Source organism: Marichromatium sp. AB32, assembly GCF_003718675.1.
In the GTDB taxonomy this organism is placed as follows: Bacteria; Pseudomonadota; Gammaproteobacteria; order Chromatiales; family Chromatiaceae; genus Marichromatium; species Marichromatium gracile.
Window position 1 is genome coordinate 1 of the sequence record NZ_RHFJ01000014.1, and the last position, 56,237, is coordinate 56,237.

Consider the following 56,237-nt stretch of genomic DNA (forward strand, 5'->3'; position numbering starts at 1 on the left):
GCACCTGGCCGCGCGGCTGCACCGCGCCGAGCCCGCGCGCGTGCACCACCAGCTGACCCTCGACGGTGCGCTGCAGGCACGGCTCGAGCCGTTGGCGCTGGCGCGTGCCCGGGGGCTCGGTCCCCGGGTCTCGGTGGCGCTGCTGGTCGCCGATCATCGCGCCGGTACCTTGCTCGCCCACGTCGGCGCCGCCGCGCCCTTCGACCAGGGGCGGCGTGGCTGGGTCGACATGACCCGGGCCGTGCGCTCGCCGGGCTCGACCCTCAAGCCGCTGATCTATGCCCTGGCCTTCGAGGCCGGGGTCGCCGACCCGGCCGGCTGGATCGAGGATCGCGCGCGTGATTTCCACGGCTATGCGCCGCGCAACCTCGATCGTGACTATCAGGGCCGGGTGGCGGTGGCGCAGGCGCTGCAGCGCTCGCTCAACGTGCCGGCCGTCACCCTGCTCGAGGCGCTCGGGCCGCAGCGCCTGCTCGGGCGGCTGCGTCGTGCCGGGGTCGCGCCGCGCCTGCCGTCCGGCGCGCGCCCGGGGCTGGCGCTCGCGCTCGGCGGGGTGGGGCTCTCGCTCGAGGAGCTGTTCGCGCTCTATGGTGCGCTCGCCAACGACGGTCGGCCGCTGGCGCTGTACCACCGGCGCGGGGCGGCGCCGGCCACGTCCCCGGGCACTCCGCTGGTTGCGGCGGGGGCGGCGCGCCGGGTCGGTGCCATCCTCGCCGCCGCGCCGCCGGTGGGCACCGCGCCGGGGCGGGGCATCGCCCACAAGACCGGGACCTCCTACGGCCATCGCGACGCCTGGGCGCTCGGCTACGACGGGCGTCATCTGGTCGGGGTCTGGGTCGGTCGCGCCGATGGCGCGCCGGTCCCCGGGTTGACCGGCGCCGGCGCGGCGGCGCCGCTGCTGCGCGATGTCTTCGCCCGCTTGGGGCCGGGCTCGCCGTTGCCCGAGCCGCCCCCGGCGCGCGCGCCGGCACCGGCGCTGACGCTCGCCGGGGTGCCGCGCGCGGGGCCGCGCATCGCCTATCCGCCGGCCGGGTCGCGGGTCGCGCTCGGGCTCGATGGAGACGGCGCGGCGGCGCTGTTGCGGCTGCGGGTGCACGAGGGGCGGGCGCCCTTCCAGTGGTTCGCCGACGGGGTGCCGATCGGGCGTGCGCCCGTCGCCCGAACCCTGGACTGGTGGCCGCGCGAGCCGGGTTATGTCGATCTTGCGGTGGTCGACGCCCGGGGCGAGAGCGACCGGGTGCGGGTGTGGCTGGAATGACCGGGCGCGGTGGCGCTGTCGTGGCTGTCTATACTCGCAACGGGCAGTGCGGTCTTTTCGGGGAGGTCGACGTGTGGCGATGGCTCGGTATCTTGGCGATGATCTGGTCACTGACCGGCGAGGCCGAGCCCTTGCGTATCGGTGGCACCGGCGGTGCGCTCGGGGTCGCCGAGGCGTTGGCCGAGCGCTATGGCGCGTGCTGTGGCGAGTCGCCCCGGGTGCTGCCGAGCCTGGGTACCGGCGGCGGGGTGCGGGCACTCGCCGACGGCCGTCTCGACATCGCCCTGGCCGGGCGTGCGCTGAGTGCCGTCGAGCGTCGGCGGGTCGGTGAGGTCCTGGTTTTCGCCCGCACACCGCTGATCCTCGCCGCCCATCCCGGGGTCGGCGCCGACTCGCTGGATGTCGCGCAGCTGGTCGCGATCTATCGCGGCGAGCGCGTCACCTGGCCGGACGGCACTCCTTGTCGTCCGGTGCTGCGCGCCGAGTACGATACCGAGACCATGCTGTTGCGCGGACTCGATCCGCGACTCGACGCGGCGCTCGACCGCGCCTTCGCCCGTCCCGATCTGGTGGTGACGCTGACGGCGCAGGATAACGCTGCGGTGCTGCGCCGGGTGCCCGGGAGCTTCGGCTATCTCACCCGCATGCAGTGGGTCGCCGAGTCGCTGTCGTTGCGGGTACTGCATCTCGGCGGGCGGGCGCCGACCCTGGAGGCACTCGCCGCCGGTCGTTATCCGCTGGTCGCCGAGTTCACCCTGGTGCTTGCCACGGCCCCGGACGAGCGGGTGCGCCGCTTTGTCGACTTCGTCTTCTCGGTCGCAGGTCGGGCGGTGGTCGAGGCCAATGGGGCGCTGGTACCACCGCGTCCAGGGGGCTGATCCGTGCCTCCCGGGGATGACCGCAGTCTCGCCGACCTGCTGCGTCTGGTGGTGTTGACGCTGGTGGTGGTGACGGCGCTGGCCGTGCCTGTCATCCATTTCGACGTCCAGCGCCGCTATCTCGACGGTAACCTGGCCACCCTCTCGGTGCTCACCGCCGAGCAGCTGATGCGTCAGGTGATCGCACGGGATCCCGAGTTCTGGGTCTACGAGGACGGGCGTATCGGTGGGCTGCTGCGCGACGAGGTGCGCGGGGTCGCGGTCCGTCAGGTGGTGTACGCCGAGGGTGGCGAGGCCGTGGTCGAGATCGGTGCGCCGTTGCCGGCGCCGCTGTTGATACAGCGCCAGTGGCTGCTCGATGCCGGTCGGCCGGTCGGGGCGCTGGAGACTTCGGCCTCGCTGCGCCCCCTGCTGCGCGACTCGCTGCTGCTGGCGCTGGTACTGGTGGTGATCGGCGGCACGGGGGCGGCGCTGTTGTGTCGCTATCCGCTGGCGCGGTTGCGTCGGGCCGAGTGCGACATCCGCTATCTGGCCGAGCACGATCCGCTCACCGGCCTGCTCAATCGTCACGTGGTCGAGTCGCTGTTCGAACGCGAGTCGGCACGGGCGCGCCGTCATCATCTGCGGCTGTCGATCGTCATCTTCGATATCGATCATTTCAAGCGGGTCAACGACCAGCACGGACACGACTGCGGCGACCGGGTGTTGCGCCAGCTCTCCGGGCTGGTGTCGCGGCACGTCCGCGCCAGCGATTACCTGGTGCGCTGGGGCGGGGAGGAGTTCCTGATCCTCTCCACCCACACCGATCTGGCGATGGCGCGCGCCCTGGTCGAGAAGCTGCGCCGACTGGTCGCCGAGCATGACTTCGGGCTGGCGCAGCCGATCACCATCAGTCTGGGGGTGTGTGCCTGCTCACCCGGGGAGGAGCTGCAGCACTGCGTGAGCTGCGCCGATGCGGCGATGTATCGCGCCAAGCGCGCCGGGCGCAACCGTTGGTTCGAGGGGGCGAGCACTCGATAACGGAGGGGTGAGCGATGTGGTCTCTGGCGAGACGTCTGCAAGGACTGCTGGATATGACCCGGTGGCTGGACTTCCTTGCGCCGCTGGCGCTGCGACTCTACCTGGCGCCGGTATTGTGGATGGCCGGGACCAGGAAGTTCGCGAATTTCGACGACACCGTGGCCTGGTTCGGCAACCCCGAGTGGGGGCTGGGTCTGCCGGCGCCGGAGTTGATGGTGGTGCTCGCCGCCGGGACCGAGACCCTGGGGGCGGTGTTGCTGGTGGTGGGGCTCGGGGTGCGCTGGGTGGCGCTACCGCTGATGGTCACCATGGCGGTCGCCGCGCTCACCGTGCACTGGCACAACGGCTGGCTGGCGATCGCCGAGGGTGGTGGCTCGCTGTTTGCCACCGAGCGCACCCTGATCGCGGTCGAGCGTCTGGCCGAGGCCAAGGAGATCCTGCGTGCGCACGGCGACTACAGCTGGCTGACCGAGTACGGCAGCCTGGTGATGCTCAACAACGGGATCGAGTTCGCCGCGACCTATTTCGTGATGCTGCTGGCGCTCTTCTTCTGTGGTGCCGGGCGCTGGGTGAGTCTCGATCACTGGATCGGGCGCTGGCTGCGTATGACGGGCTGACGCGGTTGGGCGGCGCGGCGCAGCCTCGCTGCGGTCGAGCAGGTGCGGGGTGGCCGCTCGATCACACCGGCGGCTACAAGGCGCGCAGCTGCCAGATCCTCGGCATCTCGCGCCCGGCGCTCGATCGCAAGATCCTCACGTACGGCCTGCGTCTGTCCGGGCGGGAGACGTCGCTCAGTAGCGCCCCGGGGCGCGGACCAGGTAGTTCTTGAGCTCGGCGCTCTCCTGGTTCATCCGCATCAGGTTGGCGTGGGTGATGCGGAAGATCGCGCGCATCACCTTGTAGACGATGCGCGGGTGGTCGTCGAGCAGCGACTCGAAGTCGATCGGCTCCAGGGTCAGCACCCGGGCGTCGCCGACGGCGCGCAGCGCAGCCTTGCGGTCCGAGCCATCGACGAAGGCGCGGGTGCCGGCGCACTCGCCGGCGCGCATACGGTGGAGGTGGACGTCGCTGCCGCCCTGATTACGGATGACGTCGATCTTGCCCGCGCCGAGCAGGAACAGGGTCTGGCGGGCCTCGCCCTCGGTCACCAGGGTCTCGCCGTCGGTGAGTGCGACCTCGCCCATGCGGTCGGCGAGGACGGCACACTCGGCGTCGTCGAGTTCGGCGCCCAGGATCGACTGGTTGAGCGCCTGGATCTTGTCGAATTGGCTCATTGCAATAGCTCCGCGTGCTGTGGATGCGTGGGGAGGCCACTCGACCGCCCCCTGTCTTTTGGTCCCCGGCGCCACGGTCGTCGCTGCGCTCCGGTCATCCGCAGGGCGCGTACAGGCGTCTCGGGAAACGGGTGCTATGCGCGGTGGGCGGCGCAGTCCGGGCCGTCGCAGGCCCTTGTCCAAGATGGGGAAATCTGTGCTGAATCCTACTGGTTTGAGGTGTGCGGCTGCAACTGTGGCCGCTGTGCACGGTTGCGGCAAGTCGCTGTCGGCGCTGGAGTTGAGGTGGCGGTGGCGCAGTGTGCGAGTGCAGGAAAGGTCTGGCGCATGCGGGAGCCGTGGGGGGCGGGGAGTCGGGCGCCGTGCTGCTTGAGCCGCCGCGCGACGATCGTCAGCCCCGGCCCCGGCCCGGTGCCCTGTGGCTTGCCGCCGACCAAGGGCTCGAGGATGGGGGCGCGCAGTCGGCCGCTGTCTCGGTGGGGATCGCTGCGATCTCCGGCGGGCCGCGAGGTCGCCGCCGGGCGCGGCGAAGAGCGCCGCGCGGTAGTCGTCCCAGACCGTGCCGAGACGGTCGATCGCGGGCTCGACCTCGACGCCGAGCCGATGGCTGATCCGGGACGGTAGCGCAGCGCTGGCCGAACGCCGTTCAGGTGATGACGTCTGGTGCCGCCCGGCCGGTGCGCGGCTCGATCCCGGCGAGTTCGCGGGCGGTTGCGATCAACTCGCCGAGCGCCTCCTGGGGGTCGAGCTGGTGGCGGGCCGGGTCGGGCTCGAAGCGCTCGATATAGACGCGCAGCGTCGCCCCTTCGGTGCCGGTGCCGGAGAGGCGGTAGACGATGCGTGCGCCGTCCTCGAAGCGGATACGGATGCCCTGGTGCTCGGCGCGCCCCCCGTCGATCGGGTCGGTGTAGGCGAAGTCGTCGGCCTGTGCCACACGGCGCGCGCCGAGCTGCTGGCCGGGCAGGGTGGGGAGCTGCTCGCGCAGCGCGGCCATCAGCCCCTCGGCGCCTTCCGACGCGACCCCTTCGTAGTCGTGACGGGTGTAGTAGTCGCGCCCGAAGCGCCGCCAGTGCTCGGTGACGATCTCGGCGACCGACTGGCGGCGCGCGGCGAGCAGGTTGAGCCAGAACAGCACCGCCCACAGCCCGTCCTTCTCGCGCAGGTGATCCGAACCGGTGCCGAAGCTCTCCTCGCCGCACAGGGTGATGCGCCCGGCATCGAGCAGGTTGCCGAAGAACTTCCAGCCGGTGGGGGTCTCGAAGTGCTCGACGCCGAGCGCCTCGGCGACCCGGTCGGCGGCCTGGCTGGTGGGCATCGAGCGGGCCACGCCGCGGATGCCCTGGCGGTAGCCGGGGGTGAGATGGGCGTTGGCGGCAAGGATCGCGAGGCTGTCGCTGGGGGTGACGAAGCAGTCGCGCCCGAGGATCATGTTGCGGTCGCCGTCGCCATCGGAGGCGGCGGCGAAGTCGAGTCCGTCGACGCCGCGAGTCATCGCCACCAGGGCCGCGGCATGGGTCAGGTTGGGGTCGGGGTGGCCGCCGCCGAAGTCGGGCAGGGCCTCGGCGTTGAGGACGGTGCCGGCCTCGGCGCCGAGCCGGTTCTCGAGGATCTCGAGGGCGTAGGGACCGGTGATCGCGTGCATCGCGTCGAAACGCATGCGGAACCCGCCCGAGGCGAACAGTCCGGCGATGGCGTCGAAGTCGAACAGCGAGGCCATCAGCTCGGCATAGTCGGCGACCGGGTCGATGACCTCGATGCGGGTCGCGCCGAGGGTCAGGGTGGCGATCCGATCGAGGTCGACGGCGGCGCTGTCGAGGGTGAGATAGCGCTCGATCTCCTGGGTGCGGGCGTGGATGGCACTGGTCATCGATTCCGGCGCCGGGCCGCCGTTGGCGGCATTGAACTTGATGCCGAAGTCGGCGTCCGGCCCGCCGGGGTTGTGGCTGGCCGAGAGCACGATCGCGCCCTCGGCGTGGTGCTTGCGCACGATGCATGAGGCCGCCGGGGTCGACAGCAGCCCGCCGCGCCCGACCAGCACCCGGGCGACGCCGTTGGCCGCGGCCATGCGCAGGATGGTCTGGACCGCCTCGCGGTTGTAGTAGCGCCCGTCGCCACCGACCACCAGGGTCCCGCCGGCGAGCTCGGGGCGGGTGTCGAAGATCGCCTGGACGAAGTTCTCGAGATAGTGCGGTTGCTGGAACACCCGGACCTTCTTGCGCAGCCCCGAGGTGCCGGGGCGTTGACCTTCGAAGGGGGTGGTGGCGATGATTTGCGGTTCCATCTTCAGACCCTTGACTGGTGGGGGAGAGGCGGTGCTCGATTGGCCGGGCCGCGTGCTGCGCGTGCCGATCCGTGCACGTCTCCCATGGCGAGGGGATGCGGTGGCGGGGCGACCCGCTGCGGTGCGAGGGCACGGTCCCTGTGGGGCGCGCCGGCCGGGTGACGCCTCCCGTTCGGGGCGGCCATCGCCGGGGCTCCGCCGTCGAGGCATTGTATCCCCCCGTCGCCGTGCGACAATACCGGTATGGTTCGGTCTGAGCCCTGCCGGGTGACTCGAACCCCTGGTTCGCAAACGATCTTCATTCCTCAAGGTACACGACAAGCATGACAGTAGAAGCGCACAAGGAAACCCTGGAGTTCAAGGCAGAGGTCAGTCAGGTGCTCGACCTGGTGATCCGCTCACTCTACTCGAACAAGGAGATCTTCCTGCGCGAGTTGGTCTCCAATGCCTCCGACGCCGCCGAGAAGCTGCGCTTCGAGGCGCTGAGTGACGACGGTCTGTACGAGGGCGACCCGCAGCTGCGCATCCGCATCGAGGTCGACCGCGAGGCCGGTACCCTGACCGTCTCCGACAACGGCATCGGTCTGAGCCGTCAGGAGGTCACCGAGACCATCGGCAGCATCGCCAGCTCGGGCACCCGCCGCTTTCTCGAGAACCTCTCCGGTGACCAGACCAGGGACAGCAACCTGATCGGTCAGTTCGGCGTCGGGTTCTACTCGGCCTATATCGTCGCCGATCGCGTCACCCTGATCTCGCGCCGCGCCGGGCTCGGCCCCGAGCACGGGGTGTGCTGGGAGTCCGACGGGCGCGGCAGCTATACCCTGGAGACGGTGGAGAAGGCCGGCCGCGGTACCGACGTCATCCTCCACCTCAAGGAGGACGAGAAGGAGTTCCTCGACAGCTGGCGGCTGCGCGCGATCATCGCCAAGTTCTCCGATCACGTCGCGCTGCCGGTGGAGATGCGCAAGGAGCACTACGGCGAGGAGGGCGAGGAGCAGCCCGAGACCCCCGAGTACGAGCAGGTCAATCGCGGCACCGCGCTGTGGATGCGCAACAAGTCGGAGATCTCCGAGGAGGAGTATCACGACTTCTACAAGCACGTCGCCCACGACTTCGAGGCGCCGCTGGCCTATTCGCACAACCGCGTCGAGGGGACCAACGAGTACACCTCGCTGCTGTTCGTGCCCAAGCGCGCGCCCTTCGACATGTGGGACCGCGAGCAGAAGCACGGCGTCAAGCTCTATGTGCGCCGTGTCTTCATCATGGACGAGGTCGACAAGCTCACCCCGCACTATCTGCGCTTCGTCAAGGGCGTGGTCGACGCCGATGACCTGCCGCTGAACGTCTCGCGCGAGATCCTCCAGCACAATCGCAAGATCGACACCATCCGTCAGGCCAACACCAAGCGCGTGCTCGGCGTGCTCGAGGCGATGGCGCGCGACGAGCCGGAGAACTATGGCGCCTTCTGGGACGAGTTCGGCCGGGTGCTCAAGGAGGGGCCGGCGGAGGACTTCGCCAACAAGGAGCGCATCGCCGGGCTGCTGCGCTTTGCCACCACCGCGAGCGAGGGCGATGCCCAGCGTGAGTCGCTCGATGGCTATATCGAGCGGATGCAGGAGGGGCAGGAGAAGATCTACTTCATCACCGCCGACAGCCCCGCCGCGGCGCGTCACAGCCCGCATCTCGAGGTCTTCCGCAAGAAGGGCGTGGAGGTGCTGCTGCTCTCCGATCGGGTCGACGAGTGGCTGGTGAGCCATCTCACCGAGTACAAGGGCAAGACGCTGCAGTCGGTGACCAAGGGCGATCTCGATCTCGGCGAGCTTGCCGACGCCGAGGATCAGGCCGCCAAGGAGAAGGCCGAGGAGGAGCACGGCTCGCTGCTCGAGCAGATGAAGCAGACGCTCGGCGAACAGGTCGAGACGGTGCGCGCGAGCACCCGCCTGGTCGACTCCCCGGCCTGTCTGGTGGTCGGCGAGCACGACATGAGCGCCAACCTCGCGCGGGTGCTGAAATCGGTCGGCCAGGAGGCCCCCGAGACCAAGCCCACGCTCGAGGTCAACCTCGAGCATCCGCTGCTCAAGCGTCTCGAGGCCGAGACCGACGACGAGCGCTTCGCCGAGCTGGCGATGGTGCTGTTCGATCAGGCCCAGCTCGCCGAGGGCGGTCAGCTCGAGGACCCGGCCGCCTTCGTCGGTCGGCTCAACAAGCTGATGCTCAACATGATGGTCAGCGGCGGCTGATCCCCCACGCGACCACCGTGCCGCCGGTGCGGTGGTCGTCCTGCTCAGTTTGCCGCGCGCACGCCGCGCGCATCCCCTGATCGATCCGTGCCGCGCCGCGCGCGCATTCGCGATGGCGGCGCCGAGCCGGCTGTGGTCCTGCCCGATCCGGCTGTGGCACACTCAAGATCAATGTTTTTCAATCGCAACCACAATGAGGAGCGTCATGCGCATCATCCTGCTCGGCGGCCCGGGTGCCGGAAAAGGGACCCAGGCCGGCTTCATCAAGGAACACTTCAAGATCCCCCAGATCTCCACCGGCGACATGCTCCGGGCCCACGTCAAGCAGGGCACCGAGCTCGGCAAGGCGGCGAAGAAGATCATGGACGAGGGCGGGCTGGTGTCCGATGACATCATCATCGGCATGGTCAAGGCGCGCATCGACGCCGAGGACTGTCAGGGCGGCTTCCTGTTCGACGGCTTCCCGCGCACCATCGCCCAGGCCGACGCGCTCAAGGAGAGCGGCATCTTCGTCGACGCGGTGGTCGAGATCGACGTCCCCGACGCCGAGATCGTCAAGCGGATGTCCGGGCGGCGGGTGCACCCGGCCTCGGGGCGCAGCTATCACGTGGTGTTCAATCCGCCGCGCGAGGAAGGCAAGGACGACGTCACCGGCGAGGCGCTGATCCAGCGCGACGACGATCGCGAGGAGACGGTCAAGGCGCGTCTGGCGGTCTATCATGAGCAGACCGAGCCGCTGATCGGCTACTACTCCACCTGGGCCGAGGCCGGTGGCGAGGGCGCGCCCAAGTACCTCAAGGTGCACGGTATCGGGTCGGTCGAGGAGATCCGCGACCGTATCCTCGAGGGCCTCGGGGCACTCTGACAGTCGTCGCCGGTCGTCTGTCCCCGGTGACAGGGACCGGCGCCCCGGGCGGGTTGCGGAATCTGCGAGTGGATGGCGATTCTGTTAATATGCCCGACAATCTTTAGCTATCTAGTAGGATATTCGCATGGCCGTCTTGGAGCTCGACAGCAACAACTTCGAACAGACCATCAAGGACAACGATTTCGTCGTCGTCGATTTCTGGGCGCCCTGGTGCGGTCCCTGCCGCTCCTTCGCCCCGACCTTCGAGAAGGTCTCCGAGGATCACGAGGACATCGTCTTCGCCAAGATCAACACCGAGGCGCAGCAGGAGCTGGCGGCACACTTCCAGATCCGCTCGATCCCCACGCTGATGATCTTCCGCGAGCAGGTCATCATCTTCTCCCAGCCCGGCGCGCTGCCCGAGCGCTCCTTCCGCGAGCTGCTCTCCAAGGCCGCCGAGCTCGATATGGAAGAGGTCAAGCGCCAGGTCGCCGAGCAGCAGACCGCGCAGAACGGCTGAACGCTCGCGGCGTAACCAGTCGACGTCTCGGCGCCGGGCCTCGAGCCCGGCGTCGGCGTTTTTATCGGACGCAATGATGCAAGTCTCCAGCGATCCCTGGGCCGACGCCCTGCCACTGGTCGCGCGCCCGAGCGTGGGTGCGCTGCTGGCGCTGTGCGAGGAGAACTTCGCCCGGTTGGCGCGGCTGGCGCCGGACCTGAGCCAGCTCGAGGGCCGGCGGCTGTCGCCTCACGCCTCCGGGGTCGACCTGGTGCTCGAGGTCGAGTCGCAGACCCGTTACATGACCCTGCTGCGCCTGACTCACCTGTTCCCGGCGGGGGAGGGCGGGGTGCGCAGCGATCCGGATGCGCGCCTGCGCGCCTATCACGACGCCCGCCAGCTCGAGGTGCTCGAGCTCGAGCAGTCGCTGTGGTCGATGCGCAACGGCTATGCACCGCCGACGCTCGCGCACAAGTGGCGCGCCAACCTCTTCCTCGCCAAGTGGCTGGACTACTGTCTGGGGCAGGGCCACTGCTTCCTCGCCGCCCAGCCGGCCATCTCCGGCTCCGGGGCGACAGCCTCCGGGCGTCGGCTGCCGACCTGTCTCTGAACGCCCCGCGCACCTCCCCGCTCTACCCGCCCGTCGTCATCGACCGTAGTGCACGTATTGAAATAGACCTTTGCTTGACTAATTTAGTAGGAGGGTCGGGTGATCGGGTCCTACTCGGTCTCCTTGTCAATCAATACCTTATACAGGCATTCGACGATGAGACTTTCTACCAAGGGCAGATATGCGGTGACCGCCATGCTCGATCTGGCGCTCCACGCGGGCAAGGGGCCGGTCACCCTGGCCGATATCTCGGCGAACCAGGGTATCTCGCTGTCCTATCTCGAGCAGCTGTTCGCGGCGTTGCGTGCCAAGCAGCTGGTGCGTGGCGTGCGCGGACCGGGTGGCGGCTATTATCTCGGCAAGCCGGCCGAGGAGATCTCGATCGCCAACATCATCTGCGCCGTCGACGAGTGGGTCGAGTTCACCCGCTGTGGTGGACGCGAGAACTGTCGCGACGGCCAGCGCTGTCTCACCCATCATCTGTGGGACCAGCTCAGTGACCAGATCTTCCAGTTCCTCAGCGACATCTCGCTGCAGGATCTGGTCGAGCGTGGTCAGGACGAGGTGCTGGCCGCCGAGGGCAAGCGCCGGGCGGCCTGATGTCCTCGGTCGTTCGGCCGCCCGTCCCCGGTCGGGTGCGGGGGCGCCCCGGTATCGGTGGACGACCGACTGAACAGCGGGAGCCAAGGATGGTATCCTTCGCGGCTTGTTTCCTGGCGTGGCGGACGAGTCCGGGCGCCAGTCCATGTACCGGACCATGCTTGAGCCGCGATGTCAGCACAACCCGACGGATTGATCACCATCCAGGACTTCGTGCGCTGGGGCGCGAGTCGCTTCAAGGCCGCCGGCCTGTTCTTCGGTCACGGGACCGATAACGCTCTCGACGAGGCCGCCGAACTGGTGCTCGGCGCGCTCGACCTGGATCACTCCCTGCCCGCCGCCTTCCATTCCTGCCGACTCACCCTCGCCGAGCGCGAGCGCGTTGCCGCACTGATCGAGCGCCGCGTCCGCGAGCGGGTGCCGGTGGCCTATCTCACCGGTCGCGCCTGGTTCTCCGGGTTCGAGTTCATCGTCGACAGCAACGTGTTGGTGCCGCGCTCGCCGATCGCCGAGCTGCTCGAGGTCGGTTTCGATCCCTGGGTCGACCCGGCGCGGGTCGAGCGGGTGCTCGATCTCTGTACCGGCAGTGGCTGTATCGGTATCGCCGCCGCGCTGCATCTGCCCGATGCCGAGGTCGATCTGGTCGATCTCTCGCCGGCGGCGCTGACCGTGGCGCGCGCGAACATCGAGCGCTACGGACTCGATCAACGGGTGCGGGCGATCGAATCCGATCTCTTCGCCGCGCTCGACGACATCCGCTACGACGTAATCGTCTCCAACCCCCCCTATGTGCCGCGCGACGAGTACGACACCCTGCCCGAGGAGTTCCTGCGTGAACCCGAGCTCGGGCTGGTCGCCGCCGACGAGGGGTTGGCGCTGGCGCTGCGCATCCTCGAGCGCGCCCCGCACCACCTCGAGCCCGAGGGTGTGCTGGTCCTCGAGGTCGGCAACTCGGCCTTCGCGCTCGAGCAGCGCCTCCCCGAGGTGCCCTTCACCTGGCTGGAGTTCGAGCGCGGTGGAGAGGGCGTGCTAGTGTTGACGCGCGAGCAACTGCTGGCGCATCGCGCCGAGATCGCGGCGGCGGCCGCCGCATGAGACCGACGCCGCTCGCGCGAACCCGGTGCCGGCGCGCTGCCGGGTGCTCGTGGTCGCGCAGTGAGGCGTCGGGCCGATTCCTGGAAGAGATTCCATTCCATACCCTGCTCGTGCAGATCGACGCGCCCCGGTGGGCCTCGGTGGGCGGGGATGATGCCTGAACGGGCGTTACGAAGAATGCCGTACCGGGCCGGATGCATGGCGCCGTGCGGCTGGAGGGTTGATTAGGTGGAACAAGGCGTTTCCTTCGATATTGAGCTGATCCGTCGCTACGACCAGAGCGGTCCGCGCTACACCTCGTATCCGACCGCGGTCGAGTTCGATACGTCCTTCGATGAGGCGGCCTACCGCGCCACTTGCGCGCGCAGCAACGAGAGTGGCCGCCCGCTGTCGATCTATTTCCACATCCCGTTCTGCGACACGGTCTGCTTCTACTGTGCCTGCAACAAGGTCGTGACCAAGGACCGCTCGCGGGTCGCGCCCTATCTCGACCGTGTCTATCGCGAACTGGAGATGCAGGGGGCGCTGTTCGACGACTCCCGCGTGGTCGAGCAGCTGCACTGGGGCGGTGGCACCCCGACCTTCCTCAACGACCAGCAGATGGTCGAGTTGATGGAGACCACCCGTCGTCACTTCAAGCTCGCCGACGACGAGGTCGGTGAGTACTCGATCGAGATCGATCCGCGCGAGGCCGACGCCAACACCATCGCGTTGCTGCGTCGCATCGGCTTCAACCGCATGAGTCTCGGCGTGCAGGACTTCGACGAGCGGGTGCAGAAGGCGGTCAACCGCGTGCAGAGCGAGGCCGAGACCATGGCGGTGCTCGAGGCGGCGCGCGCCGAGGGCTTCCGCTCGATCAGCCTGGACCTGATCTACGGCCTGCCGTTCCAGTCGGTCGAGACCTTCATGAACACCCTCGAGCGGGTGATCGCGGTCAACCCGCAGCGTCTGTCGATCTTCAACTACGCGCACCTGCCCACCCGCTTCAAGCCGCAGCGGCGCATCCGCGACGAGGACCTGCCGACCGCCGAGGTCAAGCTCGACATCCTCCAGGCGACCATCCAGCGTCTGACCGACGCCGGCTATGTCTACATCGGCATGGACCACTTCGCCCGTCCCGACGACGAGCTGGCCATCGCCCAGCAGGCCGGTACCCTGTATCGCAACTTCCAGGGCTACTCGACCCACGCCGACTGCGACCTGATCGGTATCGGCGTGACCTCGATCGGCAAGGTCGACAACACCTACGGCCAGAACCAGCGCGAGCTCGACGAGTACTATGCCGCCATCGATGCCGGCCGTCTGCCGGTGTTCCGTGGTATCGAGCTGACTCGTGACGACATCATCCGTCGCGACGTCATCACCCGCTTGATCTGCAACTTCGTGCTCGACATCCCCGCCGTCGAGGCCGCCTGGGGGATCGACTTCAAGACCTACTTCGCCGACGCGCTCGACAAGCTGCAGGTGATGGTCGAGGACGGTCTGGTCGAACTCGACGCCGAGCGGATCCGCATCCTGCCGCGCGGTCGCCTGCTGGTGCGCAACATCTGCATGACCTTCGACGCCTATCTCGCGGCCAAGAGCGGCCCGGTCGGCTTCTCCAAGGTCATCTGAGCCGGCGGTCATGGAGGGGGCGATCGAGCTGACGGACATTGCCGCCCGGTTCCGGGCGTGCGCGGCCACGCACCAAGGGGCACCCGCCCTGTTCGACGAGGCCGGTGCGCTCGACTATGCCGGGCTCGATCGCGCCTCCGATGCCATGGCCGGGGCGCTGGCGGCAGCCGGGCTGCAGCCCGATGCCCGTGCCGCGCTGCTGTGCGCCAACGGGCGTGAGTTCGTCATCGCCTATCTCGCGATCCTCAAGGCCGGCGCCACCGTGGTGCCGGTCAACCTGCTGCAGAGCGATCGTGAGATCGCCTATATCCTCGATGACGCAAGGCCGGCGCTGTTGCTCCATCAGCCGGCCTTTGCTGCGCTCGCCGAGGCGGCCAGCGCGCGCAGCGCGGCGTCACCGAGACGGATCGAGCTGGATGCCGCCCGAGCCGACTTTGCCACGCTGATCACGCATCCGCCGCTGTCGCCGCTGCCGGGCACCGAGGTTGCCGCAGTGCTCTATACCTCGGGGACCACCGGACGGCCCAAGGGGGCGATGCTCAGTCACGCCAACCTGATCGCCAACGCCGAGGGGTCCCGGCAGGGCTTCGAGCTGGTGCCCGGCGACCGCGTGCTGGCGGTGTTGCCGCTGTTTCACTCCTTCGCCGCCACCACCGCGATGCTCACGCCGCTGCTCCACGGGCTGGCGATGATCCCGGTGCCGCGCTTCGAGCCGCGGCTGGTCACCCAAGCGATCGCCCGGCATGGCGCTACCGTGTTCCTCGGGGTGCCGAGCATGTACGGCGTGTTGTTGCGTCATGCCGAGGTCCTGTCCGAGCAGTGGCGCGGGGTGCGACTGTGCATCAGTGGTGGTGCGGCGCTGCCGGCGGCGTTGATGCGCGCGTTCGAGACGCGCTTTGCGACCCTCCTGGTGGAGGGCGCGGGCGCGACCGAATGCAGCCCGGTGTTCAGCGTCAATCGTCCGAGTGGGCCGCGCAAGCCGGGCTCGATCGGTCCGGCGCTGCCGGGGGTTGAGCTGACGGTGCGCGATCGCGCCGGACGGGTGCTGCCCAGTGGCGAGACCGGTGAGTTGTGCGTGCGCGGTCCCAACGTGATGCTCGGCTATCTGGGGCTGCCCGAGGCGACCCGCGAGAGCTTTCACGGCGACTGGTTCCGTACCGGTGACCTGGCGCGGATCGATGGCGATGGTCATGTCTATCTGGTCGATCGCATCAAGGATCTGGTGATCACCAACGGCATGAATGTCTATCCGCGGGTGGTCGAGGAGGCGCTCTACGCCCACCCGGCGGTCGCCGAGGCGGCGGTGGTCGGCGATCCCGATCCCCGGCACGGCGAGGTGGTGGTGGCGCACGTGGCGCTCGCCGACACCGCCGAGGTCACGCCGGGCGAGCTGCGCGCCTGGTGCCGCGACCGCCTCGGCAGCCACGAGGTGCCACGCCGGGTGGTGCTGCACGCGGCGCTGCCGAAGAACGCCTCGGGCAAGATCCTCAAGCGCGCGTTGCGGCGCGAGAGTGATGAAAGCGTGACTGAAGGCCCGGTGACGGGGTGATTTCGCGTGCGATGGTGCTTGGTGGCGCGAAAAACCACGCGTTATACTGAACAACTTTTGATTGTGCGGGCGTCTTGCCCGCACGCGTTTTTTAGCAAGGTGCGGGCCTGGTCAGAATCCCGGCGCCGACAGGAGATGAGTCAATGCAAGTTTCGGTGGAATCGGGCGAGGGTCTCGAGCGTCGTGTGAAGGTCGAGCTGCCCTCCGAGCAGGTCACCAGTGCGGTCGATCAGCGTCTGCAGCAGCTCGCGCGCAGCGCCAAGCTGCCCGGTTTTCGCCCCGGCAAGGTGCCGATGAAGCTGGTGCGCAAGCGTTACGGCGCCCAGGTCCTCGAGGAGGTGTTCGGCGAGCAGGTGCAGGCGAGCTTCTACGAGGCGCTCACCCAGGAGTCGCTGCGTCCGGCCGGTCAGCCGGAGGTCGAGCCCGAGATCGACGTCGAGGCCGGTCGTTTCGCCTATGTCGCCACCTTCGAGGTGATGCCCGAGGTGGAGCTGGCTGCACTCGAGGGCCGCGCACTCAAGCGTCCGGTCTGCGAGCTCGCCGAGACTGATCTCGACGCGCTGATCGAGCGGCTGCGCGACCAGCACAAGACCTGGACCCCGGTCGAGCGCGCCGCCGAGCAGGGCGATCAGCTCACCATCTCCTTCGCCGGCACCATCGACGGCGAGGCCTTCGAGGGTGGCTCGGCCGCTGACGTCGAGCTCGAGCTCGGCTCCGGGCGGATGATCCCCGGCTTCGAGGACGGTCTGGTCGGCGCCGCCGCCGGCGAGACCCGGACCGTCGAGGTGACCTTCCCCGAGGAGTATCAGGTCGAGGCGCTGGCCGGCAAGCCGGCGAGCTTCGAGATCACCGTCAGCCAGGTCGCCGAGCCGACCCTGCCCGAGGTCGATGGCGAGTTCGTCAAGCGCTTCGGCATCGAGGACGGCGACGTCGAGCGCTTCAAGAACGATGTGCGCGAGAACATGGCGCGCGAGTTGAAACAGCGTCTCGAGGCCCGCACCAAGGAAGCAGTGATGGACCTGCTGATGGAGGCCAATCCGGTCGAGGTGCCGCAGGCGCTGGTGCGCGACGAGATCGCCTCGATGCAGGAGGAGATGCGTCGCTCGGTGGGCGCCCAGGGCGAGGTGCAGTTGCCCGACGCGCTGTTCGAGGAGCCGGCGCGTCGCCGTGTCGCCCTCGGTCTGATCATCGGCGAGCTGGTCAAGCAAAACGAGCTCAAGGCCGATCAGGACCGCGTCCAGGCGATGCTCGACGAGATGGCCGCCACCTACGAGAACCCGCAGGCGGTGATCGACTACTACAAGGCCGAGCGTGGCCGCATGGCCGCGCTCGAGGCCGCGGTGCTCGAGTCCCAGGTGGTCGACCTGGTGCTCGGCCAGGTCTCGGTCGAGGACGAGGAAACCAGCTTCGAGGCGCTGACCAACCCGGGCGCCGCGGGCTGATCGACACCCACGCGATGCGTCCGCCGGTGACGGCGGACGCCTTCCAGAAGCCAATCCGCAGAGAGTTGAAGGCGTATCCCATGAGCAACATCGAGAGCCGCACCGACTGGAGGCCCGAGGCACTGGGGCTGGTGCCGATGGTCATCGAGCAGACCGCCCGCGGCGAGCGCTCGTTCGACATCTATTCGCGCCTGCTGAAGGAGCGCGTGATCTTCCTGGTCGGCCCGGTCGAGGACCACATGGCCAACCTGGTGGTCGCGCAGCTGTTGTTCCTGGAGTCGGAGAATCCGGACAAGGATATCCATCTCTATATCAACTCGCCCGGTGGCGCGGTCACCGCGGGCCTGGCGATCTACGACACCATGCGTTTCATCCGCCCCGACGTCAGCACCATGTGCATCGGTCAGGCGGCGAGCATGGGCGCGCTGCTGCTCGCCGGCGGCGCCGCGGGCAAGCGCTACTGCCTGCCGCATTCGCGGATGATGATCCATCAGCCGCTCGGCGGCTTCCAGGGGCAGGCCTCCGATATCGATATCCACGCCCGCGAGATCCTCTACATCCGCGAGCGTCTCAACCAGATCCTCGCCGAGCACACCGGTCAGTCGGTCGAGAAGATCGCCGAGGACACCGAGCGCGACCGCTTCATGGGTGGCGAAGCGGCCCAGGCCTATGGGCTGATCGATCGCGTCATCAGCGAGCGAGGTGCCGCCTCCGGCAAGGAGTAAGTGGCGCGACGCGCGACGTCGCAAGCGGTCGGAGTCAGGGGGCTTGTCGGGCGTCACCGGAGTGTGACGACCGCCAAGCCTTCGTCTCTTCACTCTCTTGCCATATAAGCGCAAACCGTTATGATTGAATTCGCCTCGATGGGGATTGTCCGATCCCCATCCCCAACCGACCCCCCGGAGAGCTATTCCCGATGAGTGGAAACAAGAGCGACGAAGGCAAGCTGCTCTACTGTTCGTTCTGTGGCAAGAGTCAGCATGAAGTCCGCAAGCTCATCGCAGGGCCGTCCGTGTTCATCTGCGACGAGTGCGTCGAGCTGTGTAACGACATCATCCGCGAGGAGATGCAAGAGGGCGTCGGCGAGGCCGCCAGCAGTCTTCCCAAGCCGCGTGAGATCAAGGCGCGTCTCGATGAGTTCGTCGTCGGCCAGGAGTTCGCCAAGAAGGTGCTCTCGGTCGCCGTCTACAACCATTACAAGCGTCTCGAGGTCGCCGAGGCCAAGGAAGACATCGAGATCGCCAAGAGCAACATCCTGCTGATCGGCCCCACCGGCTCCGGCAAGACGCTGCTCGCCGAGACCCTGGCGCGACTGCTCAACGTCCCCTTCACCATCGCCGATGCCACCACCCTCACCGAGGCGGGTTATGTCGGCGAGGACGTCGAGAACATCATCCAGAAGCTGCTGCAGAAGTGTGATTACGACGTCGACAAGGCGCAGAACGGCATCGTCTACATCGACGAGATCGACAAGATCTCGCGCAAGTCGGACAACCCCTCGATCACCCGTGACGTCTCGGGCGAGGGCGTGCAGCAGGCACTGCTCAAGCTCATCGAGGGGACCGTCGCCTCGGTGCCGCCGCAGGGTGGGCGCAAGCATCCGCAGCAGGAATTCCTCCAGGTCGACACCTCCAACATCCTGTTCATCGTCGGTGGTGCCTTCGCCGGGCTCGACAAGATCATCCAGAATCGTTCGCGCAAGACCGGTATCGGCTTCTCCGCCGAGGTCCACAGCAAGGATGACGGGCGGATGATCGGCGAGCTGCTCAGCGGCGTCGAGCCCGAGGACCTGATCCGCTACGGCCTGATCCCCGAGTTCGTCGGTCGACTGCCGGTGATGGCGACCCTCGAGGAACTCGACGAGGCGGCGCTGATGCGCATCCTCACCGAGCCCAAACACTCGCTGGTGCGTCAGTACGCGCGCCTGTTCGAGATGGAGGACGTCGAGATCGAGCTGCGTGAGGACGCGCTGCGCGCGATCGCCACCAAGGCGATGGAGCGCAAGACCGGGGCCCGCGGCCTGCGGACGATCATGGAGCAGGTGCTGCTCGACACCATGTACGAGCTGCCCTCGATGGAGCATGTCAGCAAGGTCGTCATCGACGCTTCGGTGATCGCCGGTGAGAACAAGCCGTTCCTGATCTACGACGGGATGGAGAAGCAGGCGGCATCGGGAGACTGATCGATCGCGCTGTCCCACCCCCAGGAGGCGGACGGACACCCGCCGCTGGACTGTCCGCCCGCCCCCCAATCCAGGCGCGCCGGCGCGTTGAACTGCGCGTCGGCCGCCCCGATCCTTTCCCCATCATCCAATCGTACCGACGTCGGCGTCCGTGGAACGGTCCCTGGGCTCGGCCCGATCGTACCGACCACGGCCCCGCGGGCCGTCGCTTTCAATGAGAACGGGTTTCCATGGCGCAACACGATTCCAACCTGACATCCTCGACTCCGCAGGAGCTGCCGGTGCTGCCGCTGCGCGACGTCGTCGTCTATCCGCACATGGTGATTCCATTGTTCGTCGGGCGCGACAAGTCGATTCGCGCGCTCGATACCGCCATGGCGAGCGACAAGCAGATCCTGCTGATCGCACAGAAGAGTGCCGAGGTCGACGACCCCGAGGTCAAGGATCTGCACGAGATCGGCACCCTGGCCAATATCCTGCAACTGCTCAAGCTGCCCGACGGCACCGTCAAGGTGCTGGTCGAAGGCAACCAGCGTGCCCGCATCGAGCGTTTCCTCACCACCGATGACGCCTTCTCCGCGGTCATCGAGCCGCTCGAGGAGACGCTCGAGACCGACGAGCGCGAGCAGGAGGTGCTGATGCGCTCGGCCGTCGGGCTGTTCGATCAGTACGTCAAGCTCAACAAGAAGGTGCCGCCCGAGGTGCTGACCTCGCTCTCGAGCATCGACGAGGCCGGTCGTCTGGCCGACACCATGGCCGCGCACATGTCGCTGAAGCTCGACGAGAAGCAGCGCGTGCTGGAGATGACCGATGTGCAGCTGCGCATCGAGCACCTGATGGGGCTGATGGAGTCGGAGAACGACATCCTGCAGATGGAGAAGCGCATCCGCGGGCGCGTCAAGCGCCAGATGGAGAAGAACCAGCGCGAGTACTATCTCAACGAGCAGATGAAGGCGATCCAGAAGGAGCTCGGCGAGCTCGAGGACGCCCCCAACGAGATCGAGGACCTGGCCAAGCGCATCGAGGAGGCGAAGATGCCTCGCGAGGCGCACAACAAGGCCCAGTCCGAGCTCAACAAGCTCAAGCTGATGTCGCCGATGTCGGCCGAGGCGACGGTGGTGCGCAACTATATCGAGACCCTGGTGCAGGTGCCGTGGAAGAAGCGCTCGCGTATCCGTAACGACATCAAGGTCGCCGAGGCGGTGCTCGACAAGGACCACTACGGGCTCGATCGGGTCAAGGAGCGCATCCTCGAGTACCTCGCCGTGCAGCAGCGGGTGCGCAAGCTCAAGGGCCCGATCCTGTGCCTGGTCGGTCCGCCCGGTGTCGGCAAGACCTCGCTCGGTCAGTCGATCGCCCGCGCCACCAACCGCAAGTTCGTGCGCATGTCGCTCGGTGGGGTGCGCGACGAGGCCGAGATCCGCGGTCACCGGCGCACCTATATCGGTGCGCTGCCGGGCAAGATCATCCAGAACCTCTCCAAGGCCGGTTCGCGCAACGCGCTCTTCCTGCTCGACGAGATCGACAAGATGGCGATGGACTTCCGTGGCGACCCGGCCTCGGCGCTGCTCGAGGTCCTCGACCCGGAGCAGAACCACGCCTTTGCCGATCATTACCTGGAGGTCGACTTCGACCTCTCCGAAGTGATGTTCGTCGGCACCGCCAACACCCTCAACATCCCCCCGGCGCTGCTCGATCGGATGGAGGTGATCCGGCTCTCGGGCTACACCGAGGACGAGAAGGTCGCCATCGCCGAGCGCTACCTGATCCCCAAGCAGACCAAGAACAATGGTCTCAAGCCCGGTGAGCTGGTGATCCGCGAGGCGGCGCTGCGCGACATCATCCGTCACTACACCCGCGAGGCCGGGGTGCGTAACCTCGAGCGCGAGATCTCCAAGGTGTGCCGCAAGGTGGTCAAGGAGGTGCTGCTGAAGAAGCGCGACAGCGCCACCACGGTGACCGCCAAGTCACTGGAGAAGTATCTCGGGGTGCAGCGCTATCGCTACGGCCGCGCCGAGGAGCACGACCAGGTCGGTCAGGTCACCGGCCTGGCCTGGACCGAGGTCGGCGGCGAGCTGTTGCAGATCGAGTCGGCGTTGATGCCGGGTAAGGGCAAGCTCAGCTATACCGGTCAGCTCGGTGATGTGATGCAGGAGTCGATCCAGGCGGCGATGACCGTGGTGCGCTCGCGTGCCGAGGGGCTTGGGGTGCCGACCGACTTCCACAGCACCTTCGATGTCCATATCCACGTCCCCGAGGGCGCGACCCCCAAGGATGGTCCGAGCGCGGGCGTGGCCATGTGCACCGCGTTGGTCTCGGCGCTGACCAAGATCCCGGTGCGCTCGACGGTGGCGATGACCGGCGAGATCACCCTGCGCGGCGAGGTGTTGCCGATCGGCGGGCTCAAGGAGAAGCTGCTCGCCGCGCATCGCGGTGGGATCGAGGAAGTGATCATCCCGCTGGAGAACGAGCGCGACCTGGTCGAGATCCCCAAGAACATCAAGCAGCATCTGGAGATCCATCCGGTGCGCTGGATCGACGAGGTCCTCGATATCGCCCTGGTCCAACCGCCGCGCCCCGCCGGGGAGTCGGCCGAGGCCAAGGAGGCCGAGGAGGAGTCGGCCGACTCGGCCGAGGGTGCTCGAGATCAGGGGGCGCCGCTGCATCACTGATGTGATGGGCATGTCGCCGTCGGGTCGGCACCCGCACCCATCCGGGGTGCCGATCAACACCGCGATCGATGTTCCCGCTCCGGCCCATCGTCCGATGCCCCAGGGGGGCGGACGGTGCGTCGGCGGCGATCATTTGCTCTGTTGTATCGACGGAGTCCGATTCGATTGTTAAGGTCATCAGCGGTGCTGGCACGGTGATTGTGTCTGCTCATGATGGCTAATCTGCCATGTCAAGTGCCGCGGCTCTGCTTAACGGCGGGTTTTTGTGACCAACAGGCAGAAAAGCCGGTTGCCCTCGCATGGACTCCGATTTAGCATGCGTCAATCTTGAAGAAGGCTTGCGCACAGGGGTCTCCGGCCCCGCGTCCGATGCGTGGCATCCGCCTCATCGTCGTCGCGCAGTCAGTGTGTACCAAACGAGACAGGTAACAGGGGGATCAATGAACAAATCCGACCTCATCGAAGCCATGGCGGATGCCGCGGATATCTCCAAGGCTGCGGCAGCCCGTGCCCTCGATGCCTTCACCGACTCGGTCGCCGTGACCCTCAAGGACGGCGGTACCGTGTCGCTGATCGGCTTCGGCACCTTCAGCGTCAAGGAGCGTGCCGCCCGTACCGGCCGCAACCCGCAGACCGGCGCGACCATCGAGATCAAGGCATCGAAGACGCCTGCATTCAAGGCTGGCAAAGCGCTCAAGGATGCCGTACAATAGCGCTTCGCCTTCGGGGGGAAGGATAAAAACTTCCTCCCAAGCCGAAGGGTGGGGTGCTTAGCTCAGCTGGGAGAGCATCGCCCTTACAAGGCGAGGGTCACAGGTTCGATCCCTGTAGCACCCACCAACACCGAAAAAAAAGGTGTTGCAAAGAAAAAAAATTGCAGTATAATGGCAATTCTTCTGGAGCGGTAGTTCAGTTGGTTAGAATACCGGCCTGTCACGCCGGGGGTCGCGGGTTCGAGTCCCGTCCGCTCCGCCAAATTCGATAAAAACGGGGCATCCGCAAGGGTGCCCCGTTTTTTTTTGGCCCACACCTTCGTTTGGATCGACCGCCATGCTTCAATCCATCAGGGATCGTGCCCAGGGCTGGATCGCCTGGGTCATCGTCATCTTGATCAGTATTCCGTTCGCGCTCTGGGGCATCCAGTCCTATCTCGGCATCAATGGCGAGACGGTGACGGCCACCGTCAATGGTGTCGAACTCACCGAGCGCGATCTCGATCGTCGGGTCCAGCAGACCCGCATGGAGCTGCGCGAGCGTCTCGGCGCCGCCTATGATCCTGCCGCCTTCGACAGCGCCGAGCTGCGCCGCATGGTGCGCGAGGAGATGATCCGCGAGGTGCTGCTGATCGACGTCTCGCAGCGTCTGGGGCTGCGTGTCTCGGATCAGGAGCTCAAGCTGCGCATCCTCTCCGAGCCGGCCTTTCAGCGTGATGGTCGCTTCGACAACGAGGCCTTCCAGCGCCTGCTGCAACTGCAGGGGATGAGCGAGCAGCAGTTCGTCGAGCAGCTGCGCCGGCAGCTGACCGGCACCCAGCTGATCCGCGCGGTGGTGGCCAGCGAGTTCCCGACCCGTCTCGAACTCGAGCAGTTCCAGCGTCTCTCCGCACAGCAGCGCGACATCGACTATGCGCGCTTTGCCGCCGCCGATTATCTGAGCGACGAGCCGCTCGCTGACGAGACGATCGAGACCTACTACCAGGAACACGCCGAGCGTTTCCGCAGCCCCGAGCAGGTCAAGCTCGATTACGTGGTCCTCGACGTCGCCGAACTGGCCAAGGGCATCGAGATCGACGAGGCGGCGCTGCGCGAGGCCTATGCCGCCGAGCAGGGGCGGTTCGTCATGCCCGAGCAGCGACAGGTCCGTCATCTGCTGATCGCGCTGCCGCAACAGGCCGATGACGAACAGGTCGCCGCGGCCGAGCGCGAGATCACGGCGCTGCGCGCGCGCATCCTCGAGGGCGAATCCTTCGCCGATCTCGCCGCCGAGCACTCGGACGACCCCGGTAGCGCCGCCGAGGGTGGCGAACTCGGTCTGATCGAGCCGGGGATGATGGATCCGGTGTTCGACGAGGCGGTGTTCTCGCTGCCCGAGGGTGGACTGAGCGAGCCGGTGCGGACCCGTTTCGGCTATCACCTGATCGAGGTCGAGGCGGTCCGCCCCGGCGAGACCCAGCCGTTCGAGGCGGTCCGTGAGCAGCTGCACGAAGAGCAGGCGCGTGCCCAGGCCGAGTCGCTCTATTACGATCTCGGCGAGCGCCTCGCAACCCTCTCCTACGAGCGTCCGGACAGCCTCGAGCCGGTGGTCGAGGAGCTCGGCCTGGAGTTGCGTCAGAGCGATTGGATCGGACGCGAGGGTGGCGAGGGACTGCTCGCCGAGCCCGGTGTGCTGTCGGCGGCCTTCAGCGACGAGGTGCTGGTCGAGGGCAACAACAGCGAGCTGATCGAGCCCGATCACGAGCGGCTCAGCGCCGTGGTGGTGCGGGTGCGCGATCATCGCGAGTCGGCGCCGCGCCCGCTCGAGACGGTGCGCGAGGAGATCGTCGCCGCGCTGCGTGAGCAGCGCGCGCAGCAGGCCGCGATGGCCGCGGCGGAGGCGGCGCTCGCCCAGGTGCGCGACGGTGAGGCCGAGTGGTCCGAGGCGATGGCTGCGGCGGTGATCGAATCGGTCGGGCTGGTCGGGCGCGGCGCGGTGTTGCCCGAGGCGGTGCTCGATCTCGCCTTCAAGCTGCCGGCGCCGCAATCCGGAGAGTCTGAGCTGGAGGCGGTGGCGCTTGCCGACGGCGATGCCGTGGTGGTGCGGCTGACCCAGGTCGAGGATGGCGAGGTGACGGTCGGTGGCGAGGGCACGACCATCCCGGAGGCCGGACTGCTCGCCGAACTCGCCGGGCGTGATCTCTATGATGCGCTGCTCGCCGACATCGAGCGTCGCGCCGAGATCACCCGCGAGCCCCTGAGCGTGGACGACGACCAGCTCTGACCTCGCGACTTCGCTCAGGCACCGGCCACGCGGTCGGTGGCCCGAGCGATGCGCGCCGTCGCTGCTGAGCCATCAAGCGATATGCGATCGAACCGCCAGGTGGAGGCGTCATGACGCCTCCACCGAGGCGGTTTTTTTGTGCGCGGCCTTGCTGATGCGCTCGTCGCCTGCCTGCTGTCCAGGGTTGTGTCCCTGGGGGGCGAGCGGTGCGCCGGGCGGGGGAGTGGGGCAGGGGGAGCGTGGGGGAGCGAGGCGTCGAGTGACGCCTCGGGGCGCCGCCGCGACCAGACGGGCGCGGCGGCGTGAGCGGGCTCAGCCGAGCCCGAGGATGTGGTAGCCGGTGTCGACGTAGAGGACGTCGCCGGTGATGCCGCTGGCCAGGTCGGAGCAGAGGAAGGCGGCGGCGTTGCCGACCTCCTCGATGGTGACGTTGCGGCGCATCGGGGTGCGCTCCTCGACCTGCTTGAGCATGTCGCGGAAGTCGGAGATGCCGGCGGCGGCGAGGGTGCGGATCGGGCCGGCCGAGACGGCGTTGACGCGGGTGCCGCGCGGGCCGAGCGAGGCGGCCAGATAGCGCACGTTGGCCTCCAGACTGGCCTTGGCCACGCCCATCACGTTGTAGTTGGGAACCGCGCGCACCGCACCCAGATAGCTCATGGTGAGCAGCGCGCCGTTACGCCCCTCCATCATCGCCCGCCCGCCCTTGGCCAGGGCGGCGAAGCTGTAGGCGCTGATCTCGTGGGCGGTGTTGAAGCCCTCGCGGGTGACCGCATCGACATACTCACCCTCGAGCTGCTCGCGCGGGGCGAAGGCGATCGAGTGGACGATGCCGTCGAGTCCGTCCCACTGCTCGCCGAGCGCGGCGAACAGCGCGTCGATGTCCTCGTCGCGGCTGACGTCGAGCGGCAGCACCAGGTCCGAACCGCACTTGGCGGCCATGTCGGTGACACGCGACTTGAGCTTGTCGTTCTGGTAGGTAAAGGCCAGCTCGGCGCCCTGGCGGTGCATCGCCTCGGCACAGCCCCAGGCGATCGAGCGGTTGCTCGCCACGCCGGTGATCAGAATCTTCTTGCCTTCAAGGAATCCCATGTTCGGTAGTCTCTCGCGTTCGCTGGCCGGGCGCGGGTGCGCCGGCGACCGTTCGGGTCGGGATCTGCTGATGGTCCGTGTTCACCCTTGGACATTTCAGTCAGATCATTCGATGATTGGGGATCGTTGCTCGGGGCTCTGGCACGGACACCCGCTCCTGTCGGGACCCGGGGCCGGGACACGCTGGCGCCGGATCGGGCGCGGCGAGCCTCGCGGTCTCACGGGCCGCAACCGATACCCCGTGGTTCGGGGACCGATAACAGTACCGAAACTCGTATTGAGGTGGAAGGGTGTACGCGAGGGAGAGGTCGATGAGCTGCGGTGCCGATGAGACCTGTGACCGGGGACCGAGGACGGTCGTCGTGGCGCGAAGCGGGTGAGGACGATGATGCCGATGGTGGACAAGGCGGCGAGATGGCGTGTGCTGTGGCGAGGCATCCGGGTGGTGTCGGTGATGTCGCTGCTGATCGCGGGGCTGGTCGCATGCGACGACCGCCCCTGGAACGATCCCTATCCGCGTGACACGGCCACCAGCAACACCCTCTACAGCTCCTTTGGCGAGCGACCCAAGCATCTCGATCCGGCGCGCTCCTACACCGTCAATGAAAACACCTTCATCGCCCAGATCTACGAGCCGCCGCTGCAGTATCACTTTCTCCACCGGCCTTACCAGCTGATCCCGCTCGCCCTGGCCGAGATGCCGCAGGTGCGCTTCTACGATGCCGCCGGCGAGCCGCTGCCCGATGACGCGCCCGCCGCGGCGATCGCCCGCAGCGAGTACGAGCTGCACGTCCGTCCCGGCACCCGCTACCAGCCGCATCCGGCCCTTGCTCGCGACGCCGAGGGCGCGCCGCGCTATCTCGACCTCGAGCCCGGCGCGCTCGCCGGGATCGACACCCTCGGCGACTTCGCCGAGCACGGCACCCGCGAGCTGGTCGCCGCCGACTTCGCCTATCAGATCAAGCGTCTGGCCGCGCCCTGGCTGCACTCGCCGATCAACGGGGTGATGAGCGAGCACATCCTCGGCTTCGCCGCGCTCGGCGAGCGGCTCGAGGCCGCGGACCCGGAGCAGGCGCGCGCCCGGGTGGCGCTGCTGCGCGAGACCGAGTTCGAGGGCGTCGAGGTGCTCGATCGCTATCGGTTGCGCATCACCCTCGAGGGCAAGTACCCGCAGTTCTCCTACTGGTTGGCGATGCCCTTCTTCGCGCCCATGCCCTGGGAGGCCGAGGCCTTCTACGCCCAGCCGGGGATGCGCGAGCGCAACCTGATGCTCGACTGGTATCCGGTCGGCACCGGTCCCTACATGCTCACCGAGAACAACCCCAACCTGCGCATGGTGCTCGAGCGCAACCCCAACTTCCACGGCGAGCGCTATCCCGACAGCGGCATGCCGGGCGATCGCGCCGCCGGTATCCTCGATGATGCCGGGGCGCCGCTGCCGTTCATCGATCGCGTCGTCTACAGCCTGGAGAAGGAGAGCATCCCGCGCTGGAACAAGTTCCTCCAGGGCTATTACGACTTCTCCGGGATCTCCTCGGACGCCTTCGATCAGGCGGTGCGGGTCGATGCCAGCGGCCGCCCCATGCTCACCGAGACGCTGGAGGCGCGCGGGGTCGAGCTGATGACCGCGGTCGAGCCGACGATCTTCTTCATGGGCTTCAACATGCTCGATCCGGTGATCGGCGGCGAGGGCCAGCGCGCGCGCCTGCTGCGTCGGGCGATCTCGATCGCGGTCGACATGGAGGAGTTCATCTCGATCTTCCTCAATGGTCGTGGCGTCGTCGCCCAGAGCCCGCTGCCGCCGGGCATCTTCGGTCATCGCACGGGCGAGGCCGGGATCAATCCCTTCGTCTATCGCTGGGAGGCGGGGCGGGCGGTGCGCCGCTCGCTCGACGAGGCGCGCACGCTGATGGTCCAGGCGGGCTATCCCGGCGGGCGTGATCGCGACACCGGTCGGGCGCTGACGCTCAACTACGAGGCGGTGGCCACCGGTCCCGACGACCGCGCCCGGCTCAACTGGCTGCGCAAGCAGTTCGCCAAGCTCGGCATCGAGCTGGTGATCCGCTCCACCGACTACAACCGCTTCCAGGACAAGATCCGCAACGGCACCGGCCAGATCTTCTTCTGGGGCTGGAACGCCGACTACCCCGACCCGGAGAACTTCCTCTTCCTGCTCTACGGCCCCAACGGTCGGGTCGAGCACCAGGGCGAGAACTCGGTCAACTACACCAACCCCGAGTTCGACCGGCTGTTCGAGCGCATGCGCAACCTCGAGGACGGCCCCGAGCGCCAGGCGCTGATCGATCGCATGGTCGAGATCGCGCGTACCGACGCGCCCTGGATCTGGGGCTTCCACCCGCGCGCCTTCAGTCTCTATCACCGCTGGTATCACAACGCCTACCCCAACCAGATGGCCAACAACACCCTCAAGTACCGTCGTATCGACCCGGCGCTGCGCGCCGAGCTGCGCCGCGTCTGGAACCAGCCGGTGCTGTGGCCGCTGGGCGCGGCCGCCGCCGTGCTGTTGGCGCTGCTGCTGCCGGCCTGGTGGCTGGTGCGCCGGCGCGAGCGGAGTCGCGCGCTATGAGTGCCTATATCCTGCGTCGGCTGCTCTATGCCATCCCCATCCTGATCGGGGTCAACCTGCTGACCTTCGTGCTCTTCTTCGTGGTCAACTCGCCCGATGATATGGCGCGCATGCATCTCGGCGAGAAGCGGGTGACCGCCGAGGCGGTCGCGGCCTGGAAGGCCGATCATGGCTACGACAGGCCGATGCTCTACAACGCCGAGGCCGAGGGGCTGGGGCGGCTGACCGAGACCATCTTCTTCGACAAGTCGGTGCGGCTGTTCGTCTTCGACTTCGGCAGCTCCGACGATGGGCGCGACATCGGGCGTGATATCGCCCAGCGGATGTGGCCGAGCCTGGCGATCGCGCTGCCGGTGCTGCTGGTGGGGCTGGCCTTCAACATCAGCTATGCGCTGTTCATCGTCTTCTTCCGCGCCACCTATGTCGATCTGGCCAGCGTGGTGCTGCTGGTGACGATGATGTCGATCTCGGGGTTGTTCTACATCATCGGCGGCCAGTTCCTGCTCGGTAAGCTGTTCCAATTGGTGCCGATCTCGGGCTACGACAGCGGGCTGGCCGGGTTGAAGTTCCTGGTGCTGCCGGTGATCGTCGGGGTGATCGGCGGTATCGGTGCGGGGACACGCTGGTATCGCACCCTGTTTCTCGAGGAGATCGGTCGCGACTATGTCCGTACCGCCCGCGCCAAGGGGCTGGGCGAGCGCCTGGTGCTGTTCCGCCACGTGTTGCGCAACGCCCTGATCCCGATCCTCACCGGGGTGGTGGTGGTGCTGCCGCTGCTGTTCATGGGTAGCCTGATCACCGAGTCCTTCTTCGCCATCCCGGGGCTGGGCAGCTACACCATCGATGCGATCAGCAACCAGGACTTCGCCATCGTTCGCTCGATGGTGTTCCTCGGCGCCGTGCTCTATATCCTCGGGCTGATCCTCACCGACATCTCCTACACCCTCGCCGACCCGCGGGTGCGGCTGCAATGAGTGGAGCGATGCCATGCCGTTGATGCCGGTGGTGCTGTGGACCGACGCGCTGCTCTATCTGTTGCTGGCGCTGCTCGGCGGGTTCGCCTGGCACGCCGCGCGCCACGAGCACCTGCGCGCGCCCTGGCGTCGGGTGGCGCGCTCGCGCATCGGGGTGGTCACCCTGGTGGTGCTCGGCTGCTATCTGCTGGTCGCGGTGCTCGACTCGGTGCATCTGCGGCTGCGCCTCGCTGACCAGTCCGGCGCGACGAGCGCCGAGACGCGCTACTCGCCCGAGGTGCTGAGCCTGCTCGATCTGGCGCTTGCCGGGCTGCGCAGCCAGTCGGAGAAGACCTACTCGGCGCCCTTCGCCACCCATCTCTACGTCAAGGAGGCGATCGAGCTGCCCGATGGCCGGGTGCTGCGCGATTATCCCCGTCTGGTGCACGGCGGCGCCCATCTCGACGACCCCGCCGCGCGTGGTCTCGACATCCTCTGGCGCGGGCTGCTCGGCGCGCTGCTGGGGCTGGCGCTGTGGGGGGCGATCCTGTTCGCGCTGAGCGCGGCACTGGCGCGGCGGCGCGGCATCACCCCGGCTTTGATGCGCGCGCGCATCAAAGCCGGGCGCACCGAGGTGCCGTGGCGTGCGGCGCTGCTCACCCTGGCGTCGATCCTGGCGCTCGGCGGGGCGGTGGCGCTGCTCGCCGGTCACTATCATGTCCTCGGCACCGACAAGGTCGGCGAGGACGTGCTCTACCAGGCGCTCAAGAGCGTGCGCACCGGGCTGCTGATCGGCACCCTGACCACCCTGGTGATGCTGCCCGCGGCGCTGCTGCTGGGGATCATGGCCGGTTACTTCAGGGGCTGGGTCGATGACCTGATCCAGTATCTCTACACCACCCTCAACGCCATCCCCGGGGTGTTGCTGATCGCCGCGGCGGTGCTGATGCTGCAGGTCTACATGAGCAACCACGCCGAGGACTTCGCCAGCCTGGTCGAGCGCGCCGACCTGCGCCTGCTCTTTCTCTGCCTGATCCTCGGCGTGACCAGCTGGACCGGGCTGTGCCGGTTGCTGCGGGGCGAGACGCTCAAGCTTCGCGAGTCGGATTATGTCCAGGCCGCCAGCGCGCTCGGGGTCGGTCATTTCACCATCATCGGTCGTCACATCCTGCCCAACGTGATGCACATCGTGCTGATCACCCTGGTGCTCGACTTCAGCGGTCTGGTGCTGGCCGAGGCGGTGCTCTCCTATGTCAACATCGGGGTCGACCCGACCATGAACAGCTGGGGCAACATGATCAATGGCGCGCGGCTGGAGCTGGCGCGCGAACCGGTGGTGTGGTGGTCGCTGAGTGCCGCTTTCGTGTTCATGTTCACCCTGGTGCTCGCCGCCAACCTGTTTGCCGACGTGGTGCGCGATGCCTTCGACCCGCGCCTGCGCGGCGCCGCCTGAGCCGTCGTGTCCACCCAACCCCGGAGGTCCCTCGCCGTGATCCGCCATCGTCGCCCCGCGTCCGTCATCCTCGTCGTCCCGGGGGGCTGGCGATGAGCGCGCCGCTGCTCGAGGTCGAGGGGCTGAGTACCACCATCGGCGCGGCGCGGGTGGTCGACGACCTGCGACTGGAGCTGGCGCGCGGCGAGACCTTCGCGCTGCTCGGCGAGTCGGGCTGCGGCAAGTCGATGACCGCGCTGTCGCTGATGCGGTTGCTGCCGCCGGCGGGACGGATCGAGTCCGGTGCGGTGCGACTCGACGGGGTCGACCTGCTGCGCCTCAGCGAGGCCGAGATGCGCCGGGTGCGTGGCGCGCGTCTGGCGATGATCTTCCAGGAGCCGCAGACCTCGCTCAACCCGGTGATGCGGATCGGCGCGCAGATCGCCGAGGCGGTGCGGCTGCACGCGGGCGCCGCTGCTGCGGCGGTGGATGCGCGGGTGTTGGAGTTGCTGCACGCGGTCGGCATCCCCGACCCCGAGCGGCGCGCGCGCGAGTATCCGCACCAGCTCTCGGGCGGGATGAAACAGCGGGTGATGATCGCCATGGCGCTCGCCGGTGATCCCGAGCTGCTGATCGCCGACGAGCCGACCACCGCGCTCGATGTCACCATCCAGGCGCAGGTGCTGGGCCTGCTCAAGACCCTGCAGCAGCAAAGCGGGCTGGCGGTGTTGCTGATCACCCACGACCTCGGGGTGGTGGCCGAGACCGCCGAGCGGCTGGCGGTGATGTATGCCGGCGAGATCGTCGAGACGGCAACCACCGCCGCCTTCTTCGCCGCGCCCGCGCACCCCTACAGCCGCATGCTGCTCGACAGCCTGCCGACGGCGGACAAGCGCGGCGCGCGGCTTGCGGCCATCCCCGGGCGGGTGCCGCCGCTCGATCGCGCGTTCACCGGCTGTCGCTTCGTCGAGCGCTGTCCGCGCGCGCTCGCGCGCTGCGCCGAGCAGTTGCCGCCCTGGCACGAGGCCGGGGCGGGGCACTGGGTGCGCTGCCATCTGTGGGACGCCGACCAGGTCGACGCCGCCACCGTGGCCGCGCCTGCGGTGGCGGAGGGTGAGCAGGCGCCCGCCGGGGAGGATGCGGCCCCGCTGCTCGAGGTCGCCGATCTCAAGGTGCACTTCCCGATCCATCGTGGGGTGCTGCGCCGGGTGGTCGGGCAGGTGCGCGCGGTCGACGGGGTGTCACTGCAATTGCGCCCGGGCCGTACCCTGGCGCTGGTCGGCGAGTCCGGCTGCGGCAAGACCACTGCCGGCAAGGCGCTGCTGCAGCTGATCGCGCCCACCGCCGGCTCGATCCGTTACCAGGGCCACGAGTTGGCTGGGCTCGGCCATCGCCGGATGCGCCGCTTCCGCAAGGACCTGCAGATCATCTTCCAGGACCCGCACGCCTCGATGAATCCGCGCATGCTGGTCGGTGACGTGATCGGCGAGGGGCTGCAAGCGCTGGGGCTGGCGCGCACCCGCCCGGAGCGGCTGCGCCGCGCCGCCGAGCTGCTCGAGCTGGTAGGGATGCCGGGTGCGGCCGTCGAGCGCTATCCGCACGAGTTCTCCGGCGGGCAGCGTCAGCGCATCTGTATCGCCCGCGCGCTCGCCGTCGACCCCAGGGTGATCGTCTGCGACGAGCCGACCAGCGCGCTCGACGTCTCGGTGCAGGCGCAGATCCTCAACCTGCTCAAGGATCTCCAGGCCCGTCTCGGTCTGTCCTATCTGTTCATCACCCATGACCTGTCGGTGGTCGCCTATCTCGCCCACGAGGTCGCGGTGATGTATCTGGGCCGGGTGGTCGAGCGGGGAAGGGTCGATGAGATCCTCGAGCGTCCGCGTCATCCCTATACCCGCGCGCTGCTCTCGGCGGTGCCGGTGGCCGACCCCCGGGCCGAGCGGCGTACCCTGCGTCTGGAGGGCGACATGCCCTCGCCGAGTGCGCCGCCGCCGGGCTGTCACTTCCATCCGCGCTGCCCCGAGGCACGCCCCGGGTGCGCCCTGGCCTATCCCGAGGGGCGGGCGGTCAGTGCGACGCATCGTGTCCATTGTCTCCTCGTCGAGGCCGGGCGCTGAGCGCCGGGCCGGGGCGTGATCGTCCATGCCTATTGGGGTGTAAATGAGAATCTATTTCATTTAGAGGCGGTCTGGGTCTATGCTTGTCCTCAAGGTAATCGAGGAGGGTAGCGACCATGATCAAGACACTCACCTTCGGCGCGGTGCACATGACGGTGGCCTTCACCGTGGCCTATGTGATGACCGGCAGCTGGGTCGTCGGCGGCGCCATCGCCCTGGTCGAGCCGATGATCAACACCGTGGCCTATTTCTTCCACGAATTGGTCTGGGAGCGGATCCGCAAGCGGCCGAAGATGATTGCGACCGCTGAGGTCTAGGCGGGGATGCCCGATGTTGCCGGTGACGGCCGTCTGGCGTTGTGATTCGACAGGAGTCTGACGCCTTCGATTCAGCTCGGGACGGGGTGTTGTGCTGGCGCGGTCGATCCTTTGGGGTTGCGTTAGTTCTGTGCTCGACTTATTTTTGCGCATTGGACTCGCTGCTGGCGCAACCACTCACCAATGGACCTTGGATGATCGAGAAAAAGCACATCCTGTGTGTGGACCCCGAACCCTTCAAGCTACGCATCCCTGCGTTGCTCGGTCGCCGGGGGGTCAAGGTTGCGCTGAACGCGGCCAGTGATCAGGCGTCGCTCGATCAGGCCCTGAGCGAACCGGGACACTGGGATCTGGTGTTGTGTGAGGCCGGGTCCTTCTTCGATCTGGCCCTCGATGAGCGTCTTGATACGATCGGTGACGTCCTCGATGCATCGGTGGTGCTGATCAAGCCCAGAGACAGCCAGCTCTCGCCGGCCGAGGGCTATCGGTGGGGCGCGGCCGATGTGGTGATGAAGGGCGATACCGACCACTTGCTGATGGTCTGCGAGCGCGAACTCGGCAATGCCGTGCTGCGCCGGCGCTTGCGCATGCTCGAGCAGGTCGAGACCGCATCGCCGGGGGTGGCGCCGGGGCATGCCGACAGTCGTGAGGGGCGGCGAGGAGGGCGTGCTGTGGTGATCCCGACCATCACCGACCTGAGCAAGGCCGCGACCCATGATTCCGAGCCCCAGACCGAGTTCGTCGCCGAAACCACCGTCCACGAGTCCGGGTTGTCGGCCGAGCAGTTGCGGATCAAGTCGCTGATCGATGAGGGCGGTCTGACCCTCGAGTTCCAGCCGATCGTGCCGCTCGAGGCGCCCGAGCGGGCCCGCAGTCAGTTCGAGGCACTGGTGCGGCTCAAGGACGAGTCCGGGGCGCTGATGCTGCCCGGCGACTTCCTGCCGACCATCGCCGAGGCGGGCTGGATGGGCAAGATCGATCTGTGGATCTACCGGCGGGCGCTGACCATCCTCGAGGAGCTGCAAGGTGCCGGTCGCGCCGATGCCATGCTGTTCGTCAACCTCGCTACCGAGACCCTGCGTTCGCGCGCCCTGATCAAGGCCATCGGCGGCTTCACCTCGGCGGCGCGTATCTCCTCGGGCTCGATCGTGGTCGAGCTCCATCGCGATGCCTTCGTGCGCGAACCCGAGGGGGTGGAGCAACTCGCCGAGCTGCTGCGTCTCAATCGTCATGGTCTCCTGTTGGAAGACCCCGGTGTCGGCGACTGTCGCTTTCTCGAGCGTCACGGCGGGCTGATGACCCATGTCAAGCTCAACCGCAGGATCACCCGTGGTCTGGTCGAGGGCGAGGTCGAACAGCGGGATCTCGACCGTCTGGTCGGTTGCGCCCATGCCCGCGACATCCAGGTGATCGCGCTGGCGGTGGAGAGCGCCCGGCTGCTGCCGATGCTGTTCAGCGCCGGGGTCGATGCCATCCAGGGGCACTTCGTCAGCATGCCCTATCAGGACCTGATGTACCCGGCGGTTCAACGCATCGAGTCCGAGTCGAGCTTCATCGAATCCTGAGCGTGCGGTGCGCCAGACGCAGATTTTCGTCGCCAAGGGCGGGATTCAGGGTTACACTAGCCAGCATGAGAATTTCGATTCCGCTTTACTGAAGGCCGCCTCCGTCGCATTTCCCCCACTCGCGGTATCACCGCCGATCACCATCGCATTTCCCCCAACGCTCGTTGTCCCGACCGCATGGCTGTCGTCTTGCGTGGAACAGGCGAGGTGTATCCATCATGTTCGTCCCGATAGCAATGACAGCCGCTGGCCGTGTTGCCTGAGTGGTCCTGGTGATGATGTGGTGATAATGAAACGGTGCAAAAGGGATGACGGCGAACGCCCATGTTGCGATTACGTTCTCCGGTTTACACTGGCCAAATAGAATCGCATAATGACGAAGAAGCACTGGTGATGCAGGACGCATCACCTCGAGAACGAATACGCCGGATGCGTGTGCTTGATGGAAGGATAGTTACGCGGGACCCCATGGAGTCGGAGTCCGGTGTCGGGTTGACGGTCATCTTGGCCGCGGGCCCGGCGAACCGGCCCAGTGCCGCCCTAGGTGGCCAGTGGTCGTCCCGCTCGGAACCAATACCGCCCGATCAATCGCATGGGGCCACGGGCCTTGAGATCACCGCGAAAGCGACTGCCGCTCTGTGTGAGCGTCGCTGCCGAACGGTTGATGCTCGGTCACGATGATGCCCCTTCCCCCGGTCAGGACAGCCATGGTCATCAGTGTGTGATGACAGGTCGTCCGTGCTCGTGGAGGTATGCCGAACGGCATTTCGCACGCCACTGAGTGGTGTGTGGCGCTCGGCACGCCGCGGAAGCCTGGTCTCGTTCATCGACACGGGTCGATAACGGATATGGTGCGACACCTGGTGTCGCCACCGATTGCGGGATGCCTGCGTGGCTCCCGTTCGATTCGTCATCCTGTCCGTGACAGGGTGATGAAGCCGCGCTCGTAATTGCGTGCGGGACGCGGATTTTTAGCAATACCGGCGAGATGAATGCCGGTGCTTTATATTGTGATGAGGTTGATATGCCAGGCGAAATGGTTTCCGGGACGGTTAAGTGGTTCAACGACGAGAAGGGTTACGGTTTTATTGCGCGTGAAGGCGGCAAGGACGTCTTCGTGCATTACAGCGCGATCAATGGCGCTGGTGGCCGCAAGACCCTGCTCGAGGGTCAGCAGGTGACCATGCAGGTCACCCAGGGCCCGAAAGGCCCCCAGGCCGAGAACGTCAACCCGGTCTGAGCCTGATCCTGGCCCGGCCCCTGGGGCCCGGGCCGATCAGGGCGCGGATCGGGTGCCCGTCACCCGATCCGCTGTTCTCCCGACGCCCATGCCCGTCGGATGTGAGCCGATTCAGTCGGTGCGTTTACGAAAGTGCATGATCCCCCAGCGCAGATAGCCGGCGCGCCCCGCCTCGACCCAGCGCGTGAGACCGTCCTGCATGCGCGCGGCATAATTCGCCGAGATCTTCCCTGCCAGCTGTTCGCGCGACCTCTCCAGCACCTCCCCGACCCGGCTATAGTGAACCGCCAGCTGTTCGGTGAGATCGATGATCTCGACCTCCTCGAGCCCGTTGTCCATGGCCGTCGTACGATAGAACCTGAATGACCCCAGTGTGCTGAGATGGATACGCTCGAGCACCGGCTGCAGCACCCCTGACGGACAGTCGTCGGTCTGCATCGGGTCGGTGAAGACGAAGCGCCCGCCCGGGCGTAACACCCGTGCCACCTCGGCAATCACCCGCTCGCGCTCGCCGCTGTGCAGGATGGCGTCCTGCGACCACACCAGATCGACGCTCGTCTCGGCGAGCGGGATCGACTCGAAGCTGCCGTCACGCACATCGATGCGATCCTCCAGTCCCTGCTCTCGATTCATCGCGCGGTTGCGCGCGTTCTCCTTCTCGCTGAGGTTCAGGCAGGTCACCGTGCAGCCGAAGGTGGCGGCGAGATAGCGCGCCGCGCCGCCGAATCCCGAGCCGATGTCGAGCACCCGGGTCTCCGGGGTGATGGGCGCGGCGACCGTCGCCATGCGCTCGACGGTACGGCGGCTGGCCGTGGCGATCGCCTCGTCGGCATGCTGGTAGATGCCGATATGGATGTCCTCACCGCCCCAGACGTGGAAGTAGAAGTTGTCGGCATCCTCGCTGTTGTAATAGTTGCGGGCGGTCTCGACGACCTCGGAGTAGGGTGCGCTCATGCGTTCTCGTCCTCCTGGCGATAGCGCTTCTCGGCGACGTGGATGAAGAAATCGGGCTGATCCTCGCGATAGGTCTCCTTGAAGTCGCCGTAGGTGGTCACCTTCTGGAAGCCGACCTCGTGCAGCAACCGGCGCAGATAGTTCTTGCGCAGCGGGAACATGTTGAGATGGAAGACGTTCTCGCCGGGGAACTCGTAGCGGAAGCGGGCGAGCGAGTCGTCGACGTGCTCGGGGGTGGCGCGGACGTTGTCGCCGCAGTAGTAGAAGTCGTGGCTGGGCGCGACCTGGTGATCGAGCAGGGCGTCGTAGTTGCGCTGGTCGATGATCAGGATGCCGTCGTGACGCAGTGTGGCGTAGAACTCGGCGAGTGCCTTGCGGCGGTCGCGCTCGTCGAACAGATGGGTGAAGGAGTTGCCGAGACAGATCGCCGCGTCGTAATAGTCGTGGACGTCCTGGTTGAGCCAGCGCCAGTCGGCCTGCACGGTGCGCAGCAGCTTGCCGTGGCTGCGGGCGTTGGCGAAGGCCTTGGCCAACATGTTGGGATTACCGTCGGCGCTGGTGACCTCGAACCCTTCCTTGAGCAACCGGACCGAGTGGAAGCCGGTGCCGGTGGCCACATCCAGCACCTTGCGCGCACCGTGCTCGCGCAGTACCCGGACGAAGAAGTCGCCCTCGCTCTGGGCGCGTCCGTCCCAGTCGATCAGCTGGTCCCACTTCTCGACGAAGGACTGGATGTATTCGGCCTGGTAGTGATCGGTGTGTCTGACTGCAAGCGGGTCGTTGCCATAGTCCTGCTGGGTATGCGTGGGGTTGTACATGGCGTCGCTCCTGGGCCTGCTCGGGTCGGTGGTGATGACGTGTGTACGCCTCGCGGGGTGGCGATTCAGTGGCCAGTGCGGAGATGGCGCACGGCATGGCGATACACGAGAGGTCTTCTTCTGGCGCCGGAATACACCCTGGTATACAGGGGGCGCTCACTGAAAACAGCGCGATTGCGCACTCGAAGTGGCAGCTGGATGCCGCCGGATGATGGTCGGGGTGGCCCCGACTGGAAGAGGGTTTTATCCTACAGGGCTGACACCACGAATCAACCCGCTCGTGGATTTTGTTTCATTTAAATCTTTGTTTTCGCTATCAGAGAATCTGATTGCCGGGCCGTGCCTGTTGGCTCGCCGGGGCCTCTGAGGCGTCGGCGGGAGCGGAAAAGGGTGCACCTGGAGCGGGCGAGGAGGGAGACTGGCGGGGGGAGGTCGAGTGCGGTTTGGTTGGCTTTCTATCCGTGTTCGATCGTCTCCCGATCCGGCATGCTGCTCAGTCGTCCGGCCTGGGTCGCGACCTGCTCGATATCGTGATCGATGCGCAGGGCGTCACCGATGCGAGCGGCGCGCTCGAGCGCGTCGAGTGCGGCATCGAGTGCCGGTACGCCACAGTAGCGGATGACCGTGCGCATCTGATGGACGTAGTCGGCCAGGCCCGGCCAGTCGCTCTCGGCTCGACAGGCGCGCAGCGCCTCGAGTTCGGCCGGCAGCTCCGCGCGCAGGGCGCAGAACAGCTCGTGGGCGAGCTCAGCGTCGCCGCCCACGCTGGCAAGGGCTGCGGCTGGATCGCGAAGCGGTTGTGCGGGTGCTGGGGTCGGCATCATCGTGCTCCACCGCCGAGTGTTTCGGCGACTCTAACCCCAGTTCCCCTTTCCGTCCAACCCGCGCGGCTCATTGCTCGTGCAGTGCCCGCACCGGGTCGAGTCGCGCCGCGCGCAGCGCCGGGACGACCCCGGCGACCAGCCCGAGCAGCAGTGCGCCGCACTCGGCCAGCAACACGAAGTCCCAGGCCGGTTGCAGCGGCAGCCCCGGCAGTGCGAGCCCGAGCAGCACCACCACCAGTGCGCCGATGGCGAGTCCGACGAGTCCGCCGAGCAGCGCCAGCAGCATCGCCTCGAGCAGGAACAGCCAGCGGATCTGCTCGCGTCCGGCGCCGAGCGCGCGCAGCAGCCCGATCTCGCGCCGACGCTCGCCGACGGCGATGGTCATGATGGTGAGGATGCCGATCCCGCCGACCAGCAACGAGATCGCGCCGAGCGCCCCGACCACCGTGGTCAGCGCGCCGAGCACCGACCCGAGTACCGCGAGCATCTGGTCCTGGGTGGTGATGGTGAAGTCCTCGGTGCCATGACGACGGATCAGCAGCGTGCGCACCCGCTCGGCCACCACCGCGCTGTCGGCATGACGGTCGTAGAGCAGGTCGATCTCCATCAGGCTGTCGCGGTCGAACAGTGCCAGCGCCCGCTCGGCGGGGATGTAGAGGGTGTCGTCGAGGTCGAAGCCGAGCATCTGGCCCTTGCGCGCCATCACCCCGATCACCCGATAGGGCTCGCCGCCGACGCGGATACGGGCGCCGAGCGGCGAGTGCTGGCCGAACAGCTGCACCGCCAGCTCCGCCCCCAGCACCGCGAAGGCCGGCGGATTGGCGCCGCGTTCGGGGAGGAAGCGACCGCTGGCCAGACGCATCGACCAGATCTCGGGGACCCCGGGACCGGCGCCGAACACCGTGGTGCGGCGGCTGCGCCCGGCGTGCTCGACGGCGACATTGCCCTGCACCACGGGGACCACTGCCTCGACCTCGGGGAGACGCGCGAGCGCACGGGCATCCTCCAGGCTCAGTGGCCGGACGTTGGAGACCAGCGCCCCGGACATCCCCAGGGTGGTGGTGCGTCCCGGCGAGACGGCGATCAGGTTGGTGCCGAACTGGCTGAACTCGGCGAGCACGAAGCGGTGCACGCCCTCGCCGATCGCCGTCAGCAGCACCACCGCGGCGACCCCGATGGCGATCCCGAGCACCGTCAACAGGCTGCGACCGGGGCGCTCGCCGACCGCGCCCAGGGCATAACGCATCAGGTCCGTGGTGCGCATCGTTCCGTGCCTCAACGACCGTTGAGCGCCGCGACCGGATCGAGCCGCGCGGCCCGTCGTGCCGGCAGCAGTCCGAACACCAGCGCGCTGCCCAGTGCGGTGAGCACCGCCGCCAGGCTCGCCCAGAGGGGCGCGGCGAGGGTGAACCCGGCGAGCTGGCGGTCGATCAGCCAGAGCAGGGCGTGACCGCACCCCAGCCCGGCGAGACTGCCGAGCGCACCGAGTATCAGGGCCTCGGTGAGGAAGAGCGCGCGCACCTGGGCCGCGCTCGCCCCCAGCGCCTTGAGCAGCCCGACCTCGGCGCTGCGCTGGGAGACCGACACCAGCATCACGTTCATGATCAACACCCCGGCGACCACCAGGCTGATCGCGGCGATCGCCGCCACCGCCAGGGTGAGCGTCGAGAGGATCTGGTCGAAGGTGCCGAGCAGCGCGTCCTGGGTGATCACGGTGACATCGTCCTCGCCCTCGTGGCGGTCGCGGACGATGGCACGGATCTGCTCGGCGGTGACCGTCAGATCGGCGCCGACTCGCCCCTGGACCAGCACCCGGAACAGCCCGGGGTTGTCGAACACCGCCTGGGCCGAGGCCACCGGGATCAGTGCCAGGTCGGCCATGTCGGTGCCCAGCGACACACCGCCGCCGGCGAGCACGCCGATCACCCGGAAGCGCCGGTCGGCGATCCGGATGCGCTGCCCGAGCGGGCTGGCGGTGCCGAACAGCTCGCGCGCCAGGGTCGCGCCGAGCACCGCCACCGGCGCCGCGCGCTCGGGATCGGCGACGGGCAGAAAGCGCCCGGCGGCCAGCGTCAGTTCGCGGATGGCGAGATAGTCGGCGGTGGTGCCGAGGATGCCGACCTCGCGCGCCAGCGCCCCGGTCGACACCGGGGCCTCGCCCATCGCTACCGGGGCGACCCGCGCGACCCCCGGGGCGCGCAGCAGCGCCAGGGCGTCGTCCAGGGTGAGGTCGCGTGGGGTCTCGCCGAGCAGGGGTGGTGCGCCCCCGGTGGTCTCGTTGCGCCCGGGGACGACGATCAGCAGCCGGGTGCCGAGCTGGCTGAACTCGTCGAGCACGAAGCGGCGCGCGCCATCGCCGATCCCCGACAGGACGACCACCGCCGCGCAGCCGAGGGCGACGGCCAGCAGGGTCAGCGCGGCGCGGCCGGGGTGGGCGACGAGCGCGCGCAGTGCGGTGGTGGCGGTGTCGCGGGGGCGCATCAGTCGGCTGCCTGGTCGTCCTCGGTCATGGCATAGCGGTCGCGCCCCTGACGCTTGGCGCGATAGAGGGCCTGATCGATTGCGCGGAAGAAGGTCGCGCGGTCGTTGCCGGGACAGAAGGTGCCGACCCCGAGGCTTGCGGTGACCCGTCCGGCACGGGGGAAACGGTGTGCGCGGACGGTCCCGAGCAGGTCGCGTGCGAGCTGCTCGGCCTGACGGCGCGAGGTGTCGGGCAGGATCAGCGCGAACTCCTCGCCGCCCCAGCGCGCCAGACTGTCGCTGGCGCGCGTGCGTGTGGCGAGCAGCCGCGCGAACTCGTGCAGTACCGCGTCGCCGACATCGTGTCCCAGGGTGTCGTTGATCCGCTTGAAGTGGTCGAGATCGAGCAGGATCAGCGAGAAACAGCGCTGATGACGACCGGTCTTGGCGATCTCGCGCGCGAGCATCTCGTCGAACATGGTGCGGTTCCAGAGACCGGTGAGCGGGTCGGTCATCGACAGGATGCGTATCCGGTTGAGCGTCTCCTCGCGGGTGTGCTCGTAGTAGTAGATGATGCCACCGCCGACCACCAGTGTGACCAGGGTATTGAACAGCTTCCTGGCGGGGTTGAGCACGTCCCAGTGCAGCCAGTCGTAGGCGAAGACGGCGAGGACGGCGGCGACGAAGACCAGATAGGCGAGGGTGGCGGCACGCGGGCCGTGCAGCGGGTAGGCGAACAAGGGGTAGAGCAACAGCATCAGGTAGGGGGTGCTATCCCCCTTGGCTTGGATGATCAGGTACAGCAGCATCGCGCCGGCGCAAGACGAGGCCAGCCACGCCGGACCCTGCAGGCTGGCGCGACGGCGAAAATGCCATAGCGCCAGCAGTATGGTCGCCACCATCGCCAGCTGGATCCGGGCGAGCGTCGAGTTGCCGAGGACGATGAGGTTGAACAGTGCGGCGATGGTCATCACTGCAATGAGGGCGAGCAGGGTGAAGTTGAGCAGCTGCGCGCGACGAAACAGCAGCGGGTCCCGAGCAAAGCGCTGTGGCGTCTCGAGCAGGCGCTTCAGCGACTGCAGTGGCATGGGCATGGCGAGGGTGCCTGGTACAGGTGTGTTGCCTGGGATCGCGAAGTGCGATGGGGCGAATCCTGCCGTCCTGGTGCACGTGCGTCCATGCAGAGGCCTCGGTGTGGACCGTCAGTGGGCACGGATGCCGCCGTCCTCCATGTCGATGCGCCGTCCGGCGCGTCCGCCCACGACCGGGTCGTGGGTGACCACCACCAGGGTGACGCCCTGGTCGTTGAGCGCCTCGAGGGTGGCGATCACCTCATCGCCCGAGCGTCGGTCGAGGTTGCCGGTGGGTTCGTCGGCGAGCAGCAGCCCCGGTTGCATCACCGTGGCGCGGGCGATCGCCACGCGCTGGCGCTGGCCGCCGGAGAGCTGGTCGGGACGGTGGTCGGCGCGGTCTGTCAGCCCCAGCCGGTCGAGCGCCTGGGCGACTCGCTCGCCTCGCGCCGCGGGCGCGATGCCGGCGAGCATCAGCGGCAGCTCGACGTTCTCCGCGGCGCTCAGTCGCGGGATCAGGTGGAAGGACTGGAAGACGAAACCGATGCGGTTGCCGCGCAGCGCAGCGCGCGCCTCCTCGTCGAGGCCGGTGGTCTCGATGTCGTCGAGCCGGTAGCGGCCCTGGTCCGGGCGGTCGAGCAGACCGAGGATGTTGAGCAGGGTGCTCTTGCCCGATCCCGACGGGCCCATGATGGCGACATAGTCGCCAGTGTCGATATCCAGCTCCACCCCATGCAGAGCCCGCACCTGCTGCTCGCCGACACGGAAGCTGCGACTGATCCCCCGGAGCGCGATCATGGCGCCGGCTCGATACGAGCGCCGTCGGTCACGTCCTCACCGCCGAGCGTGCGCGCCACGCGGTCGCCGGGCGCGAGACCGGAGCGGATCTCGGTGCGCTCCCAGTTCTCGATCCCGATGCGGATCTCGCGTCGTTGCAGTCGTCCGCTGGTCGGATCGAACAACAGCACGCTTGGCGTGAGGCCGGCCTGGATCGCCGCGGTGGGCAGTTGCAGGACCTGTTCGCGGCGCTCGACCACGATCTCCACGTCGGCGCTGTAGCCGGCGAGCAGTGGCGTGTCGGTCGGCGGTTCGGTCATCACCACCTCGATCTCGACGGTACGCGCCTGCTTCTCCTGGTCGAAGACATAGGGAGCGATGCGGCGCACCACCCCGGCGAAGACCCGATCGCCGAATGCATCGAGGGTGATCCGCGCCTCCAGCCCGAGGGCGATGCGCGCGGCGTCGACCTCGTCGATGGGGGCGGAGATGTAGTAGCAGGCGTCGTCGATGAGATCGATCGCAGGGGGTGTGGGGATGCCCGGCGGCGAGGGGGTGACGTACTCGTTGAGCTCGCCCGAGACCTCGGCGACCACTCCGGCGAAGGGGGCGACGAGCCGGGTCCGCTCCAGCTCGGCGCGCGCAACCCCGATCTGGGCCTGGCTGACCTCGGCGTTGGCGCGTGCCGCCTCGCACTCGGCTGCGCCGGCGCGGGCGGCGGTCTGGGCGCGGTCGAGCGCCTCCTCCGAGGTCATCGCACGGGTATCGAGCCGGCGCTGGCGCTCGGCCTCGCGCCCGGCCTGCTCGGCGTGCAGACAGGCGGCGCGGGCGCGGGCCGTGGCCGCTTCGGCCTCGCGCTCGGCGAGCTCGACACGGGCGACGAGGTCGCGGTTCCAGAGTTCGAGCAGCAGCTCGCCGGCGCCCACCCGATCGCCCTCGTGGACCTCGAGACGGGCGATCTGACCGCCCAGGCTAGGCGCGAGTCGGGCACGCCGACAGGCCTTGACGGTGCCGGCGCGGGTGTTGGCGACCAGCCGCTCGATGGCGCCCTCGCTGACCGCGACCAACTCGACCCGGGGCGGTCCGGGTCGACTGATGTACCACCACAGCAGCAGCGCGCCGCCGAGCGCGAGGACGAGCAGGAGGGAGGGCGACGGCCTTTTCATCGGGGACGGTGTCCGAGGCTGGTCGGGGCACCATTGTAGCGCGCCGGACCAGCGGGTGCGATGCGTGGCTCAGGCCTCGCGTCTACCGAATGCCTCGGTCGGCAGCACCAGCAGCAGCAGCAGCAGCAGCAGATCGAGACCGGCGATCAGCTCGTGACCGAACAGCGCCCCGATCATCAGGCTGAGCAGCGCGATCAACAGCAGTATCCACCAGCCGGGCAGCCCGGCGTCACGGATGCGCTTGGCGGCGATGTTGGCCTGGGCGACCAGCAGCACGGCGGCGATGGCGACCAGCACCGCCAGCTTGATGTCGGCGATCAGCGCCGAGTCCTCGGGCCCCTTGGCGAGGCCGAAGCTGGCCAGCACCAGCAGGGCGATCAGGGCGGCGTGACAGCCGAGATAGGCGAGGCGGGAGAGACGACCGTGCTTGATGTCGCCAAAGAAGATCGTGAGCATGTCTGGGTCTCGTTGCGGGGTTCTCGTTCGGGACGCGATCGGCTGGCGCTGCGCCCCACGGATGCGGCCGCTCGGCGCGCGTCTCCCAGAGTATACCCGGCCTGCGTCGCCTGCCCGGCTGCGCTAGCATGGACGACGAACGGTCGAAACCTTGGGGATGGACAGTGTCGCAACGCGAGATCATCGAGTCATTGCGCGCCGCGCCCCTGCTCGCGCGGCTCGAACCGGCGCAGCTCGAGCGGGTCGCCGCGCGGACCACCCGTCTCACCCTGGCCGCCGAGCAGTCGCTGTTTCTCCAGGGCGACGCGGCCGAGCGTTTCTTCCTGGTATGCGCCGGGCAGATGCAGCTCTACCGGCTCGCGCCCGATGGCGCGCGCAAGGTGATCGAGATCGTCTCCCCCGGGCAGACCTTCGCCGAAGCGCTGATGTTCCTCAACCGCCCGAGCTATCCGGTCTGCGCCAGCGCGCTCGCGCCGACCGAGCTGATCGCGATCGACGCGGCCGACTTCGCCGCCATGCTGCGCGAATCGGTCGACACCTGCTTCCTGCTGCTCGGGGCGCTGAGCCAGCGGCTGCGTGGGTTGATCGGCGAGATCGACCATCTCACCCTGCACACCGCCAGCGGTCGGCTGGCGCGCTATCTGCTCGAACGGCTGCCGCCGGAGCGGCGCGCGCTGCGCCTGGAGGTCCCCAAGGGGGTGCTTGCCTCGCGTCTGTCGATCCAGCCCGAGACCTTGTCGCGGGCGCTGCGTCAGTTCGTCGATGCCGGTGTGATCGCGCTCGAGGGGCGTCATGTGACCCTGCTCGATCGCCCCCGGCTGGTCGAACTCGCCGCGCTCGAGCCTGGGCTCGGGCCGGAGTGACCCTCAGGCCGCGGCCAGCGCGCGCGCCAGATCGCCCGCGGGGTCCTGGCCGGTCAGGCGCAGGTCGTAGCGCTGCTGCAGGATCGCGAACACACCGGGGGTGATGAAGGCCGGCGGGTTGGGGCCGAGGGTGATGCCGCGCACGCCAAGATGCAGCAGGCTCAGCAGCACCGCCACCGCCTTCTGCTCGAACCAGCTCACCACCAGGGTCAGCGGCAGGTCGTTGATGCCGCAATCGCAGGCCTCGGCCAGCGCGGCGGCGACGGCGATGGCGCCATAGGCGTCGTTGCACTGGCCCATGTCGAGCAGCCGCGGCAGCCCCAGGTGCTCGCCGTAGTCGTGGTCGCGGATGCGGTACTTGCCGCAGCCGAGGGTGAGGATGAAAGAGTTCGGCGGGGTGGCGCGGGCGTAGTCGGTGAAGTAGTTGCGCCCCTTCTCGGCACCGTCGCAGCCGCCGATGACGAAGAAGTGGCTGATCGCGCCGGACCTGACCGCCTCGACGAGGGTCGGTGCCTGATCGAGCAGCACCTGGCGGTGGAAGCCGATGGTCGATTCGCCGGCGGGCGCCTCGGGGCAGGGCGGGCAGGTCAGGGCGGCGGTGATCAGCGCCGAGTAGTCGCCATCGGGGAGACGCCGGGCGTTGGGGACGCCGGTGGCGCGGATGGTGTAGAGCCGGTCGCGATACTGCTCGGGCGGGATCAGCACGCAGTTGGTGGTGGCCAGTACCGGGCCGGGGAAGGCGGCGAACTCTCGCTTCTGATCCTGCCAGGCGCCGCCGTAGTGACCGGCCAGGTTGGGATGATCGCGCAACTTCGGGTACATGTGCGCGGGGAGCATCTCGCCGTGGGTGTAGACGCGGATCGCGGTGCCCTCGACCTGGCACAGCAGCTCCCAGAGATCGAGCAGATCGTGGCCGGTGACGAGGATGCCGGGACCGGCCGCGGTGCCCTCGCGCACCCGGCTCGGGGCGGGGGCGCCGAAGGTCTCGACATGGGCCGCGTCGAGCAGCTCCATCACCCGCAGGTTCATCTCGCCGCAGCGCAGACAGTAGTCGAGCAGCGCCTCGGGGTCGAAGTTGACGTTGGTCATGGTGACGAACAGCGCCTCCTCGATGAACGCCGAGACGGTCTCGTCGTGGTGGCCGAGGCGGCGTGCGTGATGGGCGTAGGCGGCCATCCCCTTGAGGCCGTAGAGCAGGGTCTCCTGCAGCGACTGTACGTCGGCGTCCTTGCCGCAGGTGCCGGGCGAGTTCACGCAGGCGCTGTTGCGGAAGGTCTGTTCACACTGGTTGCAATACATGGGGCGATCTCCTGTGGGCGGACGGGACCTGTCCCGCGTCACTGACGGCGGGGACGGGCGCAGTCTCGTCCGCTCTCGTCGATCGCCCCTTGATGGAGGTCAAATCCGTCCCCGTGGATCAGAACTCGCCGACCGCCGCCCCCTGCATGATGCTCCAGATGATGTCGCGCACCCGCGTGGCCGACTGCTCAAGCTCCGGGGGGAGCGGGCGACCGCCGTGGATCAGCAGGTCGAGGTTCATGCTGTAGAGGTGTAGCCGTCCCTCGGCGTCCTCGACCAGGGCGATGCGACAGGGCATGAAGCCGCTGTACTCGTTGCGGTGCTCGAGCATCTGGCGCCCGACCCGGGCGTCGCAGAAGGAGAGGAAGTTGACATAGCGATAGGGCTCGCCGGTGATCGCCTCGATCTGCTGATAGAAGGGCGATTCGCCGACGAACAGCAGGTTGTTGGAGACGGCGAGGCTCTTGAGCGAGTCGACGACGTCCTCGGTCGCGAGCCCCTCTTCGACGGGGACCGACCACATCATCGCCATGCCGGGGTCGCCGGTCGCGAGCAGACGCTGGCCGAACTCGGCATAGACCCGGGGTGCGCCGGGGTCGAAGGTCGCGAGGATCGGCGCCAGTCGTGCGGCGCCATAGCCGATGGCGAGCAGACAGAGCACCCCGAAGATGGCAAACAGGTTGCGGGCCAGTCTCATCCATATCCCTCCATTGACGAAGGGGCCCCTCGCGGGACCCCGAGACGCCCGTCCGGTGGGGACGGGCGCATGTGCTCAAGATGGGGTGGGGGCCTGAGGCCCGGTCCCGTGCGCGCCTGCGGCGAGCCGGACTGGAGGGGTCAGCGCTCGGGCGCGCCCTGCTCGATCCAGGTCTCGACAAGCGCGACCTGCTCCGGTGCGAGTGGATCCTTGCCGTGGGGCATGCGGATCGATTGATCGACCTCGCCGGCGAGCAGACGGTAGAGGCTGCTCGAGAGCGCATCGCCCGGCACCACCACTGGACCGAACTTGGTGCCCTTCATCAGGGTGTCGTAGGAGACGACCTGGAAGCCGCTGGCCTCGGCGCCCGCGCCGCCCGGCAGGTGACACTCGACGCAATGGGTCTCCAGCAGTGGTTGGATGTGCATCTCGTAGGTGACGCGATCCTGCTGCCCGCAGCCACCGAGCACCAGCAGGGCCGGGAGCCCCATCATCGCGATCGTGCGGATTCGACTGGTCATCGCCCTCTCTCCTTCGTTGACACGACACGGCTCGTGCCACCAATGCTCCTGGCCTGCCGTGTTCGCCACGCTGGTCGAGGGTGTTCCGCCCCTGGATGCCGACCGCTCACCGTGCAGTTCGACGGCTTGCCCCCTGATGAATCATCGGTGGGCACGGGCCACTGACAATTGCCCCGTTGATTCTAATGCTAGTCGACTCCCGGCCATCGACAAGGTGTGTGATACCGGCCTAGGTCAGCTTTTCGTGCCCCGCTGGTCGGGGCTGGGCTTGGACGACGGGGGTGTGGGATCACCCCCGGGGAGGGCGGACTCAGGCGCCGGTCAGGCGCTGCTCGGCCTCGAGATACTTGGCGGCGGTGCGGTCGATGATCGACTGCGGCAGCTCCGGCCCCGGCGGGGTCTTGTCCCAGTCGAGGGTCTCGAGATAGTCGCGCACGAACTGCTTGTCGAAGCTCGGCGGGCTGGTGTCCGGGCGGTACTCGTCGGCCGGCCAGAAGCGCGAGGAGTCGGGGGTGAGCACCTCGTCGATCAGGTGCAGCCGGCCCGCCTCGTCGAGTCCGAACTCGAACTTGGTGTCGGCGATGATGATGCCGCGTTCGCGCGCATAGGCCGCGCAGCTGGTGTAGATGGCGATGGCGGTGTCGCGCACCTGCTCGGCCAGTTCGCGACCGAGCAGCTCGACGGTGCGGGCGAAGTCGATGTTCTCGTCGTGATCGCCGATCTCGGCCTTGGTCGAGGGGGTGTAGATCGCCTCCGGGAGCTGGTCGGCCTGGCGCAGGCCCTGGGGCAGGGCGATGCCGCACACCGCGCCGGTGGCGCGATAGTCCTTCCAGCCCGAGCCGATCAGGTAGCCGCGCACGATCGCCTCGACCGGCAGCGGCTTGAGGCGGCGTACCACCATGGCGCGCTCGCCGAGCGTGGCGAGTGTCTCGGGGTCGGTGATCACCGCCTCGACCGGGATGTCGGAGAGGTGATTGGGGATCAGGTCGGCGGTGCGCTCGAACCAGAAGTTGGAGACCCGGGTGAGCACCTCGCCCTTGCCCGGGATCGGCTGCGGGAGCACCACGTCGAAGGCCGAGAGGCGGTCGCTGGTGACCACCAGCAGATGATCCTCGCCGACGGCATAGATGTCCCGGACCTTGCCGCGACCGAGCAGCGGCAGTGTGGAGATGTTCGATTCGTAGAGCGCAGGCATGACGGTTGATCCCAGAACGACAAGGCTGAGATTATAACGATTTACGCCGCTTCGTGGGCCATCCCCGACGCCCGTCGGCGCCATCCTGAGCATCTGAGGTCCTTCGATGAACAAACGCGTCATCTCCACCGATCAGGCCCCCCAGGCCATCGGCACCTACTCGCAGGCGGTGCGGGTCGGCGATACCGTCTATCTCTCGGGCCAGATCCCGCTGGTCCCCGAGACCATGACCCTGGTCGAGGGCGACATCGAGGCCCAGGTGCGGCGGGTCTTCGACAATCTCACGGCGGTTGCCCGGGCCGCCAACGGCACCCTCGCCGACATCGTCAAGCTCAATGTCTTCCTCACCGATCTCGGTCATTTCCCGGTGGTCAACCAAGTGATGACCGAATACTTCTCCGAGCCCTATCCGGCGCGCGCCGTGGTCGGGGTGGCGGCCCTGCCCAAGGGGGCCGGGGTCGAGATGGATGCGGTGATGGCCCTGGCCGACTGAACCGCCCGGCGCCAACGCGAATGGTATTCGCGCGATCCTGGCATACCATTGGCGGTAGCGCCCGCGGCGCGATCGGTCGCCAGTCCATTCCTTTCCTTCAACCTCAGCCATCAACCGGGTCTGCCATGCATCGCATCGCCTTCGTCCTCGCCCTCTGCGTGCCGGTCCTGGTCGCCGGCTGCAGCGCCAGCGCCCAGCAGCGCGTCGCCCTCGACCCCTTCTCCAGCGGTGTCCTGCCGGTGGCGGCCGACGCCGAGGTGCGCGGCGACTTCGCCGCCAGCGATGCGGCCGCGCGTTTCGTCGCACGCATGGCGCGGGAGCACGACTTCGCCCCCGAGGTGCTCGCCGGGCTGCTCTCCGAGGCGCGCCGCGAGCAGTGGATCATCGAGCTGATGGACCGTCAGGCGCCGCGCGCCAAGCGGGCGCCGAACGGGGCCTGGACGCGCTATCGCGGCAAGTTCGTCACCGCCGACAACATCGCCGGCGGCGTGCGCTTCTGGCGCGCCCACGCCGCCACCCTGGAGCGTGCCGGGGCGCGCTACGGCGTGCCGCCCGAGTACATCGTCGCCATCCTCGGGGTCGAGACACGCTACGGCGGCTATGTCGGTACCACCCGCACCCTCGATGCCCTGGCCACGCTCGCCTTCGCCTATCCGCGCCGCGCCGACTACTTCACCGGCGAACTCGAGGCCTTCCTGCTGATGGCGCGCGAGTCCGGGGTCGATCCGCGCAAGCCGCAAGGCTCCTATGCCGGTGCCATGGGGCTGGGACAGTTCATGCCCACCAGCTTCCAGCGTTACGCGGTCGACTTCGACGACGACGGCGTGCGCGATCTCTGGGACCCGACCGACGCCATCGGCAGCGTCGCCCACTATTTCAAGGCCCACGGCTGGCGCGCCGGCGCGCCGGTGACGATGCGCGTGCGGGTGAGCGCGGGGCAGGGGATCGGCGCGCTCAAGACCGGCTTCACCAGCGCCCACAGCCGCGCCGCGCTGCGTGCCCATGGGGTCGATCTCGACGGCGTGCCGGGACGGGGGCGGCTGAGCCTGCTGGCGCTCGATGCGCGCGGTGGCACCGAGTACTGGGTGGGGTTCGAGAACTTCGGGGTGATCACCCGCTACAACCGCAGTACCTATTACGCCATGGCGGTGCACCAGCTCGCCGCGGCCGTCCGTGCCCGTCACGGCGCGGCCCTGGCCGGGCGTTGAGCGCGTCTCAGACCCCGTTGAGGGGGAGGGTGAGTCGGCGCCGCTGTGCGCCGGTGCGGTGCTCGTAGAGATAGACCCCCTGCCAGGTGCCGAGCGCGCAGCGTCCGTCGCTGATCGGGAGGGTCAGGTCCATCTTGGTGAGGATGGCGCGCAGGTGCGCCGGCATGTCGTCCGGGCCCTCGGCGGCATGGGTATAGACCGGGTCGCCGTCGGGGGCGAGCCGGGCGAGGAAGTGCTCCAGATCGTGCCGGACCGAGGGGTCGGCGTTCTCGCACAGCAGTAGCGAGGCACTGGTGTGATGCACGAAGACGTGGCAAAGTCCAGTAACGATGGCGCTCTGGCACACCCGTTGCTGAACCGCGTCGGTGATCTCGTAGGTGCCGCGACCCCGGGTCGCGATGCTGAGGCGGTATTGTTCGATCATCGGCGAGGGGCTGCTGGTCTCCGGGTCCAGTGACGAAGGTGGGGTCGCGGCGCCGTACAGCGACGGGCGCCATGTACGGGGCCCGCGCGGCGATTAGAGCAGACAGCAGCGCCTTGATTCAAACCGTACCAGATCACAAGCCTGACGACACCGAGGCGCTCGACCAGATCCCGGTCGAGCGGTTGCACCGTGTCGGGCCCCGGGTGGCCGAGCGCCTGACCCGGCTCGGTATCCACAGCGTCCAGGACCTGTTGCTGCACCTGCCGACCCGCTATCAGGATCGCAGTCGCGCGGTGCCGCTCGCCGAGCTGCGGGTCGGCCAGGAGGCACTGGTCGAGGCCGAGATCGGCGAGGCCGGGATCGCTCTCGGGCGGCGCCGCTCGCTCAAGGTGTGGCTCACCGACGGTGGACTCGGTGCGCTGATGCTGCGTTTCTTCCACTTCGGCAGTCAACAGGTCTCGGCGTTGCGCCCGGGGGTACGGCTGTCGTGCTATGGCGAGGTCCGTCAAGGACCGCGCGGCCTCGAGATGGTGCACCCGGAGTATCGCATCCAGGGCGCCGGGCAGGAGGGGCTCGAGCCCGGACTGACCCCCGTCTACCCCGCCACCGAGGGGTTGAACCAGGCGTCGCTGCGCGGACTCACCGAGCAGGCCCTGGCGCTGCTCGAGACCCGCGCCCCGGCCGAGTGCCTGCCTGCCAGCGTGCTCGACCCTCTGGGTCTGCCGACCTTGAGCGAGGCGCTGCGCTATCTCCATCGCCCGCCGCCCGAGGCGACCCTGGAGGCGCTGGTCGAGCGCCGTCACCCGAGCTTCCAGCGCCTGGCCTTCGAGGAGCTGGTGGCGCACCAAGCGAGTCTGCGTCAGTTGCGCGAGACTCAGGGGACGCAGGTCGCACCGCCGCTCGCCGGTGACGGTGCGCTGCGCGCGCGGTTGCGTGCGCGCCTGCCGTTCTCGCTGACCCCGGCGCAGGAACGGGTGGTCGGCGAGATCGCCGCCGATCTCGCGCTGTCGCGACCGATGCATCGGCTGTTGCAGGGCGATGTCGGCGCCGGCAAGACGGTGGTCGCCGCGCTCGCCGCGCTGCAGGCGATCGAGTGCGGACATCAGGCGGTGCTGATGGCCCCCACCGAGCTGCTCGCCGAGCAGCACCACCGTACCCTCGGGGGCTGGCTCGACGAGCTCGGCATCACCACGTTGTGGCTGACCGGTCGTCACAAGGGGCGCGAGCGCGCCGAGCTGCTGGCGCGCATCGCCTCGGGCGAGGCGCGACTGGTGGTCGGCACCCATGCGCTGTTCCAGGACGAGGTGCGTTTCGCCGAGCTCGGGCTGGTGATCATCGACGAGCAGCACCGCTTCGGTGTCCACCAGCGCATGCGGTTGCGCGAGAAGGGCGGGGGCGAGGGGGCGCTGGCCCACCAGCTGATCATGACCGCCACGCCGATCCCGCGCTCGCTGGCGATGACCATGTACGCCGACCTCGATCTCTCGGTGATCGACGCCCTGCCGCCGGGGCGCCAGGCGATCACCACGGCGGCGGTGCCCGATGCCCGCCGCGACGAGGTGATCGAGCGGGTGCGCGAGGCCTGTGCCCAGGGGCGTCAGGCCTACTGGGTCTGCACCCTGATCGAGGAGTCGGAGGTGCTCGAGTGCCAGGCCGCCGAGGAGACCGCGCGTCAGCTCGCCGAGCGCCTCAGCGGGCTGCGCGTGGGGTTGGTGCACGGGCGCATCCGTGGCGCCGAGCGCGAGGCGGTGATGGCCGCCTTCGCCGCGGGCGAACTCGACCTGCTGGTGGCGACCACGGTGATCGAGGTCGGGGTCGACGTGCCCAACGCCAGTCTGATGATCATCGAGAACCCCGAGCGCCTGGGGCTCGCCCAGCTCCATCAGCTGCGTGGCCGGGTCGGGCGCGGCGCGGTCGAGAGCCACTGCCTGCTGCTCTATCGTGCGCCGCTCTCGGCAGTGGCGCGCGAGCGCCTGGGGATCCTGCGCGCTACCAACAGCGGCTTTGAGATCGCCGAGCGTGATCTGGCGCTGCGCGGTGCCGGCGAGGTGCTGGGCACCCGCCAGACCGGTGCGGTGCAGTTCCGTATCGCCGACCCGTTGCGCGACCAGCAGCTGCTGCCCGCCGCCCAGCAGGCCGCCGACCTGGTGTTGAGCAGCCATCGCGGGCTGTTCGAGCCGCTGGTGCGTCGCTGGCTCGGGGATCGCGTCGACTACGGTCGCGCCTGAGCCGCATCGATCGCCCCCGGCGCGGCTGTGCGATAATCGCTCCACCTGCGGACGATGCCGGGGCCCGTCTCCCGTGGCCGCCTCGTCGCGACCCCTGCCGACCGTCCCGTCCTCTGTCGTACCGACGGGGGCATCGTCGCCAATGTCACGAATCAGGTGAGAGTCGACCTGCGATATGAGTCTTCAAGAGGTAACAGCCAAGGCGCTGCGTCCCGCCTTCTGGCGTGAGCGGCTGCATGGATACATGCTGCTGGTGCGGTTCAATCGGCCGATCGGCAGTCTGCTGCTGATGTGGCCCGCGCTCTGGGCGCTGTGGTTCGCCGGCGCGGGGCAGCCGCCGTGGTCGATCGTGCTCATTTTCGTCCTCGGGGTGGTGCTGATGCGCTCGGCCGGGTGCGCGATCAACGACTATGCCGATCGCGACTTCGACGGTCATGTGCGGCGCACCAACCAGCGCCCGCTGGCCACCGGCCTGGTGAGCGCGGGCGAGGCGCTGGGGGTGTTCATCGTCCTCTGTCTGGCCTCCTTCGGCCTGGTGCTGCTGCTCAACTGGCAGACGATCGCGCTGTCGGTGGTGGCGGTGGCGCTGACCGCGCTCTATCCCTTCATGAAGCGCTATACCCATCTGCCGCAGCTCTTCCTCGGCGCCGCCTTCGGCTGGGCGATCCCGATGGCCTTCACCGCGGTGACCGGGACCATCCCCTTCTATGCCTGGGTGCTGTTCGTCGCCACCCTGATCTGGGCGCTGATCTACGACACCCAGTACGCCATGGTCGATCGCGAGGACGACCTCGAGATCGGGGTCAAGTCCACCGCGATCCTGTTCGGGCGCTGGGACCGTGTCATCATCGGGCTGTTGCAGCTCATCATGCTGGCGCTGTTGTTGTGGGTCGGTATGGCCACCGGGCGCGGTGGCTGGTACCTGCTCGGGCTGGCCGCCGCCGCCGGGCTGGCCCTCTATCAGCAATGGCTGATCCGCGCGCGCGAGCCCGACCCCTGCTTTGCCGCCTTCCTCAATAACAACTACTTCGGCATGGCGGTGTTCGTCGGGCTGGTGCTCGACTACGCGCTCGGTTGAGCCTCGCCCTCGATCCGTTGTTGTGCGATCGGGGCGGGATGGCGCGCCACCACCCAGGCCGGTAGCCGCGCCTCGTGGGCGTGGTAGAGGGCGTCGGACTCGACGATCACCAGCACCAGCACGGTCGCCATCACCGGCAGGATGCCGGTGCCGGCGACCAGCGCCCACACCGCCTCCTTCATCATCCCGCCATAGGTGTAGCCGACCCAGCCGAGGGTCGCGCTCGCCACCAGCAGTGTCAGCATGGTCAGGAAGATCCGGCTGCGGCGCGCGCATACCTGCCAGTGACACATCACGTACCAGGGGTCGCGCCCGCGGGCGCGGCGTGCCCGCCACAGGATGAAGCCGAGGATGGCGAAGGAGATCGTCGGGATCAGCGCCAGCAGCCAGGGGAAGCTGCCGGCGATGCCGCCGATGGCCACCGTCATCAGGATGTGGTTGCCGATCAAGTTGGTGAGAAAGAGCTCGTGCGGCACCTTGGCGCGGCGGAGTTCGTCGGGGCTGACTGCGAATCGCATCTGAGGGGTCTCCGGCTGCGGGGCCGCGCGAGGCGGCCTGCTGGTCATCCGTGCCCGCCGCACACCGGGCAGTCGGGATCGGGGGGGAGGGTCAGGCTGCGCCACTGCATGCGCAGCGCATCGAGCAGCAGCAGCCGACCGAACAGCGGCTCACCGATGCCGGTGAGGATCTTGATCGCCTCGGTGGCCTGGGTGGCACCGATGATGCCGACCACCGGTCCGAGCACGCCGCGCACCGCGCAGCCCTCCTCCTCGCCGACCTCGCGTGGATAAAGACACTGGTAGCAGGGGCCGCCGGGACGAGCGGAGAAGGCGCTGACCTGGCCCTCGGTGCCGATCGCCGCGCCCGAGACCAGGGGGATGCCGGCGCTCATGCAGGCGGCGTTGATGGCGAAGCGGGTGGCGAAGTTGTCGCAGGCGTCGATCACCAGATCGACGTCGGCGATCAGCTCGGGCAGCCGGGCGGCGGTGGCGCTGCCCTTGAGTGGCACCAGCGCGACCTCGGGGTTGAGCGCCGCCAGCCGGGTCATCGCCGAGTCGACCTTGGGTCGGCCGACGGTGGTGCTGTCGTGCACGATCTGGCGGTGCAGGTTGGAGAGGTCGACGGCGTCGAAGTCGGCCAGGCGCAGCTCGCCGACACCGGCGGCGGCCAGATACATGGCGATCGGCGAGCCGAGGCCGCCGAGTCCGATCAGCAGCACGCGTGCCTGACGCAGGCGTCGCTGACCGTCCTCGCCGAAGCCGGGGAGCAGCATCTGGCGGCTGTAGCGTGGGTCTGGATGCGGGTTCATGGTACTGCTGCGGGCCGGCCCGGGCGGGTGTCGTGGCGACTCAGAGATAGCGGCGCCAGT

The 56,237-nt window shown here is 68.1% G+C and carries 50 protein-coding genes and 2 tRNA genes (1 of these 52 running past the window's edge); 32 read left to right on the top strand and 20 right to left on the bottom strand.

Annotated elements, in window-relative coordinates; all coding sequences use genetic code 11:
* The 4 genes from EBL85_RS06310 to EBL85_RS06325 all read left to right on the top strand — a co-directional run.
* Window positions 1-1,258, top strand: a 1,258-nt coding sequence (locus tag EBL85_RS06310) for a penicillin-binding transpeptidase domain-containing protein (protein WP_255419378.1), incomplete at its 5' end; no start/stop codon positions are given.
* Between the two features lie 98 nt (window positions 1,259-1,356).
* A complete protein-coding gene (locus tag EBL85_RS06315; protein WP_165913527.1) occupies window positions 1,357-2,136 on the top strand; it encodes a PstS family phosphate ABC transporter substrate-binding protein in 780 nt (259 codons plus the stop codon).
* A gap of 3 nt (window positions 2,137-2,139) precedes the next feature.
* Window positions 2,140-3,156, top strand: a complete 1,017-nt coding sequence (locus EBL85_RS06320) for a GGDEF domain-containing protein (protein WP_123142461.1) — start codon at window positions 2,140-2,142, stop codon at window positions 3,154-3,156.
* A gap of 14 nt (window positions 3,157-3,170) precedes the next feature.
* Window positions 3,171-3,773, top strand: coding sequence for a DoxX family protein (locus EBL85_RS06325; protein WP_123142462.1), 603 nt, complete (start codon window positions 3,171-3,173; stop codon window positions 3,771-3,773).
* A gap of 174 nt (window positions 3,774-3,947) precedes the next feature.
* Here EBL85_RS06325 and EBL85_RS06335 read toward each other — a convergent pair whose 3' ends face one another.
* Together EBL85_RS06335 and EBL85_RS06340 are read right to left on the bottom strand one after the other, a co-directional pair.
* Window positions 3,948-4,430, bottom strand: coding sequence for a Crp/Fnr family transcriptional regulator (locus tag EBL85_RS06335; RefSeq protein WP_123141085.1), 483 nt, complete (start codon window positions 4,428-4,430; stop codon window positions 3,948-3,950).
* 646 nt (window positions 4,431-5,076) lie between these two features.
* Window positions 5,077-6,711 (bottom strand): alpha-D-glucose phosphate-specific phosphoglucomutase, encoded by a 1,635-nt coding sequence (locus tag EBL85_RS06340; RefSeq protein ID WP_123142463.1) that lies wholly within the window; start codon window positions 6,709-6,711, stop codon window positions 5,077-5,079.
* Window positions 6,712-7,034: 323 nt separating this feature from the next.
* Between EBL85_RS06340 and htpG the strand changes: the two genes are divergently transcribed.
* The 16 genes from htpG to EBL85_RS06420 all read left to right on the top strand — a co-directional run bounded on the left by htpG (window position 7,035) and on the right by EBL85_RS06420 (window position 25,037).
* Window positions 7,035-8,951 carry a molecular chaperone HtpG gene (htpG, locus tag EBL85_RS06345; protein WP_123142464.1) on the top strand — a complete coding sequence of 639 codons (1,917 nt, stop codon included), beginning with the start codon at window positions 7,035-7,037 and terminating at the stop codon, window positions 8,949-8,951.
* Between the two features lie 205 nt (window positions 8,952-9,156).
* The gene (adk, locus tag EBL85_RS06350) at window positions 9,157-9,816 is read left to right on the top strand and encodes an adenylate kinase (protein ID WP_062275367.1); all 660 of its coding nucleotides are present in this window, start codon (window positions 9,157-9,159) and stop codon (window positions 9,814-9,816) included.
* Window positions 9,817-9,943: 127 nt separating this feature from the next.
* Entirely contained in the window at window positions 9,944-10,318 is a 375-nt protein-coding gene (gene trxA, locus EBL85_RS06355) for a thioredoxin (protein ID WP_123141088.1), read from the top strand.
* 76 nt (window positions 10,319-10,394) lie between these two features.
* Entirely contained in the window at window positions 10,395-10,907 is a 513-nt protein-coding gene (locus tag EBL85_RS06360; protein ID WP_123142481.1) for a DUF1249 domain-containing protein, read from the top strand.
* Between the two features lie 156 nt (window positions 10,908-11,063).
* Window positions 11,064-11,507 (top strand): Rrf2 family transcriptional regulator, encoded by a 444-nt coding sequence (locus EBL85_RS06365; protein ID WP_123141089.1) that lies wholly within the window; start codon window positions 11,064-11,066, stop codon window positions 11,505-11,507.
* 171 nt (window positions 11,508-11,678) lie between these two features.
* A complete protein-coding gene (gene prmB, locus EBL85_RS06370) occupies window positions 11,679-12,602 on the top strand; it encodes a 50S ribosomal protein L3 N(5)-glutamine methyltransferase (RefSeq protein WP_123142465.1) in 924 nt (307 codons plus the stop codon).
* 228 nt (window positions 12,603-12,830) lie between these two features.
* Complete coding sequence (gene hemN / locus EBL85_RS06375) at window positions 12,831-14,216, top strand: oxygen-independent coproporphyrinogen III oxidase (RefSeq protein ID WP_123141091.1); 1,386 nt, start codon at window positions 12,831-12,833, stop codon at window positions 14,214-14,216.
* 10 nt (window positions 14,217-14,226) lie between these two features.
* Window positions 14,227-15,765 carry an AMP-binding protein gene (locus tag EBL85_RS06380; protein WP_123142466.1) on the top strand — a complete coding sequence of 513 codons (1,539 nt, stop codon included), beginning with the start codon at window positions 14,227-14,229 and terminating at the stop codon, window positions 15,763-15,765.
* A gap of 143 nt (window positions 15,766-15,908) precedes the next feature.
* The gene (tig, locus tag EBL85_RS06385; protein WP_123141093.1) at window positions 15,909-17,207 is read left to right on the top strand and encodes a trigger factor; all 1,299 of its coding nucleotides are present in this window, start codon (window positions 15,909-15,911) and stop codon (window positions 17,205-17,207) included.
* Between the two features lie 80 nt (window positions 17,208-17,287).
* Complete coding sequence (gene clpP, locus EBL85_RS06390) at window positions 17,288-17,932, top strand: ATP-dependent Clp endopeptidase proteolytic subunit ClpP (protein WP_123141094.1); 645 nt, start codon at window positions 17,288-17,290, stop codon at window positions 17,930-17,932.
* A 191-nt stretch (window positions 17,933-18,123) separates the two neighbouring features.
* Entirely contained in the window at window positions 18,124-19,389 is a 1,266-nt protein-coding gene (gene clpX, locus EBL85_RS06395; RefSeq protein ID WP_062275383.1) for an ATP-dependent Clp protease ATP-binding subunit ClpX, read from the top strand.
* A 230-nt stretch (window positions 19,390-19,619) separates the two neighbouring features.
* On the top strand, window positions 19,620-22,061 hold the full coding sequence (gene lon, locus EBL85_RS06400) for an endopeptidase La (protein ID WP_123141095.1): 2,442 nt from the start codon (window positions 19,620-19,622) through the stop codon (window positions 22,059-22,061).
* Window positions 22,062-22,360: 299 nt separating this feature from the next.
* A complete protein-coding gene (locus tag EBL85_RS06405) occupies window positions 22,361-22,774 on the top strand; it encodes an HU family DNA-binding protein (protein WP_165913526.1) in 414 nt (137 codons plus the stop codon).
* A gap of 51 nt (window positions 22,775-22,825) precedes the next feature.
* Window positions 22,826-22,901: transfer RNA gene (locus tag EBL85_RS06410), tRNA-Val, on the top strand.
* A gap of 58 nt (window positions 22,902-22,959) precedes the next feature.
* A tRNA-Asp gene (locus tag EBL85_RS06415) sits at window positions 22,960-23,036 on the top strand.
* Window positions 23,037-23,111: 75 nt separating this feature from the next.
* Window positions 23,112-25,037 carry a SurA N-terminal domain-containing protein gene (locus EBL85_RS06420; protein WP_123142467.1) on the top strand — a complete coding sequence of 642 codons (1,926 nt, stop codon included), beginning with the start codon at window positions 23,112-23,114 and terminating at the stop codon, window positions 25,035-25,037.
* Between the two features lie 312 nt (window positions 25,038-25,349).
* On the opposite strand, the gene EBL85_RS06425 is transcribed toward EBL85_RS06420, so the two are convergent.
* A complete protein-coding gene (locus tag EBL85_RS06425; protein ID WP_062275390.1) occupies window positions 25,350-26,126 on the bottom strand; it encodes an enoyl-ACP reductase in 777 nt (258 codons plus the stop codon).
* A 388-nt stretch (window positions 26,127-26,514) separates the two neighbouring features.
* Between EBL85_RS06425 and EBL85_RS06430 the strand changes: the two genes are divergently transcribed.
* The 7 genes from EBL85_RS06430 to EBL85_RS06460 all read left to right on the top strand — a co-directional run bounded on the left by EBL85_RS06430 (window position 26,515) and on the right by EBL85_RS06460 (window position 36,337).
* On the top strand, window positions 26,515-28,713 hold the full coding sequence (locus EBL85_RS06430; RefSeq protein ID WP_123142482.1) for an ABC transporter substrate-binding protein: 2,199 nt from the start codon (window positions 26,515-26,517) through the stop codon (window positions 28,711-28,713).
* A complete protein-coding gene (locus tag EBL85_RS06435; RefSeq protein WP_005224694.1) occupies window positions 28,710-29,687 on the top strand; it encodes an ABC transporter permease in 978 nt (325 codons plus the stop codon). Before EBL85_RS06430 ends, EBL85_RS06435 begins: the two co-directional genes overlap by 4 nt.
* 13 nt (window positions 29,688-29,700) lie before the next feature.
* Window positions 29,701-31,119, top strand: a complete 1,419-nt coding sequence (locus EBL85_RS06440; RefSeq protein ID WP_123141097.1) for an ABC transporter permease — start codon at window positions 29,701-29,703, stop codon at window positions 31,117-31,119.
* Window positions 31,120-31,211: 92 nt separating this feature from the next.
* Entirely contained in the window at window positions 31,212-33,215 is a 2,004-nt protein-coding gene (locus EBL85_RS06445; protein WP_123142468.1) for an ABC transporter ATP-binding protein, read from the top strand.
* A 116-nt stretch (window positions 33,216-33,331) separates the two neighbouring features.
* On the top strand, window positions 33,332-33,532 hold the full coding sequence (locus EBL85_RS06450; RefSeq protein WP_123141099.1) for a DUF2061 domain-containing protein: 201 nt from the start codon (window positions 33,332-33,334) through the stop codon (window positions 33,530-33,532).
* A 194-nt stretch (window positions 33,533-33,726) separates the two neighbouring features.
* On the top strand, window positions 33,727-35,097 hold the full coding sequence (locus EBL85_RS06455; RefSeq protein ID WP_123141100.1) for an EAL domain-containing protein: 1,371 nt from the start codon (window positions 33,727-33,729) through the stop codon (window positions 35,095-35,097).
* 1,036 nt (window positions 35,098-36,133) lie between these two features.
* Window positions 36,134-36,337, top strand: coding sequence for a cold-shock protein (locus tag EBL85_RS06460; RefSeq protein ID WP_190287958.1), 204 nt, complete (start codon window positions 36,134-36,136; stop codon window positions 36,335-36,337).
* A 111-nt stretch (window positions 36,338-36,448) separates the two neighbouring features.
* Here EBL85_RS06460 and EBL85_RS06465 read toward each other — a convergent pair whose 3' ends face one another.
* From EBL85_RS06465 to EBL85_RS06505, 9 genes are all read right to left on the bottom strand, one after another.
* Window positions 36,449-37,291: a cyclopropane-fatty-acyl-phospholipid synthase family protein gene (locus EBL85_RS06465; protein WP_123142469.1), complete on the bottom strand. Its 843-nt coding sequence runs from the start codon at window positions 37,289-37,291 to the stop codon at window positions 36,449-36,451.
* Window positions 37,288-38,109 (bottom strand): class I SAM-dependent methyltransferase, encoded by an 822-nt coding sequence (locus EBL85_RS06470; protein ID WP_123142470.1) that lies wholly within the window; start codon window positions 38,107-38,109, stop codon window positions 37,288-37,290. The genes EBL85_RS06465 and EBL85_RS06470 overlap by 4 nt, the downstream gene beginning before the upstream one ends.
* A 455-nt stretch (window positions 38,110-38,564) precedes the next feature.
* Window positions 38,565-38,873, bottom strand: a complete 309-nt coding sequence (locus EBL85_RS06475) for an Hpt domain-containing protein (RefSeq protein WP_223806077.1) — start codon at window positions 38,871-38,873, stop codon at window positions 38,565-38,567.
* Between the two features lie 127 nt (window positions 38,874-39,000).
* Window positions 39,001-40,197 (bottom strand): ABC transporter permease, encoded by a 1,197-nt coding sequence (locus tag EBL85_RS06480; protein ID WP_123142471.1) that lies wholly within the window; start codon window positions 40,195-40,197, stop codon window positions 39,001-39,003.
* 11 nt (window positions 40,198-40,208) lie between these two features.
* Window positions 40,209-41,414 carry an ABC transporter permease gene (locus EBL85_RS06485; RefSeq protein ID WP_123142472.1) on the bottom strand — a complete coding sequence of 402 codons (1,206 nt, stop codon included), beginning with the start codon at window positions 41,412-41,414 and terminating at the stop codon, window positions 40,209-40,211.
* Window positions 41,414-42,487, bottom strand: a complete 1,074-nt coding sequence (locus EBL85_RS06490; protein WP_123142473.1) for a diguanylate cyclase — start codon at window positions 42,485-42,487, stop codon at window positions 41,414-41,416. The genes EBL85_RS06485 and EBL85_RS06490 overlap by 1 nt, the downstream gene beginning before the upstream one ends.
* A 108-nt stretch (window positions 42,488-42,595) precedes the next feature.
* Window positions 42,596-43,261, bottom strand: a complete 666-nt coding sequence (locus EBL85_RS06495; protein ID WP_123141107.1) for an ABC transporter ATP-binding protein — start codon at window positions 43,259-43,261, stop codon at window positions 42,596-42,598.
* Window positions 43,258-44,406: an efflux RND transporter periplasmic adaptor subunit gene (locus tag EBL85_RS06500; RefSeq protein ID WP_123141108.1), complete on the bottom strand. Its 1,149-nt coding sequence runs from the start codon at window positions 44,404-44,406 to the stop codon at window positions 43,258-43,260. Before EBL85_RS06500 ends, EBL85_RS06495 begins: the two co-directional genes overlap by 4 nt.
* Window positions 44,407-44,475: 69 nt before the next feature.
* Window positions 44,476-44,862, bottom strand: a complete 387-nt coding sequence (locus EBL85_RS06505; protein WP_123141109.1) for a DUF805 domain-containing protein — start codon at window positions 44,860-44,862, stop codon at window positions 44,476-44,478.
* Between the two features lie 164 nt (window positions 44,863-45,026).
* On the opposite strand from EBL85_RS06505, the gene EBL85_RS06510 reads away from it, so the two are divergent.
* Window positions 45,027-45,725 (top strand): Crp/Fnr family transcriptional regulator, encoded by a 699-nt coding sequence (locus EBL85_RS06510; protein WP_123141110.1) that lies wholly within the window; start codon window positions 45,027-45,029, stop codon window positions 45,723-45,725.
* A gap of 3 nt (window positions 45,726-45,728) precedes the next feature.
* Here EBL85_RS06510 and hcp read toward each other — a convergent pair whose 3' ends face one another.
* The 4 genes from hcp to EBL85_RS06530 all read right to left on the bottom strand — a co-directional run bounded on the left by hcp (window position 45,729) and on the right by EBL85_RS06530 (window position 49,437).
* Window positions 45,729-47,024 (bottom strand): hydroxylamine reductase, encoded by a 1,296-nt coding sequence (hcp, locus tag EBL85_RS06515; protein ID WP_123142474.1) that lies wholly within the window; start codon window positions 47,022-47,024, stop codon window positions 45,729-45,731.
* 118 nt (window positions 47,025-47,142) lie between these two features.
* The gene (locus EBL85_RS06520) at window positions 47,143-47,721 is read right to left on the bottom strand and encodes a DUF302 domain-containing protein (RefSeq protein WP_123141112.1); all 579 of its coding nucleotides are present in this window, start codon (window positions 47,719-47,721) and stop codon (window positions 47,143-47,145) included.
* A gap of 140 nt (window positions 47,722-47,861) precedes the next feature.
* The gene (locus EBL85_RS06525) at window positions 47,862-48,242 is read right to left on the bottom strand and encodes a c-type cytochrome domain-containing protein (protein ID WP_123142475.1); all 381 of its coding nucleotides are present in this window, start codon (window positions 48,240-48,242) and stop codon (window positions 47,862-47,864) included.
* A 310-nt stretch (window positions 48,243-48,552) separates the two neighbouring features.
* Complete coding sequence (locus tag EBL85_RS06530) at window positions 48,553-49,437, bottom strand: phosphoribosylaminoimidazolesuccinocarboxamide synthase (RefSeq protein WP_123141114.1); 885 nt, start codon at window positions 49,435-49,437, stop codon at window positions 48,553-48,555.
* Between the two features lie 106 nt (window positions 49,438-49,543).
* On the opposite strand from EBL85_RS06530, the gene EBL85_RS06535 reads away from it, so the two are divergent.
* Both EBL85_RS06535 and mltB read left to right on the top strand, forming a co-directional pair.
* Window positions 49,544-49,930 carry a RidA family protein gene (locus EBL85_RS06535; RefSeq protein WP_123141115.1) on the top strand — a complete coding sequence of 129 codons (387 nt, stop codon included), beginning with the start codon at window positions 49,544-49,546 and terminating at the stop codon, window positions 49,928-49,930.
* A 125-nt stretch (window positions 49,931-50,055) separates the two neighbouring features.
* Window positions 50,056-51,138, top strand: coding sequence for a lytic murein transglycosylase B (mltB, locus tag EBL85_RS06540; RefSeq protein ID WP_123141116.1), 1,083 nt, complete (start codon window positions 50,056-50,058; stop codon window positions 51,136-51,138).
* A gap of 7 nt (window positions 51,139-51,145) precedes the next feature.
* Here mltB and EBL85_RS06545 read toward each other — a convergent pair whose 3' ends face one another.
* Entirely contained in the window at window positions 51,146-51,562 is a 417-nt protein-coding gene (locus EBL85_RS06545) for a secondary thiamine-phosphate synthase enzyme YjbQ (protein ID WP_123142476.1), read from the bottom strand.
* A gap of 71 nt (window positions 51,563-51,633) precedes the next feature.
* Between EBL85_RS06545 and recG the strand changes: the two genes are divergently transcribed.
* Window positions 51,634-53,790, top strand: coding sequence for an ATP-dependent DNA helicase RecG (recG, locus tag EBL85_RS06550; RefSeq protein WP_223806078.1), 2,157 nt, complete (start codon window positions 51,634-51,636; stop codon window positions 53,788-53,790).
* A 175-nt stretch (window positions 53,791-53,965) separates the two neighbouring features.
* Complete coding sequence (ubiA, locus tag EBL85_RS06555; protein ID WP_123141119.1) at window positions 53,966-54,868, top strand: 4-hydroxybenzoate octaprenyltransferase; 903 nt, start codon at window positions 53,966-53,968, stop codon at window positions 54,866-54,868.
* Here ubiA and EBL85_RS06560 read toward each other — a convergent pair.
* The 3 genes in view from EBL85_RS06560 to EBL85_RS06570 are tightly spaced (at most 44 nt apart) and all read right to left on the bottom strand, a layout consistent with a single transcriptional unit that may run on beyond the window.
* Window positions 54,853-55,386, bottom strand: coding sequence for a hypothetical protein (locus tag EBL85_RS06560; RefSeq protein ID WP_123141120.1), 534 nt, complete (start codon window positions 55,384-55,386; stop codon window positions 54,853-54,855). The genes ubiA and EBL85_RS06560 overlap by 16 nt on opposite strands.
* A 44-nt stretch (window positions 55,387-55,430) precedes the next feature.
* Entirely contained in the window at window positions 55,431-56,177 is a 747-nt protein-coding gene (locus tag EBL85_RS06565; RefSeq protein WP_123141121.1) for a molybdopterin-synthase adenylyltransferase MoeB, read from the bottom strand.
* 40 nt (window positions 56,178-56,217) lie between these two features.
* Window positions 56,218-56,237 carry the 3' portion of a hypothetical protein gene (locus EBL85_RS06570; protein WP_123141122.1) on the bottom strand. Its footprint extends 391 nt past the window's final position, so the window shows 20 of its 411 coding nt (coding positions 392-411); its start codon lies off the right edge, out of view; its stop codon occupies window positions 56,218-56,220.

Excerpts from the sequence above, each read along its gene's own strand:
- EBL85_RS06340 (WP_123142463.1), bottom strand. The coding sequence starts at position 6,711 with ATGGAACCGCAAATCATCGCCACCACCCCCTTCGAAGGTCAACGCCCC.
- EBL85_RS06560 (WP_123141120.1), bottom strand. The coding sequence starts at position 55,386 with ATGCGATTCGCAGTCAGCCCCGACGAACTCCGCCGCGCCAAGGTGCCG.
- mltB (WP_123141116.1), top strand. The coding sequence starts at position 50,056 with ATGCATCGCATCGCCTTCGTCCTCGCCCTCTGCGTGCCGGTCCTGGTC.
- recG (WP_223806078.1), top strand. The coding sequence starts at position 51,634 with ATGTACGGGGCCCGCGCGGCGATTAGAGCAGACAGCAGCGCCTTGATT.
- EBL85_RS06490 (WP_123142473.1), bottom strand. The coding sequence starts at position 42,487 with ATGCCCATGCCACTGCAGTCGCTGAAGCGCCTGCTCGAGACGCCACAG.
- EBL85_RS06470 (WP_123142470.1), bottom strand. The coding sequence starts at position 38,109 with ATGTACAACCCCACGCATACCCAGCAGGACTATGGCAACGACCCGCTT.
- EBL85_RS06440 (WP_123141097.1), top strand. The coding sequence starts at position 29,701 with ATGCCGTTGATGCCGGTGGTGCTGTGGACCGACGCGCTGCTCTATCTG.
- tig (WP_123141093.1), top strand. The coding sequence starts at position 15,909 with ATGCAAGTTTCGGTGGAATCGGGCGAGGGTCTCGAGCGTCGTGTGAAG.
- EBL85_RS06360 (WP_123142481.1), top strand. The coding sequence starts at position 10,395 with ATGCAAGTCTCCAGCGATCCCTGGGCCGACGCCCTGCCACTGGTCGCG.
- EBL85_RS06315 (WP_165913527.1), top strand. The coding sequence starts at position 1,357 with ATGATCTGGTCACTGACCGGCGAGGCCGAGCCCTTGCGTATCGGTGGC.
- EBL85_RS06530 (WP_123141114.1), bottom strand. The coding sequence starts at position 49,437 with ATGCCTGCGCTCTACGAATCGAACATCTCCACACTGCCGCTGCTCGGT.
- htpG (WP_123142464.1), top strand. The coding sequence starts at position 7,035 with ATGACAGTAGAAGCGCACAAGGAAACCCTGGAGTTCAAGGCAGAGGTC.
- EBL85_RS06525 (WP_123142475.1), bottom strand. The coding sequence starts at position 48,242 with ATGACCAGTCGAATCCGCACGATCGCGATGATGGGGCTCCCGGCCCTG.
- EBL85_RS06405 (WP_165913526.1), top strand. The coding sequence starts at position 22,361 with ATGGACTCCGATTTAGCATGCGTCAATCTTGAAGAAGGCTTGCGCACA.
- EBL85_RS06335 (WP_123141085.1), bottom strand. The coding sequence starts at position 4,430 with ATGAGCCAATTCGACAAGATCCAGGCGCTCAACCAGTCGATCCTGGGC.
- EBL85_RS06450 (WP_123141099.1), top strand. The coding sequence starts at position 33,332 with ATGATCAAGACACTCACCTTCGGCGCGGTGCACATGACGGTGGCCTTC.
- lon (WP_123141095.1), top strand. The coding sequence starts at position 19,620 with ATGGCGCAACACGATTCCAACCTGACATCCTCGACTCCGCAGGAGCTG.
- EBL85_RS06495 (WP_123141107.1), bottom strand. The coding sequence starts at position 43,261 with ATGATCGCGCTCCGGGGGATCAGTCGCAGCTTCCGTGTCGGCGAGCAG.
- EBL85_RS06430 (WP_123142482.1), top strand. The coding sequence starts at position 26,515 with ATGCCGATGGTGGACAAGGCGGCGAGATGGCGTGTGCTGTGGCGAGGC.
- EBL85_RS06465 (WP_123142469.1), bottom strand. The coding sequence starts at position 37,291 with ATGAGCGCACCCTACTCCGAGGTCGTCGAGACCGCCCGCAACTATTAC.
- EBL85_RS06485 (WP_123142472.1), bottom strand. The coding sequence starts at position 41,414 with ATGCGCCCCCGCGACACCGCCACCACCGCACTGCGCGCGCTCGTCGCC.
- EBL85_RS06455 (WP_123141100.1), top strand. The coding sequence starts at position 33,727 with ATGATCGAGAAAAAGCACATCCTGTGTGTGGACCCCGAACCCTTCAAG.
- trxA (WP_123141088.1), top strand. The coding sequence starts at position 9,944 with ATGGCCGTCTTGGAGCTCGACAGCAACAACTTCGAACAGACCATCAAG.
- prmB (WP_123142465.1), top strand. The coding sequence starts at position 11,679 with ATGTCAGCACAACCCGACGGATTGATCACCATCCAGGACTTCGTGCGC.
- EBL85_RS06445 (WP_123142468.1), top strand. The coding sequence starts at position 31,212 with ATGAGCGCGCCGCTGCTCGAGGTCGAGGGGCTGAGTACCACCATCGGC.
- EBL85_RS06500 (WP_123141108.1), bottom strand. The coding sequence starts at position 44,406 with ATGAAAAGGCCGTCGCCCTCCCTCCTGCTCGTCCTCGCGCTCGGCGGC.
- EBL85_RS06480 (WP_123142471.1), bottom strand. The coding sequence starts at position 40,197 with ATGCGCACCACGGACCTGATGCGTTATGCCCTGGGCGCGGTCGGCGAG.
- clpP (WP_123141094.1), top strand. The coding sequence starts at position 17,288 with ATGAGCAACATCGAGAGCCGCACCGACTGGAGGCCCGAGGCACTGGGG.
- EBL85_RS06545 (WP_123142476.1), bottom strand. The coding sequence starts at position 51,562 with ATGATCGAACAATACCGCCTCAGCATCGCGACCCGGGGTCGCGGCACC.
- hcp (WP_123142474.1), bottom strand. The coding sequence starts at position 47,024 with ATGTATTGCAACCAGTGTGAACAGACCTTCCGCAACAGCGCCTGCGTG.
- EBL85_RS06565 (WP_123141121.1), bottom strand. The coding sequence starts at position 56,177 with ATGAACCCGCATCCAGACCCACGCTACAGCCGCCAGATGCTGCTCCCC.
- EBL85_RS06380 (WP_123142466.1), top strand. The coding sequence starts at position 14,227 with ATGGAGGGGGCGATCGAGCTGACGGACATTGCCGCCCGGTTCCGGGCG.
- EBL85_RS06365 (WP_123141089.1), top strand. The coding sequence starts at position 11,064 with ATGAGACTTTCTACCAAGGGCAGATATGCGGTGACCGCCATGCTCGAT.
- EBL85_RS06535 (WP_123141115.1), top strand. The coding sequence starts at position 49,544 with ATGAACAAACGCGTCATCTCCACCGATCAGGCCCCCCAGGCCATCGGC.
- clpX (WP_062275383.1), top strand. The coding sequence starts at position 18,124 with ATGAGTGGAAACAAGAGCGACGAAGGCAAGCTGCTCTACTGTTCGTTC.
- EBL85_RS06505 (WP_123141109.1), bottom strand. The coding sequence starts at position 44,862 with ATGCTCACGATCTTCTTTGGCGACATCAAGCACGGTCGTCTCTCCCGC.
- EBL85_RS06435 (WP_005224694.1), top strand. The coding sequence starts at position 28,710 with ATGAGTGCCTATATCCTGCGTCGGCTGCTCTATGCCATCCCCATCCTG.
- EBL85_RS06460 (WP_190287958.1), top strand. The coding sequence starts at position 36,134 with ATGGTTTCCGGGACGGTTAAGTGGTTCAACGACGAGAAGGGTTACGGT.
- EBL85_RS06425 (WP_062275390.1), bottom strand. The coding sequence starts at position 26,126 with ATGGGATTCCTTGAAGGCAAGAAGATTCTGATCACCGGCGTGGCGAGC.
- EBL85_RS06325 (WP_123142462.1), top strand. The coding sequence starts at position 3,171 with ATGTGGTCTCTGGCGAGACGTCTGCAAGGACTGCTGGATATGACCCGG.
- ubiA (WP_123141119.1), top strand. The coding sequence starts at position 53,966 with ATGAGTCTTCAAGAGGTAACAGCCAAGGCGCTGCGTCCCGCCTTCTGG.
- EBL85_RS06420 (WP_123142467.1), top strand. The coding sequence starts at position 23,112 with ATGCTTCAATCCATCAGGGATCGTGCCCAGGGCTGGATCGCCTGGGTC.
- adk (WP_062275367.1), top strand. The coding sequence starts at position 9,157 with ATGCGCATCATCCTGCTCGGCGGCCCGGGTGCCGGAAAAGGGACCCAG.
- EBL85_RS06520 (WP_123141112.1), bottom strand. The coding sequence starts at position 47,721 with ATGAGACTGGCCCGCAACCTGTTTGCCATCTTCGGGGTGCTCTGTCTG.